The 57,671-nt window shown below is 32.1% G+C and carries 46 protein-coding genes and 1 pseudogene (1 of these 47 only partly in view); 34 read left to right on the top strand and 13 right to left on the bottom strand.

Annotation, left to right across the window (positions count from 1 at the left end):
- The 3 genes from HMPREF2737_RS10680 to ccpA form a co-directional block, all read left to right on the top strand.
- Positions 1–64, top strand: partial view of a YtxH domain-containing protein gene (locus HMPREF2737_RS10680; protein ID WP_226955415.1) — the final stretch only. Its footprint begins 1,379 nt before the window's first position; 64 of the gene's 1,443 nt are visible here — the last part of the coding sequence; the start codon falls outside the window, past its left edge; its stop codon occupies positions 62–64.
- A 284-nt stretch (positions 65–348) separates the two neighbouring features.
- Positions 349–1,440, top strand: coding sequence for a bifunctional 3-deoxy-7-phosphoheptulonate synthase/chorismate mutase (locus HMPREF2737_RS10675; RefSeq protein ID WP_037551064.1), 1,092 nt, complete (start codon positions 349–351; stop codon positions 1,438–1,440).
- Positions 1,441–1,759: 319 nt separating this feature from the next.
- A complete protein-coding gene (gene ccpA / locus HMPREF2737_RS10670; RefSeq protein WP_037551062.1) occupies positions 1,760–2,752 on the top strand; it encodes a catabolite control protein A in 993 nt (330 codons plus the stop codon).
- 145 nt (positions 2,753–2,897) lie between these two features.
- Here the strand turns inward: ccpA and HMPREF2737_RS10665 are convergent, their stop codons facing one another.
- Both HMPREF2737_RS10665 and HMPREF2737_RS10660 read right to left on the bottom strand, forming a co-directional pair.
- Positions 2,898–4,055 carry an acetoin utilization protein AcuC gene (locus HMPREF2737_RS10665; protein ID WP_037551060.1) on the bottom strand — a complete coding sequence of 386 codons (1,158 nt, stop codon included), beginning with the start codon at positions 4,053–4,055 and terminating at the stop codon, positions 2,898–2,900.
- A gap of 34 nt (positions 4,056–4,089) precedes the next feature.
- On the bottom strand, positions 4,090–4,722 hold the full coding sequence (locus HMPREF2737_RS10660) for a GNAT family N-acetyltransferase (protein ID WP_037551058.1): 633 nt from the start codon (positions 4,720–4,722) through the stop codon (positions 4,090–4,092).
- Positions 4,723–4,886: 164 nt separating this feature from the next.
- Between HMPREF2737_RS10660 and acsA the strand changes: the two genes are divergently transcribed.
- Positions 4,887–6,596, top strand: coding sequence for an acetate--CoA ligase (gene acsA / locus HMPREF2737_RS10655; RefSeq protein ID WP_037551057.1), 1,710 nt, complete (start codon positions 4,887–4,889; stop codon positions 6,594–6,596).
- Between the two features lie 333 nt (positions 6,597–6,929).
- A complete protein-coding gene (locus HMPREF2737_RS10650; RefSeq protein ID WP_037551056.1) occupies positions 6,930–8,597 on the top strand; it encodes a formate--tetrahydrofolate ligase in 1,668 nt (555 codons plus the stop codon).
- Positions 8,598–8,739: 142 nt separating this feature from the next.
- Here HMPREF2737_RS10650 and HMPREF2737_RS10645 read toward each other — a convergent pair whose 3' ends face one another.
- Positions 8,740–9,654: a biosynthetic peptidoglycan transglycosylase gene (locus tag HMPREF2737_RS10645; protein ID WP_037551097.1), complete on the bottom strand. Its 915-nt coding sequence runs from the start codon at positions 9,652–9,654 to the stop codon at positions 8,740–8,742.
- Between the two features lie 383 nt (positions 9,655–10,037).
- Between HMPREF2737_RS10645 and tyrS the strand changes: the two genes are divergently transcribed.
- From tyrS to HMPREF2737_RS10630, 3 genes and pseudogenes are all read left to right on the top strand, one after another.
- Positions 10,038–11,300 (top strand): tyrosine--tRNA ligase, encoded by a 1,263-nt coding sequence (gene tyrS, locus HMPREF2737_RS10640; RefSeq protein ID WP_011275493.1) that lies wholly within the window; start codon positions 10,038–10,040, stop codon positions 11,298–11,300.
- A 203-nt stretch (positions 11,301–11,503) separates the two neighbouring features.
- Positions 11,504–11,893 (top strand): MarR family transcriptional regulator, encoded by a 390-nt coding sequence (locus HMPREF2737_RS10635; RefSeq protein ID WP_229664813.1) that lies wholly within the window; start codon positions 11,504–11,506, stop codon positions 11,891–11,893.
- Between the two features lie 119 nt (positions 11,894–12,012).
- Positions 12,013–13,422, top strand: a pseudogene (locus tag HMPREF2737_RS10630) (DHA2 family efflux MFS transporter permease subunit).
- 79 nt (positions 13,423–13,501) lie between these two features.
- On the opposite strand, the gene HMPREF2737_RS10625 reads toward HMPREF2737_RS10630, so the two are convergent.
- Complete coding sequence (locus HMPREF2737_RS10625) at positions 13,502–14,779, bottom strand: S1C family serine protease (RefSeq protein WP_037551055.1); 1,278 nt, start codon at positions 14,777–14,779, stop codon at positions 13,502–13,504.
- Between the two features lie 167 nt (positions 14,780–14,946).
- Here HMPREF2737_RS10625 and HMPREF2737_RS10620 point away from each other — a divergent pair, with 167 nt between their 5' ends.
- The 3 genes from HMPREF2737_RS10620 (at position 14,947) to HMPREF2737_RS10610 (ending at position 18,717) form a co-directional block, all read left to right on the top strand.
- Entirely contained in the window at positions 14,947–15,570 is a 624-nt protein-coding gene (locus HMPREF2737_RS10620; RefSeq protein ID WP_037551054.1) for a lysophospholipid acyltransferase family protein, read from the top strand.
- Positions 15,571–15,904: 334 nt separating this feature from the next.
- Positions 15,905–17,368, top strand: coding sequence for an N-acetylglucosamine-specific PTS transporter subunit IIBC (gene nagE, locus HMPREF2737_RS10615; RefSeq protein ID WP_037551053.1), 1,464 nt, complete (start codon positions 15,905–15,907; stop codon positions 17,366–17,368).
- Positions 17,369–17,592: 224 nt separating this feature from the next.
- On the top strand, positions 17,593–18,717 hold the full coding sequence (locus HMPREF2737_RS10610) for an HAD family hydrolase (protein WP_037551052.1): 1,125 nt from the start codon (positions 17,593–17,595) through the stop codon (positions 18,715–18,717).
- 128 nt (positions 18,718–18,845) lie between these two features.
- On the opposite strand, the gene serA is transcribed toward HMPREF2737_RS10610, so the two are convergent.
- The 3 genes from serA to HMPREF2737_RS10595 form a co-directional block, all read right to left on the bottom strand.
- Entirely contained in the window at positions 18,846–20,444 is a 1,599-nt protein-coding gene (gene serA, locus HMPREF2737_RS10605) for a phosphoglycerate dehydrogenase (RefSeq protein ID WP_037551051.1), read from the bottom strand.
- Complete coding sequence (locus HMPREF2737_RS10600) at positions 20,434–21,594, bottom strand: pyridoxal-phosphate-dependent aminotransferase family protein (protein ID WP_037551050.1); 1,161 nt, start codon at positions 21,592–21,594, stop codon at positions 20,434–20,436. Before HMPREF2737_RS10600 ends, serA begins: the two co-directional genes overlap by 11 nt.
- 115 nt (positions 21,595–21,709) lie before the next feature.
- A complete protein-coding gene (locus HMPREF2737_RS10595) occupies positions 21,710–22,150 on the bottom strand; it encodes an OsmC family protein (protein ID WP_037551049.1) in 441 nt (146 codons plus the stop codon).
- Positions 22,151–22,228: 78 nt separating this feature from the next.
- Here HMPREF2737_RS10595 and HMPREF2737_RS10590 point away from each other — a divergent pair, with 78 nt between their 5' ends.
- Positions 22,229–22,975 (top strand): glycerophosphodiester phosphodiesterase, encoded by a 747-nt coding sequence (locus HMPREF2737_RS10590; protein WP_037551048.1) that lies wholly within the window; start codon positions 22,229–22,231, stop codon positions 22,973–22,975.
- Positions 22,976–23,047: 72 nt separating this feature from the next.
- Here HMPREF2737_RS10590 and rpsD read toward each other — a convergent pair whose 3' ends face one another.
- Together rpsD and HMPREF2737_RS10580 are read right to left on the bottom strand one after the other, a co-directional pair.
- Positions 23,048–23,650, bottom strand: a complete 603-nt coding sequence (gene rpsD, locus HMPREF2737_RS10585; RefSeq protein WP_011275505.1) for a 30S ribosomal protein S4 — start codon at positions 23,648–23,650, stop codon at positions 23,048–23,050.
- Positions 23,651–23,874: 224 nt separating this feature from the next.
- A complete protein-coding gene (locus HMPREF2737_RS10580; protein ID WP_037551047.1) occupies positions 23,875–24,342 on the bottom strand; it encodes a GAF domain-containing protein in 468 nt (155 codons plus the stop codon).
- A 129-nt stretch (positions 24,343–24,471) separates the two neighbouring features.
- Between HMPREF2737_RS10580 and ezrA the strand changes: the two genes are divergently transcribed.
- The 7 genes from ezrA to HMPREF2737_RS10545 all read left to right on the top strand — a co-directional run bounded on the left by ezrA (position 24,472) and on the right by HMPREF2737_RS10545 (position 32,658).
- Positions 24,472–26,166 (top strand): septation ring formation regulator EzrA, encoded by a 1,695-nt coding sequence (gene ezrA, locus HMPREF2737_RS10575; protein WP_037551046.1) that lies wholly within the window; start codon positions 24,472–24,474, stop codon positions 26,164–26,166.
- 370 nt (positions 26,167–26,536) lie between these two features.
- Positions 26,537–27,673: a cysteine desulfurase family protein gene (locus HMPREF2737_RS10570; protein ID WP_037551045.1), complete on the top strand. Its 1,137-nt coding sequence runs from the start codon at positions 26,537–26,539 to the stop codon at positions 27,671–27,673.
- Positions 27,674–28,897, top strand: coding sequence for a tRNA uracil 4-sulfurtransferase ThiI (gene thiI / locus HMPREF2737_RS10565; protein ID WP_037551044.1), 1,224 nt, complete (start codon positions 27,674–27,676; stop codon positions 28,895–28,897).
- 41 nt (positions 28,898–28,938) lie between these two features.
- Positions 28,939–29,715, top strand: a complete 777-nt coding sequence (locus HMPREF2737_RS10560) for a sulfite exporter TauE/SafE family protein (RefSeq protein ID WP_037551043.1) — start codon at positions 28,939–28,941, stop codon at positions 29,713–29,715.
- 90 nt (positions 29,716–29,805) lie between these two features.
- A complete protein-coding gene (gene tpx, locus HMPREF2737_RS10555; RefSeq protein ID WP_011275511.1) occupies positions 29,806–30,300 on the top strand; it encodes a thiol peroxidase in 495 nt (164 codons plus the stop codon).
- Positions 30,301–30,432: 132 nt separating this feature from the next.
- Positions 30,433–31,380: a class I SAM-dependent methyltransferase gene (locus HMPREF2737_RS10550; RefSeq protein WP_037536841.1), complete on the top strand. Its 948-nt coding sequence runs from the start codon at positions 30,433–30,435 to the stop codon at positions 31,378–31,380.
- 81 nt (positions 31,381–31,461) lie between these two features.
- Entirely contained in the window at positions 31,462–32,658 is a 1,197-nt protein-coding gene (locus tag HMPREF2737_RS10545; RefSeq protein ID WP_037551042.1) for an acetate kinase, read from the top strand.
- A gap of 148 nt (positions 32,659–32,806) precedes the next feature.
- Here the strand turns inward: HMPREF2737_RS10545 and HMPREF2737_RS10540 are convergent, their stop codons facing one another.
- Positions 32,807–33,304, bottom strand: coding sequence for a universal stress protein (locus tag HMPREF2737_RS10540; protein WP_037551041.1), 498 nt, complete (start codon positions 33,302–33,304; stop codon positions 32,807–32,809).
- 143 nt (positions 33,305–33,447) lie between these two features.
- On the opposite strand from HMPREF2737_RS10540, the gene ald reads away from it, so the two are divergent.
- Positions 33,448–34,569, top strand: a complete 1,122-nt coding sequence (gene ald / locus HMPREF2737_RS10535; protein ID WP_037551040.1) for an alanine dehydrogenase — start codon at positions 33,448–33,450, stop codon at positions 34,567–34,569.
- A 72-nt stretch (positions 34,570–34,641) separates the two neighbouring features.
- Here the strand turns inward: ald and HMPREF2737_RS10530 are convergent, their stop codons facing one another.
- A complete protein-coding gene (locus HMPREF2737_RS10530) occupies positions 34,642–35,697 on the bottom strand; it encodes a M24 family metallopeptidase (protein ID WP_037551039.1) in 1,056 nt (351 codons plus the stop codon).
- A 154-nt stretch (positions 35,698–35,851) separates the two neighbouring features.
- On the opposite strand from HMPREF2737_RS10530, the gene HMPREF2737_RS10525 reads away from it, so the two are divergent.
- A complete protein-coding gene (locus tag HMPREF2737_RS10525; RefSeq protein ID WP_011275517.1) occupies positions 35,852–36,541 on the top strand; it encodes a metal-dependent hydrolase in 690 nt (229 codons plus the stop codon).
- Positions 36,542–36,662: 121 nt separating this feature from the next.
- On the opposite strand, the gene HMPREF2737_RS10520 is transcribed toward HMPREF2737_RS10525, so the two are convergent.
- Positions 36,663–37,076 (bottom strand): universal stress protein, encoded by a 414-nt coding sequence (locus HMPREF2737_RS10520; protein ID WP_037551038.1) that lies wholly within the window; start codon positions 37,074–37,076, stop codon positions 36,663–36,665.
- Positions 37,077–37,304: 228 nt separating this feature from the next.
- On the opposite strand from HMPREF2737_RS10520, the gene HMPREF2737_RS10515 reads away from it, so the two are divergent.
- The 9 genes from HMPREF2737_RS10515 to HMPREF2737_RS10475 all read left to right on the top strand — a co-directional run bounded on the left by HMPREF2737_RS10515 (position 37,305) and on the right by HMPREF2737_RS10475 (position 50,432).
- On the top strand, positions 37,305–38,609 hold the full coding sequence (locus HMPREF2737_RS10515) for a DRTGG domain-containing protein (protein WP_037551037.1): 1,305 nt from the start codon (positions 37,305–37,307) through the stop codon (positions 38,607–38,609).
- 37 nt (positions 38,610–38,646) lie between these two features.
- Positions 38,647–39,585 (top strand): DHH family phosphoesterase, encoded by a 939-nt coding sequence (locus HMPREF2737_RS10510; RefSeq protein WP_037551036.1) that lies wholly within the window; start codon positions 38,647–38,649, stop codon positions 39,583–39,585.
- Between the two features lie 21 nt (positions 39,586–39,606).
- Positions 39,607–42,810, top strand: coding sequence for a DNA polymerase III subunit alpha (locus HMPREF2737_RS10505; RefSeq protein WP_037551035.1), 3,204 nt, complete (start codon positions 39,607–39,609; stop codon positions 42,808–42,810).
- A 156-nt stretch (positions 42,811–42,966) separates the two neighbouring features.
- Entirely contained in the window at positions 42,967–44,196 is a 1,230-nt protein-coding gene (locus tag HMPREF2737_RS10500; RefSeq protein WP_037551034.1) for an NADP-dependent malic enzyme, read from the top strand.
- Positions 44,197–44,324: 128 nt separating this feature from the next.
- Positions 44,325–45,191, top strand: coding sequence for an acetyl-CoA carboxylase, carboxyltransferase subunit beta (gene accD, locus HMPREF2737_RS10495; RefSeq protein WP_037551033.1), 867 nt, complete (start codon positions 44,325–44,327; stop codon positions 45,189–45,191).
- Entirely contained in the window at positions 45,184–46,131 is a 948-nt protein-coding gene (locus HMPREF2737_RS10490; RefSeq protein ID WP_037551032.1) for an acetyl-CoA carboxylase carboxyltransferase subunit alpha, read from the top strand. Before accD ends, HMPREF2737_RS10490 begins: the two co-directional genes overlap by 8 nt.
- Before the next feature lie 286 nt (positions 46,132–46,417).
- On the top strand, positions 46,418–47,386 hold the full coding sequence (gene pfkA / locus HMPREF2737_RS10485; protein WP_037551031.1) for a 6-phosphofructokinase: 969 nt from the start codon (positions 46,418–46,420) through the stop codon (positions 47,384–47,386).
- 18 nt (positions 47,387–47,404) lie between these two features.
- A complete protein-coding gene (gene pyk / locus HMPREF2737_RS10480) occupies positions 47,405–49,165 on the top strand; it encodes a pyruvate kinase (RefSeq protein WP_037551030.1) in 1,761 nt (586 codons plus the stop codon).
- A 289-nt stretch (positions 49,166–49,454) separates the two neighbouring features.
- Entirely contained in the window at positions 49,455–50,432 is a 978-nt protein-coding gene (locus HMPREF2737_RS10475; RefSeq protein WP_037551029.1) for a tRNA dihydrouridine synthase, read from the top strand.
- 118 nt (positions 50,433–50,550) lie between these two features.
- Here HMPREF2737_RS10475 and HMPREF2737_RS10470 read toward each other — a convergent pair whose 3' ends face one another.
- Positions 50,551–51,912, bottom strand: coding sequence for an amino acid permease (locus HMPREF2737_RS10470; RefSeq protein ID WP_037551028.1), 1,362 nt, complete (start codon positions 51,910–51,912; stop codon positions 50,551–50,553).
- Positions 51,913–52,261: 349 nt separating this feature from the next.
- Here HMPREF2737_RS10470 and HMPREF2737_RS10465 point away from each other — a divergent pair, with 349 nt between their 5' ends.
- The 4 genes from HMPREF2737_RS10465 to pnpS all read left to right on the top strand — a co-directional run bounded on the left by HMPREF2737_RS10465 (position 52,262) and on the right by pnpS (position 57,469).
- On the top strand, positions 52,262–53,380 hold the full coding sequence (locus tag HMPREF2737_RS10465) for a citrate synthase (protein WP_037551027.1): 1,119 nt from the start codon (positions 52,262–52,264) through the stop codon (positions 53,378–53,380).
- 43 nt (positions 53,381–53,423) lie between these two features.
- Positions 53,424–54,692, top strand: a complete 1,269-nt coding sequence (icd, locus tag HMPREF2737_RS10460) for an NADP-dependent isocitrate dehydrogenase (RefSeq protein WP_037551095.1) — start codon at positions 53,424–53,426, stop codon at positions 54,690–54,692.
- A 369-nt stretch (positions 54,693–55,061) separates the two neighbouring features.
- Positions 55,062–55,772, top strand: coding sequence for a response regulator transcription factor (locus HMPREF2737_RS10455; protein ID WP_037536805.1), 711 nt, complete (start codon positions 55,062–55,064; stop codon positions 55,770–55,772).
- Positions 55,772–57,469, top strand: a complete 1,698-nt coding sequence (gene pnpS, locus HMPREF2737_RS10450; protein ID WP_037551026.1) for a two-component system histidine kinase PnpS — start codon at positions 55,772–55,774, stop codon at positions 57,467–57,469. Before HMPREF2737_RS10455 ends, pnpS begins: the two co-directional genes overlap by 1 nt.
- Positions 57,470–57,671: the final 202 nt, after the last annotated feature.

Genomic DNA, 57,671 nt, shown 5'->3' with positions numbered 1-57,671 from the left:
TAAACAACAACAAAGAGCTGAAAAAGCTAAAAGTAAAATAGATAAACGTACTTTTAATGATTAATGAAACTTTAACTTACTGATTAAGTTAATATTCATTCATTAAATGGAGCGGATTCATAAATCTATATATATATTAGATTTTTGATTCGCTCCATTTTTTATATCGAAAACGATTAATTAAACATTTCACAATAGTAATTAGATAATTCATAAATTTTAGAAAATTTTTAGACTTCTAAGGTTGAACTATTATTTTTAAATTGTTAGAATATTATCTAACTAATATTATTTTATCGCTTTAAAGTAATATAATTAATTAAGTAACTTTTATTGAGGTGAGTAGTAATGTCAACGAAATTAGAACAATACAGAGAAGAAATTGTTTCGATTAATAATCAAATTTTAGCATTATTATCTAAACGTGGTGAGTTAGCTCAAAAGATTGGTGAAGAAAAAATAAAACAAGGCACAAAAGTTTATGATCCACAGCGCGAAAAGGAAATGATTAATGAATTAATGGATCGTAACCAAGGACCTTTTAATGATAATGTTATTAAGCAATTATTCAAAGAAATCTTCAAAGCGTCAACTGACTTGCAAAAATCTGAGAATGAAAAACATCTTTATGTATCACGTAAATTAAAACCTGAAGATACAATTGTTAAATTTGACAACGGTGGCATTATTGGCGATGGGAATAAATCATTTGTATTTGGACCTTGTTCTGTAGAATCTCAAGAACAGGTAGATGCAGTCGCAAAAGATTTGCAAGCTAGGGGAGAGAAATTCATTCGTGGTGGCGCATTTAAACCTCGTACATCGCCTTATGATTTCCAAGGTTTAGGCGTTGAAGGGCTTAAAATTTTAAAAAATGTTAAAGATAAATTTGGTCTTAATGTTGTTAGTGAAATTGTAAATCCTGCTGATTTTGAAGTTGCTGATGAATATCTAGATGTATTTCAAATTGGCGCGCGTAACATGCAAAACTTTGAATTACTGAAAGAAGCTGGCAGAACTAATAAACCTATCCTATTAAAAAGAGGATTGTCTGCGACTATTGAGGAATTTACCTTTGCAGCCGAGTATATTGCTTCACAAGGAAATAAAAATATTATCCTGTGTGAACGTGGTATCCGTACTTATGAAAAAGCAACACGTAATACTCTAGATATATCTGCTGTTCCAATTTTAAAACAAGGAACGCATTTACCTGTAATGGTAGATGTAACGCATAGCACAGGACGCAAAGATATTATGTTACCAACTGCAAAAGCTGCTTTAGCTGTTGGTGCAGATGGTGTAATGGCAGAAGTTCATCCAGACCCATCTGTTGCACTAAGTGATAGTGGTCAACAAATGGATTTAAATGAATTTGATCAATTTTACAATGAATTGAAACCATTAGCTGAATTATATAATTCAAAAAAATTAAAATAATAAGTTCATCTAATTAGATAATTGATATACATGAGCTATTCGTTTTACTGAATTATAAGTATGTTTTATAATACTAATTCTGGTAATAATGAATAGCTCTTTAAATTGTCATTCTTTAACTATTCTATTTATTAATCAACGATTTCATTTTATTGAATAATATGGCAAATTACTCTTTTGTAAATAAAATAATATAAAATTTGACATAAATGTGAAATTATTACCAATAGGTTTGAATGAAAGCGATTTTGTGGTAAACTTTGAAAATGAAATGAAAACACGTTATAATAACAAATAAAACGCTTACAAGGAGGAAATTATGACAGTAACTATATATGATGTTGCTAGAGAGGCCCGAGTATCTATGGCAACCGTTTCACGAGTAGTGAATGGTAATCAAAATGTTAAACCTGAAACTAGAAAAAAAGTTAATGAAGTAATCAAAAGATTAAATTATCGACCAAACGCTGTTGCAAGAGGACTAGCTAGTAAACGAACAACAACAGTAGGCGTTATCATTCCTGACATATCCAATATCTATTATTCTCAATTAGCTCGTGGTATTGAGGATATAGCAACAATGTACAAATATCATTCTATAATTTCTAACTCAGATAATGATTCTGAAAAAGAAAAAGAAATATTTAATAATTTATTAAGTAAACAAGTAGATGGTATTATCTTTTTAGGTGGAACGATTTCTGAAGAAATTAAAGATTTAATTAATCAATCATCTGTTCCAGTCGTCGTATCAGGTACGAATGGAAAAGATGACAATATCGCTTCTGTTAATATTGATTTCAAAACTGCAGCAATGGAAATTACTGAGCAACTAATCCAATCAGGTGCTAAAGAATTTGCATTAGTAAGCGGTGATTACTCTAAAAAAGCTCAAGAAGATGTATTTAATGGTCTTAAAGAAGTAGTGGATCGTCATCAATTAAATTTAAATGAAACTGTGCAATTCTCTGGATCTGAAAGTTATAAAGACGGTATTAAAGTATTCGAGAATTTGAAAGGTGATTTACCTGATGCCATTTTATCAATAAGTGATGAACAGGCAATAGGTATTATGCATAGTGCATTAGATGCTGGTATTAGAGTACCAGAAGATTTACAAATTGTTAGTTTCAACAATACACGATTAGTAGAGATGGTAAGACCAAAACTATCTAGTGTTATTCAACCATTATATGATATCGGTGCTGTAGGCATGCGTTTATTAACAAAATATATGAACGAAGAAGAAATTGAAGAACCTAATGTTATTTTACCTCACCGTATTGAGTATAGAGGTACAACCAAAGACTAGTAGTAAAAAATAATTTATTATTAATAGTTACAATTTCAACACATATCAACTGACAAACTGAGAATATATGTTATAAACTTTCCAATTATAATTGCTTTAAGGGAGCGGTACGATGATTTTAAAATTAAATCATCATACCGCTCCCTTAGTGTGTATACCAATGAACGATTCTACTTGCTCGTTCGTTGTTTTTCTGTGAGATTTCATATGTTCTGGGTATTGTTTGATAGTCGCGATAATCTTCTGTCCAATGTTTAGGTAGGTTTACTGGTGAGTACGCACGCCATTTTTTAATCCATTGTTCTGGTAAAGGTCCTTCTTGAATGGGTTTATTAATTAATGCTAAAAATATATGGCTCCACGCTCTTGGAACTACTTGCCAAATATTATAACCTCCACCACCAAACATTAAAACTTTTCCATCTGTATATTTGTGCGCTAATTTATTAATTATATATGGAATCTCGTATAAAGTTTCTAATGAACAACTCATGTGTGTTAAAGGATCTAAGTAATGAATATCCACACCATGTACACTAAGTAGGATATCAGGTTTATAAGCCTCAATAACACTTGTCACGGATTCTTCAAAGACTTTTAAATAATTATCATGTTCAGTATAAGGTTCTAACGGTAAATTTACTGTATAACCATAGCCTAAATCTTCGCCACGTTCAGTGTAATGTCCTGAACCTGGAAATAAAAATTTCCCTGTTTCATGGATGGAATAACACATGATCGTATTATCAGTATAAAGGCTCCATTGAGTCCCATCACCGTGATGCGCATCTGTATCAATGACCATCACACGTTGCTTATATTTAGTAGCAAGATATTTTGCTGTAATGGCAACATCATTATAAATGCAAAATCCATTGGCACGTCCGGGTAAACTATGATGTAATCCGCCACCTAAGTGACAACCATTTAATATATTTTCATTCATTATTTCATCTGCCAAATTAAGTGCACCGCCAACAATCCTTGCACTATGCCTGTGCATATGTTGAAATTGGAATGTATCATCTGTATTTAATCCATATTTATTAGCCTCCGATGGACTTAAAATTCCATGAGACGCATGTTTAATTGCTTGTATATAATCATATTTATGAATTAAAGCCAATTCCTCTTCAGTGGCTATTCTAGGATTAATGATTTGATCATCCTTCAACAATTTCATCATTTGGAGTAATTCTGTAGTTAATTTTAATCGCATTTGATTAAAAGGATGGTTATCATTAAAACGATATTTTAATAGTTCATCTGAATAGACATAACCCGTTCTTAAATTATTTTGCATAAATATCATACCCCTTAAATTTTTAACAGAAATCTTAAAATAAAAATCGATTCTTATAACGTAAATCATCAAAAGACTGTTGCTGGTCTAATGTAATTCTGTTACCAATTCTCGCCATTAAACAATTAGCTGGATGACAGGTAATTTCTGGATCATCAGTAGCAAATACTTCTAATCCACCTTTAGACATTAATTTTTGCATCATTTTTTTATATTCAAAAACATCTAATTTAGCTGATTTCAAATCCCAATGCCAATAATACTCAGTTGTCAAAACAATATAGTCTTCAAACTCATCTTGAGAAAGACTTAATGAAATAAGCTCACCACCTAGATGAAACTGTCTAAAATCACGATGCACTTCTATAGCACCTAACTCAATTAAATAGGGTAGCTGTCCCTCAGCCCATCTTTCAAATTCATCGGGATAGTGATATGTTACATACCCTATGACATGTTTGTTTTCTCGAGCAATATAAATACGACCTTCAGGTAATTGCGTAATTTCTTTCAAAGCGTCAAATTGATCTTTTGCCGGTCTAAAGGCATTTAACGACTCATCGAAAGAAAGCGTTTTCAAATAATTGCATGAAACAGGGCCTTCAATAATGAAATGCTTATTGTTAATTGTTAGGTGCTTGGTTACGTTTGTTTTAATGTGTTTCATTCATCTCACTCCCAATACGAACTACTATTATAGTTATTTTATATTTATTTAGAGAAATAAACAAATTAAATTGTAATAATTATCTAAAAATTTTGAATAACACAAAAATTAATGTATAATACTTTTTAAAGAAAGCGATTTCATTAAATGAGGGGGAGTTTATAATGAAAGTAGAAGTATTTGAAAGCGAGCAAGGTAATTATAATTTACAAGATTATGAAAAGACATATCAGGACTTTGATTGGGATGAAGTGAAAAAAGCTTTCTCAAGGAATGAAACAGGAAAAATAAACATGGCTTACGAGTGTATTGATCGTCATGTTGATAATGGTAAAGGCGATAAAATTGCACTTAATTATAGAGATGAAAAACGTAAGGAACAATATAGTTTTAAAGAATTAAAAGTGCTATCAAATAAGGCTGCCAACGTTTTAGTAGATAAAGCGAATGTTCAAAAAGGGGATCGCGTATTTATCTTTATGCCAAGAACGCCTGAACTATATTTTGCCTTTCTTGGTATTCTAAAAATTGGTGCTATCGTTGGTCCATTATTTGAAGCTTTTATGGAAAAAGCGGTAACTGATAGATTAGAAAATAGTGAAGCAAAAGTCATTGTTACTACAAATAGTTTACTAGGCAGAATTCCTAAGGATAAATTACCTCACTTAGAAACAATAGTAGTTGTTGACGATGAAGTTGATGAACAATATGTTGATTTCAATAAAGAATTGAATCAAGCAAATGAAGAATTTGATATTGAGTGGTTAAAAGAAGATGATGGTTTAATCTTACACTACACATCAGGTTCTACTGGTCAACCTAAAGGGGTATTACACGTTCAAAAAGCAATGTTACTTCATTATATTTCAGGTAAATATGTATTAGATTTAAAAGAAGGTGACATTTACTGGTGTACAGCTGATCCTGGTTGGGTTACAGGTACATCTTATGGTGTGTTTGCACCTTGGTTAAATGGTGTTACAAATTGCATAGCGGGTGGTCGATTCTCTCCTGAACAATGGTATAGCATGATTGAAACATTTAAAGTAACAATTTGGTATACTGCGCCTACAGCATTAAGAATGTTAATGAGCGCAGGTGATGATGTAGTAGAAAAATATGATTTATCATCATTACGATCAATTTTATCTGTTGGTGAGCCACTTAACCCTGAAGTTATTAAATGGTCTAAAGATGTATATGATAAACGTGTATTAGATACATGGTGGATGACAGAAACAGGGGGGCATATGATTGTGAATTATCCTGCAGTTGACGTTAAATTAGGTTCAATGGGTAAACCATTACCGGGAATAGAGGCTGCTATTATAGATGACTCAGGTAATGTATTACCACCGAACAGAATGGGGAATTTAGCTATTAAAAAAGGTTGGCCATCTATGATGTATTCAATTTGGAAAAACCCTGAAAAATATAATTCTTATTTTATTGGAGATTGGTACGTTTCAGGTGATTCAGCATATCAAGATGAAGAGGGTTATTTCTGGTTCCAAGGCCGTGTTGATGACGTAATTATGACTGCTGGTGAGCGTGTAGGTCCATTTGAAGTAGAATCGAAATTAGTTGAGCATGAAGCAGTAGCTGAAGCGGGTGTTATCGGTAAACCAGATCCTGTCAGAGGCGAAATTATCAAAGCCTTTATTTCATTACGCCAAGGCTATGAACCTTCAGATGAGCTAAAAGCAGATATTCGTAAATTTGTTAAAGAGGGGCTATCAGGTCATGCAGCACCAAGAGAAATAGAATTTAAAGATAAATTACCTAAAACACGCTCTGGTAAGATTATGAGACGTGTGTTAAAAGCTTGGGAGCTTAATTTAGATGCAGGCGATTTAAGTACGATGGAAGATTAAACTTTAATGAATGTAACTAAGCTAGGACAATTATTGGTCCTAGCTTTTATAATGATTATAGTTGACCTAAGTCGAAATAAAGGTTTTTGAATTCATACTATGATGTATTTTTACTTTAAATGTTTAGATTTATAAAATAAATTTATTTAAATTAGCAGATTTATCATAAAATTAAGTTGAATTTTACACAAATCATTGGAAACGCTCTCAAAAATTCGACATCGCTTACATTGTTAGTTATTATTAATATGTAAGATTAAAAGAAACCTTAAGCAACTGATTTGAGGTATTCTTACATAAATCAAATTATAATTAACAAGGGGTTGAAATAAGTTGGCACATTTATCAGATTTAGATATTGCTAATCAATCAGAACTAAAACCTATTGGAGAAATCGCTGAAAAAGCTGGAATCCCAGCAGACGCTTTAGAACAATATGGTCACTATAAAGCTAAGATTGATATCAATCAAATCAAACCAAAAGACAACAAAGGGAAAGTCGTTTTAGTAACTGCAATGAGTCCAACACCAGCAGGTGAAGGTAAATCTACAGTTACTGTTGGATTATCTGATGCGTTCAACGAATTAAAGAAAAATGTAATGGTAGCTTTACGTGAACCAGCATTAGGACCTACATTTGGTATTAAAGGTGGGGCAACTGGTGGAGGTTATGCGCAAGTATTACCAATGGAAGATATTAACTTACACTTCAATGGTGACTTCCACGCGATTACTACTGCAAATAATGCTTTATCTGCATTTATCGATAATCACATCCATCAAGGTAATGAATTAGGCATTGATGTACGTCGTGTTGAATGGAAACGTGTATTAGACATGAACGACCGTGCATTACGTCATGTAAATGTTGGTTTAGGTGGACCTACTAACGGTGTACCTCGTGAAGATGGTTTCAATATTACAGTTGCCTCAGAAGTAATGGCAATCTTATGTTTGGCTCGTAATATTAATGACTTAAAAGAAAAAATTAGCCGTATTACTATTGGTTACACTCGTGATCGTAAACCAGTTACAGTTGCAGACTTAAAAGTTGAAGGCGCATTAGCAATGATTCTTAAAGATGCTATTAAACCTAACTTAGTTCAAACTATTGAAGGTACACCTGCATTAGTTCATGGTGGACCATTCGCTAACATTGCACATGGTTGTAACTCAATTTTAGCTACTGAAACAGCACGTGATCTTGCAGACATCGTTGTAACAGAAGCAGGATTCGGTTCAGACCTTGGTGCTGAAAAATTCATCGACATTAAAGCTAGAGAAGCTGGCTTTGAACCTTCAGCAGTAGTTTTAGTTGCAACAGTTCGTGCCCTTAAAATGCATGGTGGCGTAGCTAAAGATGACTTAAAAGAAGAAAATGTTGAAGCAGTTAAAGCAGGTATTGTTAACTTAGAACGTCATGTTAACAATATCCGTAAATTTGGTGTTGAACCAGTTATCGCATTAAATGCATTTATTCATGATACAGATGCTGAAACTGAAGCAGTAAAAGCTTGGGCTAAAGAAAATAACGTTAGAATCGCTTTAACTGAAGTATGGGAAAAAGGCGGTAAAGGTGGCGTTGAATTAGCTAACCAAGTACTTGAAGTTATTGAACAACCAAATGATTTCAAATTCTTATATGATTTAGATCAATCATTAGAAGAAAAAATTGAAACAATCGTTAAAGATATCTATGGTGGTTCTTCAGTTACATTTAGTAAAAAAGCTAAAAAACAACTAAAAGAATTTACTGACAATGGTTGGGGTCAATATCCAATCTGTATGGCTAAAACTCAATATTCATTCAGTGATGATGCAACTTCTTTAGGTGCTCCAACTGATTTTGATATTACTATTAGAGAATTAGAGGCTAAAACAGGTGCAGGATTTATTGTTGCATTAACAGGTGCAATCATGACTATGCCTGGATTACCTAAAAAACCAGCTGCATTAAATATGGACGTTACAGAAGACGGCCATGCAGTAGGCTTATTCTAGTAGACTGAAGTACCGACTATCATAATGTATTATTATGTTACGTTGAAAACTGCCGACAAAGCGCAAAACTTTGTCGGCAGTTTTTTTATGAATTTGTTTTTGAAACAAAATATAAATTTAATTAAATAAGACATTTTATCAATTATGCAGATTGATTATTATTCAATTGCGGTTTTGTAAGTAAATGGTCATAGATATGATAACGTTTAGCGTGTCGGTATTCCTCTTTATCGATTACACCTTCAACAAGCATTCGTTTTAATACATAGTGTTGACGATCAACACTGATTTTGACTTCTTTATAAGTTTTTAATTCACCATTTTCTTCATACGGTGTATACATATACGGGCTTTGTAATAAACCAATTAGGTAAGCAGACTGTGCAATATTTAAATCTTTCGGTGGAATACCGAATAAACTATAAGACGCTGACGCAATACCTGTAATATTGTTACCTTCATAATCTCTACCGAAAGGTACAATATTTAAATATGTATAGATGATTTCATTTTTTGACAATAAATTTTCAAGCCGCATTGCTAAAATAAGCTCATTTGCTTTTCGACTATATGTTTTTTTACTTGAAAGCACTTGGTTTTTTACTAGTTGTTGAGTAATTGTACTACCACCAGTACTTTGATCAAGATTAAATATATCTTGTATCATTGCTCGTACGAGTGCTTTTGGAAGGATACCTTTATGTTTATAAAACATGGTATCCTCGGAAGAGGTAAGGGCTTTAATGACATTTGGATTGACGTGTTTAGGACCTACTATTAGAGAGTTCTCAGATTTATCATATTCACTTAAGACATCAGAATTTTCATGATTTATTAAATCGTCACCTGCAAAATGCAAGACTTTCTGTTTTAATTCACGATCGCTTATTTTAGACGATTCATGCGTTAAATGATTGAAATAAATAACTGTACCTATAAATCCTATTAAACATATAAATAACCCAACACTAAATAATCCTACAATTGCATGTTTCTTTTTTTTGTAGGACTTTTCAAATGAATTAAACTTAGTATCTCTATTAATGTTGGTTAACATCTCTTTCACCTTAAGCCTCTTGAAATTTAAATATAGTATACCATAATCACTGATTTGACTTTTATATTTTTAATACTTATAATTAATTACAATTCAATATATTTTGGATAAGAGGACAAGTAATATATTTGTGATTTCCAGAGAGTTAGTGGTAGCTGTGAACTAATAGTTGCACTTATATGAATACACCTCATTATGAATTGTCCAACGTTTATTAATGAACGTATCATTGATAGAGTGAATAGCAATATGCTATTTAAGTATGGTGGTAACGTGCTCAAGCGCCCTTACATTTAACGATGTATGGGTGCTTTTTATTTTTCATAAATAGAGTATAGATTACTAAATATTAAAAATAAAATCTTTGTTTAGGAGGAATATTGATGTCAAACGCTTTAATTGAAGAGTTACAATGGAGAGGTTTAATTTATCAACAAACAGATGAAAGTAGCATTGAAGAATTATTAAATAAGGAACAAATTTCTTTATATTGTGGTGCTGACCCTACTGCTGATAGTCTGCATATTGGTCATTTGCTTCCCTTTATGACTCTAAGACGTTTCCAAGAACATGGTCATCGACCTATCGTTCTAATTGGTGGGGGAACTGGTATGATTGGTGATCCATCCGGTAAATCTGAAGAACGTATACTACAAACAGAAGACCAAGTAGAGGCTAACGTTGAGGGTATTAGTGCTCAAATGCATAAATTATTTGAATTTGGTACGGATAAAGGTGCCATTTTAGTTAATAACAAAGATTGGTTGAGTCAAATCTCATTAATTAGTTTCCTAAGAGATTATGGTAAACATGTTGGTGTGAACTACATGTTAGGTAAAGATTCTATTCAATCTCGCCTTGAGAATGGCATATCTTACACTGAATTCACTTATACTATACTTCAAGCTATCGACTTTGGTCATTTAAACCGTGAATTAAATTGTAAATTACAAGTTGGTGGTTCAGATCAATGGGGTAATATAACTAGTGGTATTGAATTAATGCGACGTATGTATGGACAAACTGAAGCATATGGTTTAACAATTCCTTTAGTTACGAAATCGGATGGTAAGAAATTTGGTAAATCAGAATCAGGTGCTGTATGGTTAGACGCTGACAAAACAAGTCCTTATGAATTTTACCAATTTTGGATTAATCAATCAGATGATGATGTCATTAAATTCTTGAAATACTTCACATTTTTAGATAAAGATGAAATTAATCGTCTCGAAGAATCTAAAAATCAAGAACCTCATTTAAGAGAAGCGCAAAAAGCCTTAGCGGAGAATGTTACAGAATTTATTCATGGTAAAGAGGCATTAGATGATGCCATTCGTATTTCTAAAGCTTTGTTTAGCGGCGATTTAAAATCATTATCAGGCAAAGAATTAAAAGAAGGTTTCAAAGATGTTCCTCAAGTTGAATTATCAACTGAAACTTCAAATATTATTGATGTCTTAATTGAAACAGGCATTGCGACGTCTAAACGCCAAGCACGTGAGGATGTTAATAACGGTGCTATTTATATTAATGGGGAAAGACAACAATCAGTAGACTATGAATTAAGCAATGAGGATAAAATAGATGATGAATTTACAATCATTCGTCGTGGTAAGAAAAAATATTTCATGGTTAACTATAAATAATAAGTTTAATTTTATTGGCAATGTAGCGAAATCTTATAGACTTTGCGCATTGCCCTTTTTATGAAAATAAATAAAGTACGGGTATAATAAATGTGTTATAAAGATTAAAAAGAAGTGATGAAATGACTAATAATAAAGAAGAAATTTTAATGAGTAGCTTTAGAGATTTGTTTAATAAAATAGGTTAGCTAAATAAAGATAAAATGGAACGAGCACTTAATGTGTTCAAATCATCTGAAGTTCATTGCGTTGAAGTGATTAAAGAATATCAGAATCCCAATGTACAATATTTAGCGAATAAGCTATTTATGACAAGAGGTGCAATTAGTAAATTAACAAAACGTTTGCAGCAAAAAAGTTTAATTGAAAGTTTTAAAAGTAAAGACAATAAAAAAGCAATATATTTTAAGTTAACTGCACAGGGTGAAAGCGTTTATCAAATTCACTCTGAATTACATGAATCGTTTCAAAATAGAGATCAAAGTGTTTTTGACAGCATGACAGAAGATGAATTTAATAATATGATGACCTTCATTAATAGGTATCATCAACATTTGGATCAACTAATCGAACAAGAGAAAAGATCATTATAAGAGATTAAACTAAAAAACTCGCTTACAGGTTAAGCGAGTTTTTTTGTTATATATTGTTGACAAGGAAACAAAAAGAGAGTGTATATTGTTGACGTGGAAACAATATGTAGGAGGAATGTATGTCAAAATTAAATGATAGTCTAGTATCGAGAGAAATTATGATAGCTGCTTGGGCAATAGCATTAGGGGCTATAGCACCTATGTTAGATTCAACAATGATTAATATAGCAATCAAACAACTTAACAACGCATTTAATACTACTATTGAAATCACTCAGTGGGGTATAACAGGATATGTCCTTGCTTTAGCGCTAGTTATTCCAATTGCAGGATGGCTGGTCAATCAATTTAATGGGAAGTATGTATTTATAGGAGCCTCAATTCTATTTGGAATTACATCTGTATTAGCTGGTATTAGTTGGAATGTAGAGAGTTTTATTGTGTTCAGAATTATTCAAGGATTGTCTGCGGGCATAATTACAACGTTAATGTTCACGCTATTGATTAAGACAACGGGTCAAGACCATATTGGGAAAGTCATGGCTGTCGTAAGTGCACCTATGATATTCGGGCCCATCATGGGACCAGTCATTGGTGGATTTGTAATTCATATTGTGTCTTGACGCTGGATGTTCTTTATTAATGTCTTAGTCGTAATCATCGCCATATTATTGCAAATAAAATATTTACCGAACTTTGTCGCTTTTAATAAAAGTAAGTCTATTGACATGTTAAGAATCATATTGCTAGGTCTTATCAGTATATCAACCATATACGGTTTAACAAAAGCAAGTGATTACCATAGTTTTTATAATAGAACTACTATTCTTCTTCTGATTATTGGTTGTATTATGATACTTATGTATTATATTCATAATAAAGTTAAAAATGATAATACCATTATGCCGTTATCACTCTTTAGTAAGGGAAATTATACAGCACCATTTATAGGCTTATTTCTCTCGAACATAGGTATCAAGGGACCTATGGTCATAATTCCGTTATATTTTCAGACATTTAAGCATTACACTCCTATTGAAGCAGCTCTAGCACTTATACCACAGGGAATTGGAATGCTTATTACAAGACCATACATGGGGATATTGATCGATCAATATGGAGCGAAATGGGTGGTTTTAGTCAGTGTTATAATCTCGATGTTTGGATCAATACCTTTATTATTTATTACAGATCATACTAGTATCATTGCTCTATCTATTATCTTGTTTTTAAGAGGATGTAGTGTTGGAGGCATTAATTTAGGTTTAACTACTGATGCATATATGGGCATTAAAGAAAGCGTATTAGCTGAAGCGGCTGTGGGAATTAATATGATTGAAAATATTGGTTCAAGTTTTGGAACAGCTTTTATTGCAACAATTCTTTTAGTTGTAATAAATCAATTAGGTAATTCCTTGACACACAGTATTATCGCTTATCATGCTGGATTCTTAGTATCAGTCATTACATTAATTTTAATTATTGTTCCAGCTTTATTTCTTACTAATAAGTCAAAGGCGACAATATAAGCAATAATACGTCCAGTAATTGATTTTGATTAATCATATACTGGCCGTATTTGTGTATTATGTTCTTTTGTTAGAAAAACTATTGTATAAATTGACTGTTTCGACTATTGTCTGATTCAGAGTCAGATGATTGAGTAGATGATATATCGGACTGGCTTTTTAGCTTAACATTAACTGTTAGCGTTTTTCCATCTCGTATAACAGTTAGTTTAGCAGTCTCACCAGGCTTTTTATTTTGATACAGATAAGTTCTTAAATCAGTATCTTCTTTTACAGTTTTATTATCTATTTTAGTAATGATATCGCCTGTTTTTAATTCACTTGAGCGACTTACTTTAGCAACATAAATACCATCATCACGATCTGTGTTTAATTCTTTTTTATAAGAATCAGGAATATCACTTAAATTTAGTAAACCAATTCCTATAGAAGGGCGTTCAATTTTACCGTTTTTAACAAGTTGTTCAATAGTTACTTTAACTTCATTACTTGGAATAGCAAAACCAATACCTTCTACTTGCTCAGCGGCTATTTTCATAGAGTTGATACCAACCAAGTTACCATTAATATCTACTAATGCACCACCAGAGTTACCAGGGTTTATTGCAGCATCAGTTTGCAAGACGTTAACTTTAGTACCTCCAGAAGTAGTATCTGACTCAATTGTACGCTCATTTGCTGAAATAATTCCAGAAGTAACTGAATTAGCAAATTCCAAACCTAGAGGATTACCCATAGCGAATACACTATCCCCAGTTTGCACTTTTGAAGAATTTGCAAATTTAATTGATTTGATACCCTTAGTATTATCTATTTTTAAGACAGCTATATCTGATACAGTATCCTTCCCAATTAACTTCGCTTTAACTTGTTTACCACTATGCAATTGCACTTTAATCTCGGATGCACCACTTATTACATGGGTGTTTGTCACAATGTAAGCAGAATTATTATTAATTTGATAGATTACACCTGAACCAATACCTGCTTCTTCAGATTCGGATGACGATTTACCTTGTAAAAAATCTTCTAGACCATTAGCTTTTTGCATATTAATGACACCAACTATCGCAGGTGATACATCTTTAATCATTGCATTAACAGATTTATATTTATCACTTTTTCCGTCTAATACATTTCCACCTTTACTATTATTGGCTTCTTGAACTTGGGCACCACCATTATCTATTCCAACTAATCCCATTATTTTACTTGCACCTAAGACAAGTAAAGCACCTATCACACCAGCAATTAATGCAACGATAATTGTTTTAAACCATGGGAATTTAGGTTTTCCAGGTTGAGGTTGCTGATAGTTGTTATAATTTGATTGATTCTCTTGATTAAATTCAGACATTTTTAACCTCCATTATAATATTAACCCTTTATTTAATTATGAAAGGTTTAATCAAATATTGCCAGTAATCCACTATCAGACTTTAGATGTATCTTTTGATAAGTTGTTCATATATAAGGATAATGATAAAATCAATAAAGTATAGAAATCAATAAGCAGGTGACATAATGTATCAATTTATAAGTAGACTATTAGATTTTATATTAGTTAAAATGGCTAAATCATTATATGTTATTGGGAAGGAGAACATTCCTAAAGATAACAAATACGTAGTAACATGTACTCATGAAAGTTATAATGAAGTGATCATGTTAGGTATGGCATTAGTTCCTAATGAAATTCATTACATGGCTAAAAAAGAATTATTTAATAATAAATGGTTTGGTCAATTTTTAACTTCATTGAATGCTTTTCCTGTTGACCGTGAAAATCCAGGACCAAGTACATTGAAAAGACCAGTTAATTTGTTAAAAGAAAATAAAACTGTTGGTATCTTCCCAACGGGACATCGTACATCAGCTGAAGGGGCTCCATTAAAAAGAGGCGCTTCAACTATTGCAATGTTAGGCAAAGCGCCAATTTTACCAGCAGCCTATGTTGGACCTAAAAAATTACTTGGTTTAATTACAGGTCAGGCACTTATTAAATTTGGTGAGCCAATTTATCAATCAGATATTCCTAAAAATTTAAAAAGAAATGAAAAAATAGATTATTTAACACATGAAATTGAAAGACGTACAGCCCAATTACAAAAAGAACTACACTTAATTCAAGGTAGTCTAGATAAATAAATTATAGTAACTAATTAACAATAAACACTCTATTTAATGACTCAAATAGTTATTTTAATAGGGTGTTTTTGTTTTTAAATATACACTTAATTAATCTCAGTGAATTTAATACGAGACTTTTATTCTTATAAATTTATTTAAAATTAAAATTTTACATTTATAGGTTGAAGAGCTTTAGCGTGTTAGATACCTGTATGCTTATTATATTTTTAAAATGATTTAAAATCGACACATCAAAAGCGCTTACATATATGGTAAATTAGTTATGGAACTATATACATATCTTAGTTATATTTAAATTATTTGAATAATATCTGTTTTGGGAGTGAGTGAAATGTTTAAATTTTTTCAAAATTTAGGGAGATCCTTAATGCTACCAGTAGCTGTTTTACCCGCTGGCGCAATAATCGTTGGAATTGGTAATTTGCTTAAAGCATTAAATATATTACCAACAGTGTCATTATTCTTCACTACGGTAGGGAATGCAATACTAGGCCAACTAGGGCTGATCTTTGCAATTGGCGTTGCGATTGGTATGGCAAAGAAAAATGATGGTGCAGTCGCATTAGCGAGTGCTTTGGGATTTGCACTGGTCGTTAAAGTATTATCTCCTGAGTTAGTAGCACCATTATTTAATATAAAAGAGAGTGCTGTAAACGACGGATTTAGTAAGATGGATAATTCAAATGTGTTTATTGGTATTATAATAGGACTAATTGCAGCATACTGTTATAACAAATTCAGTGATGTGGAATTACCTACAGCGTTATCATTCTTTAGTGGTAAGCGATTAGTTCCAATTATGACAGTATTCTATTGTACTTTTTTAATTGTGATTTTATTATTCGCATGGCCATTTATATATTCAGCTATAGTGGCATTTGGTGAATGGTTAGTTGGTTTTGGACCATTCGGTGCATTCCTATACGGCTTCTTTAACCGACTATTAATTCCTACTGGGCTTCACCATGCATTAAATGCTGTGTTCTGGTTTGATACAACAGGAATTAACGATATCGGTAAATTCCAAACTGGACAAGATGCAATCAAAGGTATTACTGGTCGATATCAAGCAGGGTTCTTCCCAATTATGATGTTTGGTATGCCAGCTGCAGCGTTGGCGATGTATCACACCGCTGAATCTTCTCAGAAAAAACAAGTATATGGTTGGTTTATAGCAAGTTCCATTTCTGCATTTATGGTTGGTGTAACTGAACCGATTGAATTTGCATTTATGTTTGTTGCACCGGTATTATTTGTAATCCATGCATTATTAACCGGTTTGTCATTATTTATAGCTGCTTTATTTCATTGGACAGCAGGATTCTCATTTAGTGCAGGTTTAATTGATTACGCATTATCACTAATTAATCCAGTGGCTAATCATCCGTTAATGATTTTAGTTCAAGGCATTGTATTCTTCGTTTTATATTACTTTATCTTTAGATTTGTCATTAAAATCTTTAACCTCAACACAATTGGTCGTGGTGACAATTTATTAGCTGATCCAACTGCTAATACAACTGAGAAAGATGGGGCTGAAACTACAAGTAAAAGCAAATATCATCACACAGCAAGTCAAATCTTAGAAGGATTAGGTGGTAGTGAAAATATTACTACATTGACCAATTGTGCTACTAGATTAAGAATGGAATTAAAGGATAATTCTATTATTGACGAACAAAAAATTAGAAATGCAGGAGCGGTTGGGGTAACCAAAAATGGTCAACACTCAGCACAAGTTATAATTGGCACTCATGTACAGCAGGTCGCAGATGAAATTGAAAAGCAAATGTAAAATTTATAATTTCATTTTTTAAATGTATTAAGACAGACAAAATATGTCTTACTGATTTGATAAGATATAACCATATTGAGAAATATGTGTTGTTCAATTAGCTGATGAATTTTAGGAGGCTACCTAGAATTCATCAGTTTTTTATTATAGTTTTATTGACATTGAGATATAAGACGTTAAGATTATAAGTATCAGAATATTCAAAAATAATGGAGCGAAAAGTCATGAAATCAATTTTATTTGATGTAGACGGTGTATTCTTAAGTGAGGAACGTTGTTTCGATACGTCTGCTTTAACTATAGATGCGTTACTTAAAAGTGAACATTTTTTAGGTTTAGATAAATCATTTAAATTAAATACATTAAGTTACGAAACTATAAATAATATTCGCAGTAAAGTATTTAATAATGATATAATTCTTAATCGATTAAAATCAATGGGATTAAATTCAAATTGGGATATGTTATTTGTCGTTTTTTGCATACATTTTATCCATTTAATGAAGCAATTTACCTTTCAACAAATTAAAGACATTATAGAAGATAATCAATTTTCAGCTAGAAGTATTCAAGACATTCAGTCATTGATCAATAAAGATTTTAAAATCGATTATGAACTTCCTATGAATTTTATTAATCATAGTCAAGGTGGTAAAAATAATATTTATGCTGAGTTAGAACAATATGCTAAGAAAGAATTAAATGTTAATGATGCGCGTTTGTTTAAACTTAAAGGACCTCTATGGTTTGTTGCAAGAGATTTATACCAAGAATTATACTTGGGTTCTGAATTATTTGAACAAGTTGAAGAAAAGACTTCTATTCTTGATGGCATTAATGGTTTTATTTATCACGAAACTGTTCTTAGACCTATTGAAGAGATAAAGTCATTACTTAAATCTCTTAAAGAGAGAGGTTATCATCTTGCAATAGCTACAGGTAGACCTAGAACTGAGACATTAGTTCCATTTGAATCTTTAGGTTTAAAAGCGTTCTTTTCAGATAATCACATTGTTACTGCAAGTGATGTTATGGAAGCTGAAAATGAATATCCTGAATTTATACCTCTAGGTAAGCCTAATCCTTTTTGCTATATAGCTACTCTATATGGAAATAACAAGGAGAATTATAAACAATTCATTACTCAACAAGATCAAATTGTAAATAAAGAAGATGTAATCATTGTTGGTGACTCACTGGCTGATTTATTCTGTGCTAAACAAATAGGTGCTACTTTTATAGGTACATTAACAGGATTAAAAGGGCAAGAGGCTCATAAAGAATTGAAGCATCATGAAGCGGATTATATTTTTGATCATATAGGTTTAATTAAAAGTATTTTATTGTAAGGTTAATTCACCATAAATTGATATTAAATCATTAGTATTAATACGCCCCTCAATGATGAAGTAAAATTCATCATTGAGGGGCATTATTATTTCAAGTAGTTATAGTAGTGAATCTTTAAAAAGATTAGTTATTTGACTGAAAGTGTAGTTCCATATATTTTATCGAAACCACCCACATCATATAGTTCATTGATAATATCCTCAGTAACAGGTTGATCAATTGATAATACCATCATCGCTTGGCCTCCTTGTACATTTCTGCCAAGTGACATTGATGCAATATTAATATTATGATTACCTAGTAGCTGACCAGTTAAACCGACCATACCAGGCTTGTCACCATGATAAGAAACAAGTTGGTAGGAATTAGGTTTAAAGTCAACAGAGTAATCATTAATACGTACAATACGAGCACCAAAGCCAGCTATGACAGTGGCACCAATTTTTACTTCTTCCGTATCACTAACTAAATGAACTTGAATATAATTACTAAAAGTACCTTGTGATGCTCTTTTTTCAACGTTACGTGTTACACCTTGTTCATTTAAAAGTGCAAAAGCATTAATGATATTAATACGATCTCCTAAATCCTGTTGCAAAATTTGTTTTACAATTGAGCGTGTAATTAAGTCAGTTTCTTGTTTAGCGACATCACCATTAAAAGTCACCTTGATTTCTCTTGGTGCACCTTCAATTAATTGAATTGCTAATTCACCAGATAACTCACCTATTTCAATCCATTGTTGTGTTATTTCATCTATATCATTGAAACTAATTTTTGGGGCATTGACTGCGTGCGTTACATTACCGTTTTCCAGTATATCTATAATTTCTTCTGACACTGATACTGCAACTTTCTCTTGAGCCTCAATAGTTGATGCACCTAAGTGTGGCGTAACAATGATTTTATCATGCTCAATTAATGGTGAATTGGTAGGGGGTTCATGTTCAAATACGTCTAATGCAGCACGTGCGATCTGATTGTTATTTAGTGCATTTAATAAATCATCTTCATTGATGATACCGCCTCTTGCGACGTTAATAATTTGCAATGTTGGCTTTGCTTTTGAAAAGAAATCAGCATTCACAATACCTCTTGTTTTAGGTGTTAATGGCGTATGAACTGTTACAAAATCAGCTTGTCTAGCTATTTCATCTATAGTAGCAAGTTTAACGCCTAATTGCTGTGCTTTATCTTCCGTAAGATAAGGGTCATAAGCTAATACTTTCATACCGAAACTTTGAAGTCGTTGTGCTACACCAATACCTATTCGTCCTGCACCTATGACACCTAATATTTTGTGGTAAAGTTCAACACCCTTAAATGCTTTTCTATTCCATTCCTTATTTTTTAAAGATGCATGCGCTTGAGGAATATTTCTAGCCATCGCTAAAATCATAGCTACTGAATGTTCAGTTGCAGAAATAGTATTACCATCAGGTGCATTAATAACTAAAATACCTTGGAGAGTAGCAGCATCAATATCAATATTGTCAACGCCAACACCAGCACGAGCGATAACTTTCAATTTATTAGCCTTTTCAATGATTTGTTGAGTGACTTGCGTCTGACTACGAACAATTAACCCCTCGTAATTATCTATAATATCTAATAATGATTGTTCATCCAAATTAGTTTTAAAATCGACGTTAAAATCAGAATGGTTTAATAAACTTTGTAATCCATCTGTTGAAATAGGGTCTGACACTAGAATATTATGCTTCACTATGAATCACCTCTGAAAATTTTGTTAAGCCTTTCCCAATATAATTCGTTTGACGGTAATCTGTAAGTATAATCTCTAAAGCACTTATAACTGATAGCATATCGAAAGGTGAGACTTTACCCATATGTCCGATACGTAAAATCTTTCCTTTCAATTTACCTTGACCACCAGCAATTGTAATATTAAATCTTGTTTTTAAAGTTGATTTAATATGAGTTAATTCATCTTTGGATGTTGGTATGAACGATGTTACCGTTGGGGAAGCGAAATCATCTTCTACTAGAAGTTCTAAATCTAATGCATTTAAAGCTGATCTTAGACCGTCTCTAATAATATAGTGACGTTTGATGGTATTTTCAAACCCTTCAGAATGAATTAATTCGGCATAAGCGTTTACAGCTCTAAATAACCCGACATTTGGTGTAAAAGGAGTAGAATCTTGTTGAAGTGAGTCAAAGTATTTATTTAAATTTAAGTAAAAGCGTGGTGTAGTCACTTCCTTAAAACGTTTCAACGCACGATCATTAAAAGCAACGAATGCTAGTCCAGGTGGCAACATAATTGCTTTTTGACTTCCAGAAACTAACACATCTATGTTGTCACGTTCTAAATTAACATCTACAGCACCAATACAACTCACACCGTCTACAACAAAGTAGATATCTTGATCGAATGTTTTCAATGCTTTACCAAGTTCACCTACAGGATGTAGGACAGCTGTTGACGTTTCGCAGAATTGAGTAAATACAGCACTGATTTGATGATTTAAATTGTTAAGATATGTTATGAATTCTTTAACATCAATGGGTTGTCCCCATTCCACATTATATATGTATACATTTTCATAGTATGTTTCAGCAATTTGTTTAAAGCGTTTGCCAAAGGCGCCTGACACTATAACGACAAAATGATCATCAGGATTAACTATATTTAACATACTTGCTTCTAAGACACTAGTGCCACTTGATGTTAAAATCATAACTTCATTTTCTGTACCAAAAATGGGTTTTAAATTGTTAAATGCTTTTTTAGCTATAGATTCAAAATCTGGTGAACGGTGACCAACCATAGGTAAACCTAAAGCATGATTGATTTCCTTTGGAACTGGAGTAGGTCCTGGTGTTAATAAAAGTGGTTCATAATAATTCATTAAATTTCCTCCCACGGTATAAGATTTAATCATTTTACCAAATATTCTGATAATTTAAAAGAGCAATCACCATGTTTATATGAGATTCATGGTGAAACTAGCGCAATTTTAACAATTATTGAATTGACGCTTGAATTTTAATTTCTACATTATTACGTATAGAATTCGAAATCATACAATTATTATCGGCTATTTCTAATAATTTAGGAAGTCGTTTCTCAAGACTTTCTTTGTGTTCTGCAGTCACTGAAATTTTAGGATAATGTGTTATTGTTGCCATTTTAAACTTACCATTCTCGAATAGGGCAGTACCCACTGAATCATTTATCAGATCGATGTCGGTAAATTTTGCTCTTTCTAATGTTGCTGCCAATGAGATGATATAACAAGACGATGCTGCTGATACTAATAATTCATCAGGATTTGTACCTACTCCATTACCACCAAGCGGTGCAGGTATAGAAATTTGTTCGGAAATAATGTCTCCATTAACAGTTCCAACTTCTTCTCTTCCACCACGCCATTTTGTTTGTACTTTAAAATCATGCTTAACCATTTATGTTTAACCTCCACTTATAATATGGTAATTTAAGTGTAGTTTAAAGTGTGACATAATTAAAGAAAGGTGACTTTTATGAAAATTAATAAACCTAATCAAGCATTTCAAATAGTTGCTCATCGTGGTTTATCGAATCAATTTCCAGAAAATACTCTTGTTGGTTTTAAGGCGGCTTTAATGCAACATGTTGATATGTTAGAAATAGATGTACATTTCAGCAAAGACAATCATTTAGTTGTTATACATGATGACACTATTAATCGAACTTCAAATGGTGAAGGAAAAGTAAAAGACTATACACTTGAAGAATTGTTAACATTTGATTTTGGAGTAAAACATGATAAATCCTTTCAAAATACTAAGATTTCGACATTTGAAGAGGTGTTATCCTTAATTAAAAATTTTTCAAAAAAGTTACTTATTGAGATTAAAGTTCCACATCAATATCCCGGAATAGAAACAGCTGTATTGAATGCTTTAGAAATATATAAAGTTCCTAAACATAAGGCAATCATTCAATCTTTTGATGAAGATTGTGTGAAACGTTTAAACTCAATGGATAGTGAGTATCAATTGGGGTTGCTTATTAGTAGAAAGAAATATTGGTATAAATCTCCAAACTTTGAAGAAATATCTGATTATGCAAATTTTATTAATCCTAATTACAAATTAGTTAATTCTAAATTTATAAAAAATGCACATAGTCAATCATTGAAGGTTATTCCATATACTGTGAATAAACCGAAAGATGTTAAAAAACTTATCAATCTTGGCGTAGATGGCATTATTTCTGATCTACCAGAGGATATCTTTAGAATATAAAATCACTTTGATCATCTATGAATAAAAAACCACCCATTCCATAAGGAAGGGTGGTTGTTCATTATCATGAACTTATCTTGAGTAGTACTCAACGATTAATTGTTCATTAATTTCAGCTGGTAATTCGCTACGTTCAGGGAAGCGTACGAAAGTACCTTTTAAGCTATCTGCATCAAAGTCTAAGTATTCTGGTACGAAATTATTAATTTCAACAGATTCTTTGATGATGTCTAAGTTTTGTGATTTTTCACGTACAGTGATAACTTGACCAGGTTTTAATGAATATGATGGAATATCAACACGACGACCATCAACTTCAACGTGACCGTGACCAACTAATTGACGTGCTTGACGACGAGTACGAGCTAAACCTAATGAATAAACAACTGCGTCTAAACGACTAGCTAATAAAATCATGAAGTTTTCACCATGTACACCGTGTTGTTTACCAGCGATGTCAAATGTGTTACGGAATTGTCTTTCAGTCATTCCATATAAATAACGTAATTTTTGTTTTTCACGTAATTGTAAACCATATTCTGATAATTTTTTACGTTGGTTTGGACCGTGTTGTCCTGGTGCGTAAGGACGTTTTTCTAATTCTTTACCAGTACCGCTTAATGAGATACCTAAACGACGAGATTTTTTCCAGTTTGAACCTCTGAATCGAGCCATATTAAGACTCCTCCTTTTTCTTTTTTGTTGTTATGAATAAACAAAAAAGAGTGTTGCATGCCCAATAGGATATGTTGTTTTATGTGTCTTCACCTTATAGCGTCAGTTACGCGACACGTCCTCATCGGGAACAACATAGAGCTCATTGATATGCAACTGCTATTTTCGTTAATTCACACAAAGTTCATTGTAACAGTATTTTACAAAGTGTCAATACTTTTTAGTTATTTAGTTAGCTGTTTTTCAAGAACTTTGACAATAACTTCTAAACCTTCCTTGTCTTCATTAGTAAATCGATCTGTGATAGGTGCATCAATATCTAGAACCCCAATTATTTCATCATTGACATGAATTGGAATAACTATTTCTGATTTACTGTTTGCATCGCAAGCAATGTGTCCTGGGAACGCGTGTACATCTTTAACTAACTGAGTTTTATCTTCTGCAACTGCAGTACCACAGACACCTTTGCCAATTGCAATATGAACGCAAGCTGGATGACCTTGAAAGGGTCCAAGAATAAGTTCTTCATTTTCAATAAGATAAAAACCAACCCAATTAATTTGATCTAAATTATCATTTAATATAGCTGATGTATTGCTTAGAATTGCGATAAAGTTCTGTTCGTCTTCGATTAAACTTTGAAGCTGTTTCGTTAATAAATTATAATTTGTTTCTTTTATTATTGGCATATGCTTACCTCATTTTGTTATTTTTAATAAATTATAAATGGAAAAATTTATTCTATCAATTCATTCATTTACTAGTTTAATGAAAGCGGTATTTGCGTTATAATAATGATAACATAGGAGGAGAATGAGATGGTTTTATACACAATATTAGCAATAATTATCATTGTTTTAATCATTGTAGGAATCATGTTTTATTTACGTTCTAACAAACGAAAAATTGTTGAAGAAGCTGAAGAACGTAAGTTAAAAGTTCAAAGATTACCTTTTGAAGAAAATTTAAAACAACTTTCTGAATTAAATTTAAAAGGGGAAACTAGAACAAAATATGATGCCTTTAAGAGAGACACCTTAGACTATACAAATAACTATTTAGCACCCGTAGAGGAAAAAATCCACGATGCTGAAATTCAACTTGATAAGTTTCAATTTTCTGGAGCTCAAAGTGATATTGACGATGCACATGAATTAATGGATAAATATGAAGCTGGGTATCAACAACAAGTTGAAGATGTTAATGAAATTGTATCTTTACATAAGGAAAATGAACAAGTTTATGAAAAGTGCAAGACTAATTATCGAGAAATGAAGCGTGATGTGTTAGCTAACAGACATCAGTTCGGCGATGCAGCTTCACCACTTGAAAAAAGAATTGAATCATTTGAGCCAGAACTTGTACAGTATGAAGAACTTAAAGAAGAAGGTAATTACGTTCAAGCACACAACCACATTATGGGTCTAAATGAATCTATGAATGAAGTCCAAAAGTATATGGATGAAATTCCAGAATTAATTAGAGAAGCTCAAAAAGAACTACCTGGGCAATTTCAAGATTTAAAATATGGTTGTCGTGACTTAAAGATGAACGGTTATGATCTAGATCACGTTAAAATCGATGGTACGCTACAAAGCTTAAAGACAGAGTTGAATTTTGTAGAACCTATGATCAGTCGTCTTGAGTTAGATAATGCAAACGATAAACTTGAACAAATTAATGATAAGCTTGATGAAATGTATGATTTGATTGAGCATGAAGTTAAAGCTAAAAATGAAGTGGAAGAAACTAAAGAACAAATTACTGATGAATTGTTTAAAGCACGAGAGATGAATTACACATTACGTACAGAAATTGACTATATTCGTGAAAATTATTTCATTAATGAAAGCGATGTTCATAGCATTAGACAACATGAGAACGAAATTCAAAATTTAGTAGCAGTATATGATGAAATTCTTAAAGAAATGGCTAAATCTGCTGTACGTTACAGCGAAGTTAAAGACAACTTAGAATATTTAGACGATCACGTTAAAGTAATTAATGAGAACCAAGAAAAATTACAAAATCATCTTATTCAATTGAGAGAGGATGAAGCTGAGGCAGAAGATAATCTGTTAAGAATTCAATCTAAAAAAGAAGAAGTTTATCGCCGACTTTTAGCTTCAAATTTAACAAGTGTACCTGAAAGATTCATTATTATGAAAAATGAAATTGACCATGAAGTTCGTGAAACTAATGATCAATTTAGTGAACGTCCAATTCACGTTAAACAACTTAAAGATAAAGTTGCCAAAATTGTTATTCAAATGAATACTTTTGAAGATGAAGCAAATGATGTATTGGTGAATGCCGTATACGCAGAACGTTTAATTCAATATGGTAACCGTTATCGTAAAGATCATAATAATGTAGATAAGAGTTTAAACGAAGCAGAACGCTTGTTTAAAAATAATCGTTACAAACGATCAATTGAAATTTCAGAACAAGCACTTGAAAGTGTAGAACCTGGAATTACTAAATATATTGAAGATGAGGTAGCCAAAGGTTAATTTCGCTTGTCATATTGACAATAAACATTTATAACTTTGGTAAGTAATAAATGTTAGGTTAAAGCAAATAAATAGTAGTCTATTTTGAGGTGGGACAATGAATTCGTAATGAATTCTGTCCCATCTTTTTTGATTTATTTAAACTTATATAAAGTTATTGAAATTAAGGGGGGTTACTTAAATTCGGAACGCTTAATAAATAATGCTAAATAAGTTTTCAACTCAAAATCATTTAATTTGAGTCCGACGCCTTTTATTTTTATTTAAAAATAGTATAATGCTTTAGTATCTATTTTTGAATAATATGTCTATAAACGATAAATTTACAAAGGGTAAATAATTTAATAGTGAATGAAAGAGAGTGTTTTAAGTGATCTATTTTGATAATGCAGCCACTACTAAGCCTCATAAAGATGTACTCGATTCATTTAATAAAGTAAATGAAACTGTTTATTTCAATCCAAATAGTCCTCACAAGTGGGGCTTGCAAGCGGAGAAGGTGCTTCTACAAGCAAAGGAACGTATATCTTCAATGTTATCTATAGGACAAAATACAGATGTTATTTTCACAAGTGGTGCCACTGAATCGAATAATATAGCTTTAAAAGGTATTGCTTATCGTAAAAAGCAATTTGCAAATGAAATTATTACTTCCGTTTTAGAACATCCATCCGTCTTAGAAGTGATGAGATATTTAGAAGAAGATGGGTTTGTCTTAAAATATGTTGATGTTAATGCGAATGGTCGTGTTGATATTGAACATTTAGCTTCATTGATGAATGATAAGGTCGGCCTTGTTTCTTGTATGTATGTGAATAATATTATGGGACAAATTCAACCTATTGATGAAATAGTGAACATATTAAAAGAATATCCTAAAGCACATTTACACGTTGATGCAGTTCAAGCTTTGGGAAAGGTAACAATGAACCTTGAAGGTGTTAATAGTGTAAGCTTTAGTGGCCATAAATTTAATGGACTTAAAGGACAAGGTCTCCTATTAATTGACAATAAAGATAAATTAGAGCCTATTGTTCATGGCGGAGGACAAGAATACGGCGTAAGAAGTGGAACAGTGAACTTGCCAATGAATGTGTCACTAGTGAAAGCAATAACTTTAGCAATGGATAATTTAAATGAACGTAATCAACGATTAAGTGATTATAACCATGAATTACGTGAATTTTTAAAAGAGTTTAGAGGTGTATATATCAATTCTCCTATGGATTGTGCACCGCAAATATTAAATATTGCGTTTCCAGGTGTGAAAGGTGAGGTCTTAGTTAATGCATTTTCTAAATTGGATATCATGGTTTCAACTACAAGCGCTTGCTCATCTAAAAGAGAGAAACTAAATGAAGTTTTAATGTCAATGGGACTTCCGGATAATAAAATTGAAGGAAGTATTAGATTATCCTTAGGAGATATGACTACTCAAGAAGATATTGATCAATTTAAAGTGAAATTTGGAACAATATACAAAGAAATTAAGGAGTTGTTAAAGTAAATGGAGTTTGATCATTTATTAGTTAGATATGGTGAACTGACTTTAAAAGGAACAAATCGGAAAAAGTTTGTAAATGCTTTGAAAGATAACGTTATTAAGTCTTTACAAACTATAGAAGGAACACATGTTAAAGGTAAGAGAGATAGAATGTATATCTCATTAACTGAAAAAGCGGATGCACAAGAGGTAATCAATCGCTTAACTAAAATATTTGGTATTAAATCTATTAGTCCTGTTCATAAAACATCTCAAGAATTAGATGAAATAAAAAAATTATGTGTTGATTTAGCTCAAGATTTTAAACCGGGAGAGACATTCAAAATTGATGTTAAACGTGTAGATAAGTCATTTCCAATGGACACATATGCTTTACAACGTGAACTTGGAGGTGCGATTTTACAAGCAACTGAAGATATATCGGTTGATGTGAAACAACCGGATTATAACGTAAGAGTTGAAGTAAGAATGGATGGTGTGTATGTATTCACACAAATTTATGAAGGTGCTGGTGGTTTACCAGTTGGCACTGGCGGTAAAACACTCTTAATGTTGTCAGGAGGCATAGACTCTCCAGTAGCTGGAATGGAAATTATGAAACGTGGTGTTTATATAGAAGCGATTCATTTCCATAGTCCACCTTTCACTAGTGAAAAAGCTAAAGACAAAGTGATTGAACTTACACGTATCCTCTCTGAAAGAGTGGGGCCAATAAAATTGCATATAGTGCCATTTACAGAATTACAAAAACAAATAAATAAAGTAGTTCATCCTAGATACACAATGACATCTACACGTCGCATGATGTTACGTGTAGCGGATATTGTATTAGAAAAAGTTGGGGCTAATGCGATTGTTAACGGTGAAAATTTAGGACAAGTGGCAAGTCAAACATTAAAGAGTATGTACGCAATTAATGATGTGACTTCTACTCCGATTTTAAGACCACTTGTTTCGCTTGATAAGGAAGATATTGTCAAGAAAGCACGAGAGATTGGTACATTTGATGTTTCGATTCAACCTTATGAAGACTGTTGTACTATTTTCACTCCTAAAAATCCTGTAACTGAACCAGATTTTGATAAAGTAATTAAATATGAAAGTGTATTTAACTTCGATGAAATGGTTCAACGTGCAGCAGATAATATTGAAACATTAACGATTAACAAAGATTATAAAAGCGAAAAAGACCAAAACACTGATGCATTAATTGATGAGTTATTCTAAAATGGAGTAATCAAGTATTAAAAACAAAGGGGATATGCATCATGGAGATAACGCTAAATATTATATTGATTATTATAGCATTTGGATTTTTAGCTGCTTTTATCGATGCAGTAGTAGGTGGTGGGGGCCTAATTTCAACACCAGCTCTATTAGCTATAGGAATGCCACCTTCATTGGCCATTGGTACTAACAAATTAGCCAGTTCATTTGGATCGCTTACAAGTGCAATTAAGTTTATACGTTCAGGCAAAGTAGATTTAAATATTGTACTTAAGTTATTTCCATTTGTGTTTATATTTGCAGCAGGCGGTGCTAGTTTAGCTACTATGTTGCCTGCACAAGTTTTAATGCCTTTAATTATCATTATATTGAGCCTTGTACTGATATATACAATTACGAAAAAAGATTGGGGAAATGTGCGCACATTTTCTAAGCTAACAATTGGTAAAGCTGTCATTTTTGTATCTTTAATGTTAATGATTGGCTTTTATGATGGTTTCTTAGGTGGAGGCACTGGCTCTTTTATGTTATTTGTTTTGCTTATGTTTGGATTTGATTTTTTAAGTGCAGCAGGTAATGCGAAAGTCTTAAACTTTGCTTCTAATTTAGGTGCATTAGTTCTGTTTATTATCTTAGGTCAGGTTGATTTTGTGTATGGCTTAATTATGGCTGTAAGTATGATAATTGGTTCATATGTAGGTGCACAATTTGCCATAAGTAATGGTGTTGGTTATGTAAAGATACTTTTTATCATCGTTACAACAGTTCTAATATTGAAAAACACATATGACTACATTTTACAACTACTTCAACATTAGATATGATTTAGTTTTAAATGATTGATTTAAGTTTTACGACTGTCGTATGATAGCAATATAATGATAAATACTATAGGAGGTCATTTCATCATGACACAAATTACTTTTAAAAATAATCCAATTCATTTAGCTGGTTCTGAAGTATCAGAAGGGCAACATGCTCCTGACTTTAAAGTATTAGATAACGATTTAAATGAAGTTAGTTTAGAAAATTATAAAGGTCAAAAGAAATTAATCAGCGTTGTACCTTCTATTGATACAGGTGTGTGTGACCAACAAACTCGTAAATTTAATGAAGAAGCGGCGCAAGAAGACGGTGTTGTTTTAACGATTTCTGCAGATTTACCATTTGCTCAAAAAAGATGGTGTGCATCAAATGGTTTAGACAACGTTATTACTTTAAGTGACCATAAAGACTTATCATTTGGTCAACAATATGGTGTTGTTATGGAAGAGTTAAGATTATTAGCTCGTTCTGTTTTTGTATTAGATAGCAATGACAAAGTTGTATATAAAGAATTAGTTAGTGAAGGTACTGATTTCCCTAACTTTGATGCTGCATTAGAAGCATATCGCAACATTTAATATCAATTTTTAGAAGATAGATATAACGTAAAAGTGTCCATATTTATTTCAGAAATGCTACTTTAAATTAGCGTTGATTATTTTTAAGAAATAAACCGAATGGACACTTTTTTAATGGAGAGGATTAAGTTTATGAGTGAAGAACAAACAATCATGGAAAAGCTTTTCAAAACATTAGATGAAAAAGCTAAAGCTTTAAATGAACAAAACGGTCAAAGTTTTATTGAGAATTTAGGATTAGCGATGGAAGATGTTTATAGTAATAAACGTGAATTATTGGAACAAGCCACATTACAAGATCGTAGAAAAGCATTTCAGTTCGCTTATTTAAGTTTAATGCAAGAAGAAACGATTCAAGCCAATCACCAAATAACACCCGATTCTATTGGTTTAATTCTCGGATTTTTAGTTCAAAAATTTACTGAAAACAACGAAGAATTACATGTTGTAGATATCGCTAGTGGTGCAGGCCATTTAAGTGCATCTGTTAATGAAGTGCTTAAGGATACTACAATTATGCATCATCTTATTGAAGTTGATCCGGTACTTTCAAGAGTTAGTGTACATTTAGCAAATTTCTTGGAGATACCGTTTGATGTTTATCCTCAGGATGCAATTATGCCGTTACCATTAGAAGAAGCGGATATTGTTATTGGTGATTTACCGATAGGATATTATCCTCTAGATGAACGAAGTCATGAAATGCAATTAGGTTTTAAAGAAGGGCATAGCTATTCTCACTATTTACTAATTGAACAAGCAATTACTGCCTTGAAACAATCTGGTTTCGCATTTTTAGTAGTTCCAAGTAATATTTTTGAAGATGACAATGTAAAACAGTTGGAAAATTTCATTGCTACAGAAACAGAAATGCAAGCATTTCTAAATTTACCTAAGACGCTATTTAAGAACGAAAATGCGCGTAAATCAATATTGATTTTACAAAAGAAAAAATCGAATGAGACTAAGCCAGTTGAAGTGTTATTAGCAAATATTCCTGATTTTAAAAATCCTAATCAATTCCAAGGATTTATTGGTGAATTAAATACTTGGATGAAAGACAATCATCCTCAAAAATAAACTGTGATATTCTTGAATTATGGCTGTATTAATGGTTAAATAAATATGGATATTAATTAATAAATTGGAGGACAATAATATATGTCTAGTTTAGTTTTAGCGATTAACGCTGGTAGTTCTTCTTTAAAATTCCAACTAATAAGAATGCCTGAAGAAACTCTAGTAACAAAAGGTTTAATCGAACGTATCGGTATTAAAGATTCAATCTTCACAATTGAAGTGAATGGTGAAAAAATTAAAGATGTTAAAGATATCAAGGATCATGAAGAAGCAATTAACATCATGTTAGACAGTTTCAAACAACATGGCATCATTGATGACATTAATGATATTGTTGGTACAGGACATCGTGTCGTGCACGGTGGTGAGTTATTCCCAACGTCAGCATTAGTTACAGATAAAGTGGAAGAACAAATTGAGTCATTAAGTGAATTAGCACCATTACATAACCCTGCTAACTTAATGGGTATCCGTGCATTCAGAAAATTATTACCAAACATTCCTCATGTAGCAGTGTTTGATACTTCATTCCACCAATCAATGCCAGAACAATCATATTTATATAGCTTACCTTACCAATACTATAAAGATTATGGTATTCGCAAATATGGTTTCCATGGTACAAGTCACAAATATGTATCACAACGTGCTGCTGAAATCATGAATAAACCAATTGAAGAGTTACGTATTATCTCTTGTCATATTGGTAATGGTGCATCAATTGCTGCCATCGATGGTGGTGAATCAATCGATACATCAATGGGATTCACTCCATTAGCGGGTGTTACAATGGGGACACGTTCAGGTAATATCGACCCTGCATTAATTCCTTTCATTATGCAAAAGACTGGTCAAAACGCCGAAGAAGTTCTTAATGTGTTAAACAAAGAATCAGGTCTACTTGGTATTTCAGGTACATCAAGTGACTTACGTGACCTTGAAAGTGATGCAGAAGAAGGTAAAGAACGTGCACAATTAGCACTAGACGTATTTGCTTCAAGAATTCATAAATATATTGGTTCTTATGCTACAAGAATGCATGGTGTGGATGTCATTGTATTTACAGCTGGTGTAGGAGAAAACTCTTCAACAGTTCGTGCTAAAGTATTAGAAGGCTTAGAATTCATGGGCATCTATTGGGATCCTAAGAAAAATGAAGCAATGCGTGGTGAAGAAGGATTTATCAATTACCCACACTCACCAGTTAAAGTTATTGTTATTCCAACAAATGAAGAAGTTATGATTGCTAGAGATACAGTTAAATTTGGCGAATTATAATTTATTAATACTGATAACATGCATTGTAATTAGACAATGTATGTTATCTTTTTTAAATAAAATTGTGACAAATAAATAATGACGATAAAGTCAAAGACCTTATCGCCATATTAAACTCACTTTGTAAATGAATAATTAGATATAACTTTTATGAATATTGTTTTCTAAATTCTGGCGTTGCAACTTCAGGTTGGAAATCTTCAGGGATTTCTTCTGTACGTACTACTAATACATCACATGGTGCGTGACGTACAATTGCTTCAGATACAGAACCGACAATAAATCTTTCAACAGCATTTAAACCTGAAGTACCACACATAATTAAATCTACACCTAATTCACTTGCTAACCTTTTAGGTATAATTGCTTTAGGAGAACCAAATTCTAAACGAGTTTCAACGTTAGTAACTCCAGCACGTGTTGCAACTTCTTGATAACCTTTTAACAATTCTTCAGAGAAACTTCTAGACTTCTCAGTGAATTGTGCATCGTATACTTCATAAGAAGAATACGTTCTTGAATCGATAATGTTCACTATAGTTAATTTAGCGTCATTACGTTTAGCTACGTCTACTGCTTTGTTGAAAGCCCACTCAGCTTCGTGTGAACCATCAACTGCGATTAAAATGTTTTTGTATGTTAACATCTTAATAACCCCCTTAGCTTTTCTTACTTATATATTACCACAAATTTCAGAATTTTTACTCTTTATATTTTAACAATAATGTGTACTTTTTCTGATTGCGCTTTCATTGGTTTAGCGTTACGATAGTGATGGAGGTGGATGGAATGAAAATTGGTATTCCAAAAGAGATAAAAAATAACGAAAACAGAGTTGGTTTGTCACCAAGTGGTGTACATGCATTAGTTGAGCAAGGACATACAGTACTTGTTGAGAAAGATGCTGGTTTAGGTTCATTCTTTGAAGATAAAGATTACAAAGATGCAGGTGCTAACATTGTATCTGAACAGTCATCTGTTTGGGATGTAGAAATGGTTATTAAAGTTAAAGAACCATTGGAAGAAGAGTATAAATATTTCAAAGAAGGACTCATCTTATTTACATACCTACATCTAGCTAATGAAGAAAAATTAACTCAAGCGTTAGTTGAAAATAAAGTCGTAGGTATTGCCTATGAAACGGTTCAATTACCTGACCGTTCATTACCATTATTAACACCAATGAGTGAAGTTGCTGGACGTATGTCTGCTCAAGTTGGCTCACAATTCCTACAAAAATTTAACGGTGGAATGGGTATTTTACTTGGAGGCGTTCCTGGAGTACCAAAAGGTAAAGTATCTATCATCGGTGGCGGTCAAGCTGGTACAAATGCGGCTAAAATCGCACTAGGTTTAGGTGCTAATGTTACAATCTTAGATGTAAACCCTAAACGATTAGCTGAATTAGATGATTTATTTGATGGCCGTGTGAACACAATTATGTCTAACCCATTAAATATTGAAAATGCAGTAAAAGAAAGTGATTTAGTTATTGGTGCCGTATTAATCCCTGGTGCAAAAGCACCTAGCTTGGTAACTGAAGATATGATTAAACAAATGAAAGATGGTTCAGTGATTGTTGATATTGCTATTGACCAAGGTGGTATTTTTGAGACTACAGATAAAATTACGACACACGATGATCCAACATATGTAAAACATGGTGTTGTTCACTATGCAGTTGCGAATATGCCAGGTGCAGTACCTCGTACATCTACAATTGCATTAAATAATGCAACATTACCTTATGCGCAATTATTAGCTAGTAAGGGTTACCGTGAAGCATTTAAAGCTAACCACGCATTATCTTTAGGTTTAAATACGTACAAAGGTTATGTAACTCACAAAGGAGTAGCTGAAGCGTTCGGTTTAGAATATACGTCTGTTGAAGATGCATTAAAAGAAGATTAATAATTGATTTAATATAAAAAATCCAGTTGAGTACATAGTTTTTTACTATTAACTCAACTGGATTTTTAATTTTTATTTATCATAGTTTGTTAGTATTTCATAACCATTTTCAGTTACTAAAATATCATCTTCAATACGTACGCCAGCAACATTAGGTACATATATACCAGGTTCTATCGTAATAACCATCCCTGCTTCAAGTAGGTTTGAATTTGTACTTGAAACATCTTGATATTCATGCTCTTCTAAACCAAGGCCATGTCCTAATCTGTGAGGGAAATAATCACCATATCCAGCATCACTTATAATGTTTCTAGCGATTTTATCAATATCTTGTAAAGGAACGCCCGCTTTAATTGCCTCAATAGCATTGGTTTCTGCTTCTAAAACAATATTATAAATTGTTTGAGCTTCTTCAGAAGGGGTTCCGAATTTTACTGTACGTGTCATATCGCTACAATAATGATTATATATAACCCCTAAATCAAATAATACATATTCATCTTTAACAAGTTTTCTTTCTCCTGGAGTTCCGTGAGGTGATGCTGCGTGATCTCCAAATAATACCATTGTGTCAAAACTCATCTCACTAACACCAAATTTTTTGATTTCATTTTCAATATGATTGACTACTTCCCGTTCTGTTACACCGACTTTAAGGAATTCGGTACCAATTTCGATGCATTTGTCAGCGAGCTTTGCCGCTTCGCGAATATTTGCAATTTCGGATTCATTTTTAATATTACGTAATTCTTTAATTGTTTGATCAATATCTCCATAGTGCTGAACACCAAAGTTTTGAGTTAACTCGCGTTGACGTTTTACTGTTAAGTGTTCGCTTTCAATCAATAACTTATTAAAAGATGAAGGGTCAATTTCAAATGGATTCTCAGTATCTAGGTAACCAATGATTTTTCCTTTAAATGGAGAATTCTTAACTTCTTCAACTTCCATCTTTGGACAATATAAGGTTTGATCTCCATTTGCTGTAATTAATAGTGCAAATAATCTCTCGTGAGGTTCGCTTCTATATCCAGTGAAGTAGAATACATTGAGAGGAGTTGTTATCCATGCAGCGTCAGCTTGTTCATGTTGTAATTGTTTAGTTATTTTTTCGATTTTACTCATTCAATCATCTCCATTAAGTATTTATGTTAATTTTACGTCTAATCAGCTTAGAATTCAAAATTATTTAATACGATAAGCGATTATTTTAGTTTCATGTTATATCTTTTACGGCTAGGGTATAATTATAGTAATCAAGCAATAGGAGGCTATAATTATGAAACTTTCTTTTCATGGGCAATCAACGATTTATTTTGAGGGTAATGGTAAAAAAGTAATTGTAGATCCATTTATTTCCGGTAATGACAAATGTGATTTAGATGAACAAACATTAGATGTAGACTATATTATTTTAACTCATGGTCATGCTGATCACTTTGGCGATGTAGTTGAGTTAGCAAATCGTAATCACGCAACTGTTATAGGTTCTGCTGAATTACAAGGGTATTTAAGTACTTATCACGGTGTAGAAGATGTTCATGGTATGAATATCGGTGGCAAAGCTAAATTTGATTTTGGTAGCGTTAAATATGTTCAAGCTTTCCATAGTTCAAGTTTCACACATGAAGATGGTATCCCTGTTTACTTAGGCATGCCAATGGGACTTATATTAGAAGTTGAAGGTAAAACGATTTATCACATGGGTGATACAGGATTGTTTAGTGATATGAAATTAATTGCTGAAAGACACCCTGTTGATGTATGTTTTGTTCCAATTGGTGATAACTTTACTATGGGTATTGATGATGCAAGTTATGCAATTAATGAATTTGTTAAACCTAAGATTTCGGTTCCAGTTCATTACAATACTTTCCCTTTAATTGAACAAGATCCACAACAATTTAAGGATGCAGTGCATGAAGGTGAAGTACAAATATTAGAACCTGGTGAGTCTGTATCATTTTAATAAATGTAAATATAAATGAAGTAATTGATTAGTTTAATGAAATTAATAAGCACAAAGGTGATTTATACATGAACAATCATCTTTGTGCTTTTATTTTGACGCATCTTTTGAATTTTACTAACTATTTTACAATCAATACAGGGATAGTAGCACGTTTAGCTACTTTGTGACTTACGCTGCCTAATACGAATTTTTTCTGAGATTCAGCTTTACGGTTACTTAAAACGACGATTTCATATTTACCACTATTAGCGTGTTTCACTAATTCGTCCTTAGGGTTACCACGCACAATGATTTGATCATAATCAATTCCGTAGTCTTCTAGAGTAGTTCGTGTTTTTTCTAGCAAATGACTACGTTTTTCAGTTAATTCATTAATATGCGTACCAGCTTTAATTGATGCTTGTGCGTCCTGTTCACCAATCGCATTTAAAATAGTTACTACGGTATCTGGACCTGCTAATTTTGATACTTCCTTCAACGCTTTCTCATTTTTTAATTGAGTATCTACACCTAATAAAATATTTTTATACATAGGTCATCCCTCCTCATAAACAATTATATATAAAATATTTTAATTTTACCAATGTATATAATTAAAATAATTAAAGATTTAATTAACATAACTTGATTTATTAATTAATAAAAAATCAAACTGATGAAGCGTTTTTAAAACTAATTAATTTACATTTTCTAAATCGATTTTTTATAATTAAAAAGTTATAATAAATAAAACACTGTACATTATAAAGAGGTATTATCAATGACTAAACATGAACAAATCATAGCATACATAGAATCGTTAAATGTTGGCCAAAAAATTTCTGTTAGGAAAGTTGCCAAAGTAATGAAAGTATCTGAGGGGACGGCATATAGAGCTATAAAAGATGCCGGACAACTTGGATTAGTAACTACCATTGATAGAGTAGGTACAGTACGTATTGATAAAAAGAATCGCGAGGAGATTGAGAACCTTACATTTAAAGAAATTTTAAAAATCATTGATGGAGATATCATTGGTGGCAAAAATGGATTAACAAAAAGTGTTTCAAAATTTGCGATAGGTGCAATGGAACTAAAAGATGTGGTTAAATATTTAAGTCATCATACATTGTTAATCGTAGGTAATAGGCCTGATGTTCAGTTAGAAGCGCTAAAAAGAGGTAGTGGCGTACTTATTACTGGAGGTTTTAAAACAACACAAAAAATTATAGATTATGCTAATAATCATGAGTTACCAATCCTGTCTTCAAATTATGATACATTTCTTGTAGCCAATATTATTAATAGAGCAATGTATAATCAAATGATTAGAAAAGAAATTTTAATAGTTGAAGATATAGTGAAACCAATTAATGATATGACGGTTATTTTTGATGAAATGGGTATTGAAGATTATAAATCACGTGCCAAAGTTACAGGTCATTCAAGGTTTCCAGTCGTAGATAAAGATTGGCGATTAGTTGGAATCGTTACGAGTAAGGAAGTCATTCAAATGAATTCGGATGATATCATTGCTAAAGTAATGACGAAACGTCCTATCAATGTTGAATTAAATACAACGGTAGCGAGTTGTGCTCACATTATGATTTGGGAAGGAATTGAGATATTACCCGTAACTCAGAATAAAAGAGCAATAGGTGTAATAACGAGAGATGACGTATTAAAAGCGATGCAACTTATTGGCAGACAACCTCAAATAGGTGAGACGATTAATGATCAAATAGCGAAACATATTACGATTTCACAAAGTGATATTTCGGTTGAGGTTTCTCCGTTATTAACCAATCAATATGGCACATTAAGTAAGGCTGTATTTGTCGCTATTATTGAAGAAACAATAAAGCATGAATTGCGAAAATATAAAAAGGTAGATGTTATGATTGAAAGTTTAAATATCATCTATATTAAAACTGTGCCAATTGAAGCATCAATTAGAGTTCAATATGACATGCTCGATGTTGGAAGGAACTTTGCTAAATTGGAAGTCGCGATGGTAAGTGGTAATGAAAAAGTCGCAAATGCAATGATAATTTGTCAGATGTTTGAGGATATGCAAAGTATTTAATTTTAAAGTAATAAATCTAATTTAAGGAGATTTAACAATGGTAGAAATTTTTAATGAAATCATGCAAAGAGTTAAAGAGGCAGAAACAATTATTATTCATAGACATGTGAGACCTGATCCAGATGCTTATGGCTCACAACTTGGATTAAAGTTATATCTTGAACGAAAATTCCCTAAAAAAAATGTCTATGCTGCAGGTGAAGCTGAACCATCATTATCATTTATAGGAGACTTAGATGAAATTGATGACAGTGTATATGGTGATGCACTTGTAATTGTATGTGATACTGCAAATGCACCACGTATTGATGATCAAAGATATCTAAATGGACAGTCATTAATTAAAATAGATCATCATCCTGCTACTGATCAATACGGTGATGTAAATTTTGTTAATACTGAAGCATCTTCTACAAGTGAAATTATATTTGATTTCATCGTACATTTTAATGATCTAAGTATAATTGATGAACATGTAGCTCGAGTATTGTACCTAGGTATTGTTGGAGACACAGGGCGATTCTTATTTAGTAATACATCACCCCATACAATGGAAGTTGCTAGTCAATTATTGGCATATCCATTCAATCATAATGCTGAATTAAATAAAATGTCCGAAAAAGATCCTAAGTTAATGCCTTTCCAAGGATATATTTTACAAAATTTTGAACTATCAGATTCACATGAATATTGTCAAATTAAAATAACTAATGATGTTTTAAAGCAGTTTGACATTCAGCCTAATGAAGCTTCTCAATTTGTAAATACAGTTGCGGATATTAGCGGTTTAAAAATATGGATGTTTGGTGTAGATGAGGGAGATCAAATTAGATGTCGTATTCGATCTAAAGGGATCACTATTAATGATGTCGCTAATCAATTTGGTGGGGGAGGCCACCCAAATGCATCAGGTGTGTCAGTCTATAGTTGGGATGAATTTGAAGAATTAGCACAAGCTTTACGTCAGAAATTATAAATTTAAGAAAGGAAGTCATTCATGGTTGCTCATTTAAATCTTCATACAGCATATGATTTATTAAATTCTAGTTTGAGAATCGATGATGTAGTTAAAAAAGCACAACATAATCATTATGATACATTAGCGATTACAGATACTAATGTCTTATATGGCTTCCCTAAATTTTATGATGCTTGTATTAAAGCCAATATTAAACCAATTTTTGGAATGACAGTTAACGTTACGGATGGTTTGTATTCAATTGAGACTGTGGTTTTAGCTATAAATAATGATGGCTTAAGATCACTATTTCAACTCTCTTCTGCAATTAAAATGAAGCAAAAAGACGTTATATCAGTTGAGTGGTTAAAAAAGTATTCAACAAATATTGCAATCATATTTAAGCAAGCAAATCAATCTCATTATTCTATAGTTGAACAATTTCAAAACCATCAAAATATATTTATAAATCATTCAAGCAACTTAGCATTTTATAATAATATAAAAGTAGTTTGGTTTGAAAATGCACGATACTTAAATCAAGAAGATGTTGAGACGATTCCAGCACTTGAAGCAATTAAAAATAATACTAAGATAGATTTGGTTAATGATACTGAAGATATTGGGGAACATTTTCCTAATCAAAATGAATTAGAAACATTAAATATAGACAGAGAAGTATGGAATAATACACTTGAACTAGCTAGTTTATGTAGTGCAAGCTTAGAATATCATCAAAATTTACTACCTAAATTCGATGCACCATCAGGTAGTTCCTCAAAAGAGTATTTATGGTCACAACTCCAATCAAGTTTAAAGAAGATGAAATTAAATCATGATGAACGCTATAAAAAAAGATTAGAACATGAATATCGCGTTATAACTGAAATGGGCTTTGAAGACTATTTTTTAATTGTAAGTGATTTAATTCACTACGCTAAAACACATAATGTTATGGTTGGTCCTGGGCGGGGATCCTCAGCTGGTTCATTAGTTAGCTTCCTACTCGGCATTACTACAATAGATCCAATTAGATTTAATCTATTATTTGAACGTTTTTTAAATCCTGAACGTGTAACAATGCCAGATATAGATATTGATTTTGAAGACACGCGTAGGGAAAGAGTCATTCAATACGTTCAAGACAAATATGGAAAACATCGTGTTTCGGGTATTGTCACATTCGGACATTTATTGGCTAGGGCCGTTGCAAGAGATGTTGGTCGCATAATTGGATTTGATGATAAAACTTTAAATGAAATTTCTAAGTTAATACCTCATCAACTTGGTATAACTTTAGATAAGGCATATGAGGATGAGCAATTTAAGCAATTTGTACATAGAAATCATCGACATGAAAAGTGGTTTGAATTAAGTAAGAAATTAGAAGGCTTACCTAGACATACTTCAACACATGCAGCAGGTATTATTATTAACGATCAACCTCTATATAATTATGCACCACTAACATTGGGCGATACTGGTTTATTGACGCAATGGACGATGACAGAAGCAGAGCGAATTGGTCTACTTAAGATTGACTTTTTGGGGTTAAGAAATTTATCTATCATACATCAAATTATCACTCAAGTAAAAAAAGATTTAAATATTACTATAGAGATTGAAGAGATACCGTTTAATGATGTAGAGGTATTTAAGTTATTATCTAGAGGAGATACAACTGGAATCTTCCAACTTGAATCCGAAGGTGTAAGAAAAGTATTAAAACGACTTCAGCCTGAACATTTTGAAGATATCGTTGCGGTTACGTCTTTATATAGACCAGGACCTATGGAAGAAATTCCAACTTATATTTCACGAAGACATAACGAAAGTGAAATTAAATACTTACATCCTGATTTAGAACCCATACTTAAAAATACGTATGGTGTAATAATCTATCAAGAACAAATTATGCAAATCGCTAGTCAATTTGCTAGCTTTAATTATGGACAAGCAGATATTCTACGTCGTGCCATGAGTAAAAAGAATAGAGCAGTTTTAGAAAGTGAAAGACAACATTTTGTCGAAGGTGCGATAAAAAATAAATATGATGAGAAGATAAGTAAACAAATATTTGATTTAATTCTAAAGTTTGCTGACTATGGATTTCCTAGAGCACATGCGGTAAGTTATTCAAAAATTGCATATATCATGGCATATTTGAAGGTTCACTATCCTAATTATTTTTATGCTAATATTTTAAGTAATGTCGTTGGTAATGAATCTAAAACAGCGGCCATAATTGATGAAGCTAAAAATCAAAAATTGAAAATTTTGCCTCCTAATATTAATGAAAGCCATTGGTATTATAGAGCAACTAAATCAAATATTTATCTATCCTTAGGTGCTATTAAAGGGGTTGGTTATCAGAGCGTTAAATCAATTGTTGATGAAAGGTATCAAAATGGTAAGTATAAAGATTTCTTTGATTTTACTAGACGAATACCAAATCGCGTAAAGACTAGAAAATTACTTGAATCATTAATATTGGTAGGCGCTTTTGATACTTTTGGAAAAACACGTTCAACTTTATTAAGTTCTATTGATCAAGTTTTAGATGAAGTATCAAATGTAGAACAAAACGATTTATTAATGAATATTTTGACACCTAAACAATCTTACACTGATAAAGATGAATTTAGTGATCAAATGATTAGTAGTTATGAAATGGAATACTTGGGATTTTATGTTTCTAATCATCCAGTCGAAAAGCAATTTAATAAAAAGCAATATTTAGGTATTTATACACTAAGTAATGTTGTAAATCACAAACCTATTTTGGTTCAAGTAGATCAAATCAAACAAATAAGGACCAAGAATGGTCAAAATATGGCATTTTTAGTTCTAAATGATGGGCGACATACGATGGATGCAGTTTTATTTCCAGATAAATTCAAACGGTATGAAACTCAATTAAATGAGAGAGAAATGTATATTGTTTGGGGGGAATTTGAAAAGAGAAAACAACAATTGCAGCTCATTTTAAATCAAATGGATTCAGTTGACCATTTTGAAGTAACTAAAATGAATGGGGCATCTCAAATTATTTTAAGAAACATTCATAACTTAGATGAAATTAAACAAATTCTTAGTGATCATAAAAACAACCATATGATTAAAGTGAATATATATAATGAACAAACTGGAGAACTTGATTATTTGGGTAGTATGGATAAAACATCGAATGAAATTAAAAACTTTGTTGAGGCTTTTGATCCAAAAGATATAAGAATTTTATAACTTTTATGTATAAAAAAATTATGATATAGTAAACTGATGATTTATAAAATAAAGTCATCAGTTTATTTTATCTTAAAAAATTTTAAATGCAGAGAATATATATTCATTATACTGATGAGCTTTCGATATTTTAGTAAATAAACAGGGGTTGATTTAATGTCTTTAAGAGATGATGCATTACAAATGCATAAAGAAAATCAAGGTAAGTTGGAAATTACACCTAATATCAAAGTTACTAATAAAGAAGAATTAAGTTTAGCCTATTCACCAGGCGTAGCAGAACCGTGTAAAGAAATACATGAAGATCCAAGAACTGTATATGATTACACGATTAAAAAAAACACTGTGGCTGTTGTTACTGATGGCACTGCAGTTTTAGGTTTAGGTAATATAGGTGCCTCAGCTAGTATTCCTGTTATGGAAGGTAAAGCTGTTCTTTTTAAAAGTTTTGCAGGTATAAACGGTGTACCTATCGCTTTAGATACTAAAGATACAGAAGAAATTATTAGAACAGTTAAATTAATTTCACCTAATTATGGAGGAATTAATCTAGAAGATATTTCAGCACCAAGATGTTTTGAAATAGAAGATCGTCTTAAAAAAGAAACTAATATTCCAGTTTTCCATGATGATCAACATGGTACAGCGATTGTTACTATGGCTGGTTTAATCAATGCACTAAGAATTGTTGATAAAGATTTATCTGATATTAAAGTTGTGTTAAATGGTGCAGGGGCAGCAGGTATTGCAATTGTTAAATTATTAGATTCTTACGGTGTCAGAAATATGATAATGTGCGATTCAAGAGGTGCTATTTTTGAAGGTCGACCTTATGGTATGAATGACACTAAGGATTATGTAGCTAAATTCACAAACAAAGACAAAATTGAAGGTTCATTACAAGATGTAATTAAAGATGCTGATGTATTTATAGGTGTTTCAGTTGCTAACTTACTAACAAAAGACATGGTTAAATCAATGGCGGATGATGCAATCATCTTTGCAATGGCTAACCCAGATCCAGAAATCAAGCCCAATGATGCTAAAGAAGCAGGAGCTAAAGTTGTAGGAACAGGTCGTTCAGATTTTCCGAACCAAATTAATAATGTACTTGCGTTCCCAGGTATTTTTAGAGGTGCATTAGACACTGAATCAACACATATAAATGAAGATATGAAGAAAGCGGCAGTTGAAGCGATTGCTAATCTTATAGATGAAGATGAGTTGAATCCGGATTATTGTATTCCTGGTCCTTTCGATAAAAGGGTAGCTCCTTCAGTTGCACGTGAAGTTGCAAAAGCAGCAATGGAAACTGGCGTGGCAAGAATTGAAGTGAATCCTCAAAAAGTTTATGATAAAACAATGCAATTAACAGACTTGAAATAACCTAGAATTGCAACAATTTTAATAAAAAACAAAGACATGTATTATTTCTAACTCATACTTTATGTTCGATCATATATTAAATTGATATGTAATAAATTAAGGTTGTATGGTTAGGTGGAGGTTTACGAATGTTTAAAGACTTTTTTAATCGTAGTAGTAAAAAGCGAAAATATTTAACAGTTCAAGATTCAAAACAAAATGAAGTACCAGCAGGTATTATGACTAAATGTCCAAAATGCAAAAAAATAATGTATACAAAAGAATTAAATGAGAATTTAAATGTATGTTTTAATTGTGATCACCATATTGCATTACCTGCATATAAGAGAATTGAAGCAATCACTGATGAAAATAGTTTCGTTGAATTTGATAAAGGAATGACATCAGCAAATCCTTTAGACTTTCCTGGCTATCAAGAAAAAATTGAAAAAGACCAACAAAAAACTGATTTAAGCGAAGCGGTTGTAACCGGTACTGCCAAACTAGATGGTGTTCAATTTGGTGTAGCTGTTATGGATGCTAGATTTAGAATGGGAAGTATGGGATCAGTTGTTGGTGAGAAAATATGTCGAATTATTGATTATGCAACAGAACATAGACTACCATTCATATTATTTTCTGCAAGTGGTGGTGCTAGGATGCAAGAGGGTATTATTTCATTGATGCAAATGGGTAAAACGAGTGTTTCACTGAAACGTCACTCAGATGCCGGATTATTATATATTTCTTATCTTACGCATCCAACAACTGGTGGTGTTTCTGCTAGTTTTGCATCTGTTGGGGATATCAATTTAAGTGAACCAAAAGCCTTAATTGGATTTGCTGGTCGACGTGTTATTGAGCAAACTATTAATGAGAAACTTCCAGATGATTTCCAAACTGCAGAGTTTCTTCTTGAGCATGGTCAACTTGATAAAGTTGTTCACCGTAAAGAGATGAAAGAAACACTTGCTCAATTATTAAAATTGCACCAAGAGGTGAATAAAGATGCTTGATTTTGAAAAACCACTTTTTGAAATAAAAAATAAAATTGAATCTCTTAAGCAATCTCAAGGAAAAAATGATGTAGATTTACAAGATGAAATTGATTTACTTGAAGCATCACTTGAAAGAGAAACCAAAAAAATATATACCAATCTTAAGCCTTGGGATAGAGTGCAAATTGCTCGTCTCCAAGAACGACCTACGACTTTAGACTATATTCCATATATCTTCGATTCATTTATTGAATTACATGGAGATCGTAATTTTAGAGATGACCCTGCAATGATTGGTGGAATTGGGTATTTAAACGGTACCCCTGTTACAGTTATAGGCCAACAAAGAGGTAAAGATACTAAGGATAATATATATCGAAACTTTGGTATGGCGCATCCTGAAGGTTATCGTAAAGCATTGAGATTAATGAAACAAGCTGAGAAATTTAATAGACCTATTTTTACTTTCATTGATACTAAAGGTGCTTATCCAGGTAAAGCTGCTGAAGAACGCGGACAAAGTGAATCTATTGCTAGAAACTTAGTTGAGATGGCATCTCTAACAGTGCCAGTGATAGCTATCGTTATCGGCGAAGGTGGTAGTGGTGGTGCACTAGGAATTGGTATAGCCAATCGAATTATGATGCTTGAAAACAGTACGTATTCTGTTATTTCCCCAGAGGGAGCAGCGGCACTGTTATGGAAAGATAGCTCATTAGCAAAAATGGCTGCCGAAACTATGAAAATTACTGCAAAAGATTTACATCATTTAAACGTTATTGATAGTGTGATTGACGAACCTTTAGGTGGTGCACACAATAATATAGAACAACAAGCTATTGATATTAAGCAAGCATTCGTAAATCATTTAGAACAACTTCAACAACAAAGTGCTGATGAATTAGTTGAAGATAGATTTAATAAGTTTAGAAATATCGGTGCTTTTATTGAAAAATAGCTGGGCTGGTACATATACAAATTAATATTTAAAACTACTTTGAAAAACACAGTTGCAAATTAAGTTATGAAGGAACCTTTATTATATTTTTCTAGCTGTAGTTTTCCTTATAAGGGTGAAACAATTGATTCTTGGTGAATATTGTTCACCCCTTTTTTATTTCGAAAGGAAAAATTGTTTATAAAACGTTTACATGTATTTTGTGAACCTATATTGATGGAACACTAAAAAAAATTGTGGTAATTTATTATTAAAGAGAAATCTAGTTAGGAAAGGGAATGTCGTCATGAAAAAAATTGCGGTTTTAACTAGTGGTGGAGATTCACCAGGCATGAATGCTGCTGTTAGAGCAGTTGTGCGTAAGGCGATTTATAACAACATTGAAGTTTATGGAATTTATCAAGGTTATCAAGGATTACTTGATGACAATATTCATAAACTTGAATTGGGTTCAGTAGGGGATACAATTCAACGTGGAGGAACTTTCCTTTACTCTGCAAGATGTCCACAATTCAAAGAGGCAAGTGTAAGACAAAAAGGTATAGAGAATTTACACAAACGTGGTATTGAGGGACTAGTAGTAGTTGGGGGAGATGGCAGTTACAGAGGTGCCCAACGTATTAGTGAAGAGACGAAAGATATTAAAACAATAGGAATTCCAGGTACTATTGATAATGATATTAATGGTACTGACTTCACTATTGGGTTTGACACAGCGTTGAACACAATTATTGATAGTGTAGACAAGATTAGAGACACCGCTTCAAGTCATGCTAGAACTTTTATTGTAGAAGTTATGGGACGTGATTGTGGTGATTTAGCATTATGGGCTGGCTTATCAGTCGGTGCTGAAACAATATTAGTTCCTGAAGTCAATACAGATATTAAAGATATTGCCGAAAAAATAGAAAAAGGTATCAAACGAGGTAAAAAACACTCAATCGTCATGGTAGCTGAGGGCAGTATGAGTGGCCAAGAATGCGCGGATCAATTAATGAAATATATTAATGTTGATGCACGTGTGTCTGTACTGGGCCATATCCAACGTGGTGGTAGCCCATCAGGTGTTGACAGAGTATTAGCTTCACGCTTAGGTGGTTACGCCGTTGATTTATTAATACAAGGTCGTTCTGGACATGGAGTAGGTATTATGAATAACAAATTGACTGCCACACCATTTGATGAAATTTTCAATGGTAACGACCATAAATTCAATACTGATATTTATGAATTAACGAAAGAGTTATCTATTTAATTTAGGAGGCTTTTTAAAATGAGAAAGACTAAAATTGTATGTACAATTGGACCTGCATCAGAGTCTGAGGAAATGTTAGAAAAATTAATGAAAGCTGGTATGAACGTAGCGCGTTTGAATTTCTCTCATGGTAGTCATGAAGAGCATAAAGCACGTATTGATACGATTCGTAAAGTAGCTGATAAATTAGGCAAAACAATTGGTATCTTATTAGATACTAAAGGACCTGAAATTCGTACTCATGACATGAAAGATGGCTTAATTATGCTTGAAAAAGGCAAAGAAGTTATTGTTAGTATGTCTCAAGTTGAAGGTACACCTGAAAAATTCTCAGTAACTTATGAAGATTTAATCAATGATGTTCAAATAGGTTCTTACATTTTACTTGATGATGGTTTAGTTGAACTACAAGTAAAAGACATCGATAAAACAAAAGGCGAAGTTAAATGTGATATCTTAAATACTGGTGAATTAAAAAATAAAAAAGGCGTAAATTTACCAGGTGTAAAAGTAAATTTACCAGGTATTACTGATAAAGATGCTGATGATATCTTATTTGGTATCAAAGAAGATATTGATTATATCGCAGCAAGCTTTGTACGACGTCCAAGTGATGTCTTAGATATTCGTGAAATTCTTGAAAGAGAAAATAATCATAATATCACTATTTTCCCTAAAATTGAAAACCAAGAAGGTATTGATAATATAGAAGAAATATTAGAAGTGTCTGATGGTTTAATGGTAGCTCGTGGTGACATGGGTGTTGAAATTCCACCAGAATCTGTACCAATTGTACAAAAAGATTTAATCAGAAAATGTAATAAACTAGGTAAACCAGTCATCACAGCTACTCAAATGTTAGATTCAATGCAACGAAATCCTCGTGCGACAAGAGCGGAAGCTAGTGACGTTGCTAACGCAATTTATGATGGTACTGACGCAGTTATGCTTTCTGGTGAAACTGCTGCTGGTTTATATCCAGAAGAGGCTGTAAAAACAATGAGAAATATTGCGATTTCTGCTGAAGCGGCACAAGATTACAAAAAATTATTATCAGACCGTACTAAACTAGTAGAAACTTCATTAGTGAATGCTATTGGTGTTTCAGTTGCACATACTGCTTTAAATTTAAAAGTTAAAGCTATTGTTGCAGCAACTGAAAGTGGTTCAACTGCAGTAACTATTTCTAAATATCGCCCACATTCTGATATCATTGCGGTTACCCCTAGCGAGTACACTGCACGTCAACTTGCTTTAGTTTGGGGTGCATATCCTGTAATTAAAAAAGGTCGTAAAACTACTGATGACCTATTAAATAATGCAGTTGCTACAGCAGTAGAAACGGGAAGAGTTACTAATGGTGATTTAATTATTATTACTGCCGGTGTACCTACTGGTGAAAAAGGTACAACTAATATGATGAAATTACATTTAGTTGGAGATGAAATTGCAAAAGGACAAGGTGTCGGTCGTGGATCAGTAGTTGGTAAAACTGTAGTTGCTAACAGTGCTAGTGATTTAGAAGGCGTAGATTTAAGTGAATCAGTTATTGTTACTAATTCTGTAGATGAGACATTAGTGCCTTATATTGAGCAAGCAGTTGGATTAATTACAGAAGAAAATGGTATCACATCACCAAGTGCGATTATCGGACTTGAAAAAGGTATTCCAACAATTATAGGTGTTGAAAATGCTACTAAAGAATTAAAAGATGGTATTTTAGTAACAGTAGATGCGGCCCAAGGTAAAATATTTGAAGGGTATGCTAACGTACTTTAATTAATTAATTTATTATTATAAATGATGGCTAATTTAGTAAGATAAGAGAGCCAGAACAGATAATATTTCAAAGCAATATTGCAAATTCGCAATAGTTGATTAAACTGGGAATAAGCTCGTGAAGAGTTCTTCTCAGTTTTTTCATTTCATTAGAAAGAAATTCATTAAATGAGAATTTCAAATAGGAAAGTTAATTGAGTTATAAAATTTCATTTTGAATAAGGTTATAATTTGTGGTAATATAGCATGGATTAATTGAGATATACTATTATAAGAAGGTTTAATTATTATGAAAGAAAATTTTTGGAGTGAATTGCCACGTCCTTTTTTTATTTTAGCACCTATGGAGGACGTTACTGATATCGTTTTTCGACATGTTGTAAGTGAGGCTGCTAGACCTGATGTTTTTTTCACTGAATTTACAAATACTGAGAGTTATTGCCATCCGGAAGGTATTCATAGCGTTCGTGGAAGATTGACATTTAGTGAAGATGAACAGCCTATGGTAGCACATATATGGGGCGATAAACCCGAACAGTTTAGAGAAATGAGTTTTGGCTTAGCTGAAATGGGTTTTAAAGGTATAGATTTAAATATGGGATGTCCAGTAGCTAATGTCGCAAAGAAAGGTAAAGGTTCTGGTTTAATATTGAGACCTGAAACAGCTGCTGAGATTATTCAAGCTACTAAAGCTGGTGGATTACCTGTTAGTGTTAAAACCCGTTTAGGTTATTATGATATTGAAGAGTGGAAAGATTGGTTAAAACACGTTTTTAAACAAGATATCGCAAATTTATCTATTCATCTTAGAACACGCAAAGAGATGAGTAAAGTAGATGCGCATTGGGAATTAATCGCAGCAATTAAACAATTAAGAGATGATATCGCACCTAATACATTACTAACGATTAATGGAGATATTCCAGATAGACAAACTGGACATGAACTTGCCATGAAATATGGTGTTGACGGCGTGATGATAGGTAGAGGGATCTTTAATAATCCGTTTGCTTTTGAAAAAGCACCCCGTGAACATACTAGTAAAGAACTATTGAATTTGTTTAGATTACATTTATCATTATTTGAGAAATATTCGAGTGATGAAAGTCAACAATACAAAAGTTTAAGAAGATTTTTTAAGATTTATGTGAAGGGGATTAAAGGAGCTAGTCAATTACGTCATCAATTAATGAGTACAGAATCGGTTGATGAAGCACGCGATTTATTAGATGAATTTGAGTCTAAAATTGAAGAAGATATAAATTAATTTTCTAAAACATTAGATTTAGTTATTAGATAATAGGTTTATTATAAAAAACAAGCCAGTAAATGAATTTTTATGTTAATTCATTTACTGGCTATTATAATCTCATAAGAATTTTAAATTATTTATTATTCTTAGCAACTTGTCTATATCTCAAATACATTAAACCTAGTAATATAAACCAAATTGGAGTTAAGAAAATAGCATTTCTAGTTGTTTCATTTACAAATAATAAACAAAATACTAAGAAGAAGAATACTAATATTGCGTAACCCATATATTTACCACCAGGAAGTTTATAAGATACAGTTTTATGTAGCTCAGGATTTTTTCTGTGATAATTAATATAAGCAATAATAATTAATGCCCATACGATAATAAATAATACAGTCGAAATTGTTGTTACATAAGTAAACACTAACGTAGCATCTGGGAAGATGTAGTTTAATAATGCTGTTACTAATAATAATGCAGATGAACCAATAATAGCAAAATGAGGAACACCATTTTTATTAGTACTTCTAAAGATAGGTGGTGCTTGATCTTGTTCTGATAAACCAAATAACATACGACTGTTTGAGAATATACCACTATTACAAGATGATGCTGCAGCAGTTAATACTACAAAGTTGATCAATCCAGCAGCGAAAGGAATACCAATTAATGAGAATAATCTAACAAATGGACTTTCACTAGGGTCAACTTTATCCCAAGGAATAATAGACATAATTACCGCTAATGCACCAACGTAGAATACTAAAATTCTTAACGGTACAGCATTGATAGCTTTTGGAATTGTTTTCTGAGGATCTTTAGTTTCTCCTGCAGTTACACCAATCATTTCAATACCAACAAATGAGAACAATGCCATTTGGAATGACATAAAGAACCCAGATGCTCCGTGAGTAAAGATGCCATGTTTATATAAATTTGTAAAACTAGCATGTCCAAATTGTGTTTTATATGCCATTAAAATCATGACTAAACCTACAACGATTAAAGCGATGATAGTTATAATTTTAATAATAGCGAACCAGAATTCTAATTCACCAAATAATTTAGCACTAAGCAAATTAAATAGCATTAATATAAGCACACAGAATAGTGCACTAATCCAGTTTGGAATTGCAGGGAACCAGAAACTAACATATTTAGCAACAGCAGTTACTTCAGCCATACCTGTTATAATCCAGCACAACCAATAAGTCCAACCAGTTACAAAACCAGCAAACGGTCCTATGTATTCATTTGTCACATCGGCGAAAGATTTGAAGCGAGTATTTTGAATTATAATCTCACCTAAGCCTCTCATAAACATGAACAACATGAAACCTATAATAATATAAGTTAATAGAATAGATGGACCAGTCATTGCTATTGTTTGACCTGCTCCCAAAAATAATCCGGTACCTATAGCGCCACCAATAGCAATCAATTGCACATGACGATTACTCAATCCTCTTTGTAATTTTTCTTCAGCCATAAGACAACTCCCTTACATTTAATTAATTTTATTATGCACTTATAAATTCAATTCGACAATTATTTTTCGAATTTTTTCTAAAAATCCCTCTAAATTTAGATTAAATAATTGTAATCAAGCTTGATAATTAAATTGAAATTTTCAATATTTTCTCATTAATTACATAATTTAAATTGGAATGAAAGCTTATATAATGGCGTTTATTGGGCGTTTAAGTTAAAATAAGTTTAAAAATTTAAAGTTAAATAGCATTTATTGAACGATATATAATCGTTCACAAAACTTATCACATTGGCTATAATAGTATTTGAAAGCCATTACATTATGTATAAGAAAAGGGGAATTACTTATGGCAGAATTACAAAAAGGTTTAGAAGGGGTAATTGCAGCTGAAACTAAAATCAGTTCAATTATTGATAGTCAATTAACGTATGCGGGATACGATATTGATGATTTAGCAGAAAATGCATTGTTCGAAGAAATAGTGTTTTTATTATGGAATTATAGATTGCCTACTCAAGATGAATTAGATGCATTAAGAGAAAAATTTAATCATTATATGACTTTAAACCCAAGAGTTTATAAGCATTTTGAAGAATACGCAACTGATAATGTGCACCCCATGACGGCACTACGTACATCTGTATCATATATTGCTCATTTTGATCCTGATGCTGAAAATGAAACAGAAGAAAATAGAAAAGAAAGAGCAATACGTATTCAAGCGAAAATTGCATCTTTAGTTACAGCATTTGCGCGTGTTCGTGAGGGTAAAGATCCTGTTAAACCTAATCCTGATTTAAGTTATGCAGCTAACTTCTTATATATGTTAAGAGGAGAATTACCAACAGATACTGAAGCTGAAGCATTTAATAAAGCATTAGTGTTACATGCTGACCATGAACTTAATGCTTCTGCATTTACTGCACGTTGTGCCGTATCGTCTTTATCTGATATGTACTCTGGTATTGTAGCTGCTGTAGGTTCATTAAAGGGACCTTTACATGGTGGAGCAAATGAACAAGTAATGAGCATGCTTGCTGATGTTAAATCAGTTGATGAGGTTGATGCTTATTTAGATGAAAAATTCAAAAATAAAGAAAAAATCATGGGATTCGGTCATAGAGTATACAAAGACGGAGATCCAAGAGCCAAATATTTACGTGAGATGAGCCGAAAAATCACTTCTGAAACTGGTAGAAGTGAATTATATGATATTTCAATAGCTATTGAGAAACGTATGAAAGAAGAAAAAGGACTTATTCCTAATGTCGATTTCTTTAGTGCTACTGTATATCATAGTATGGATATTCCACACGATTTATTCACGCCAATTTTCGCGGTAAGTCGTACATCTGGTTGGACAGCACATATTCTAGAACAGTATCGTGATAATAGAATAATGCGTCCTAGAGCTAATTACGTCGGTGAAACAAATCGTAAGTATTTACCAATTGAAGAAAGATAAATTAAAAACTTTAATAGATTTCACAATATTTGGAGGTAAAATTATGTCAACTGAAAAAATTACTAGAATTAACGATGGATTAAATGTACCTAATGAACCAATTATTCCTTTTATTATTGGTGATGGTATTGGCCCAGATATTTGGAAAGCAGCGAGTCGCGTTATTGATGCGGCAGTTGAAAAAGCATATAACGGCGAAAAACGTATTGAATGGAAAGAAGTATTAGCAGGTCAAAAAGCTTTTGATAAAACTGGTGAATGGTTACCTCAAGAAACGCTTGATACGATTAAAGAATATTTAATCGCTATTAAGGGACCTTTAACTACACCAATTGGTGGTGGTATTCGTTCATTAAATGTTGCATTACGTCAAGAATTAGACCTATTTACATGCTTACGTCCAGTTCGTTGGTTCAAAGGTGTTCCTTCACCAGTTAAACGTCCACAAGATGTTGATATGGTTATCTTCCGTGAAAATACTGAAGATATTTATGCAGGTATCGAATTTAAAGAAGGTACTGATGAAGTTAAAAAAATCATTAATTTCTTACAAAATGAAATGGGTGCTACTAACATTCGCTTCCCAGAAACTTCAGGTATTGGTGTGAAACCAGTTTCTAAAGAAGGTACTGAACGTTTAGTTAGAGCTGCAATTCAGTATGCAATCGATAATAACCGTAAAACTGTTACGCTTGTTCATAAAGGTAATATTATGAAATTCACCGAAGGCGCATTTAAGCAATGGGGCTATGATGTAGCTCATAATGAATTTGCTGATAAGGTATTTACTTGGCAACAATATGATGAAATTGTTGAAAAAGATGGTAAAGATGCAGCAAATCAAGCTCAAGAAAAAGCTGAACAAGATGGAAAGATCATTATTAAAGATTCTATCGCTGACATTTTCTTACAACAAATATTAACTCGTCCAGCAGAACATGATGTAGTTGCTACAATGAATTTAAATGGTGACTATATTTCAGATGCTTTAGCAGCTCAAGTGGGAGGAATTGGAATTGCACCTGGTGCAAACATTAACTATGAGTCAGGACACGCTATTTTCGAAGCAACACATGGTACTGCACCTAAGTATGCTGGTTTAAACAAAGTTAACCCATCTTCTGAATTATTAAGTTCAGTTCTAATGTTAGAACATTTAGGTTGGCAAGAAGCCGCTGATAAGATTACTGATGCAATTGAAGCTACTATTGCTTCTAAAGTTGTAACTTATGATTTTGCTCGTTTAATGGATGGTGCTACTGAAGTATCAACTTCAGAATTCGCTGATGAGTTAATTAAAAACTTAAAGTAATTTATTTACACATTAATAATTTAAAACTTTAAAAAATTAATAGATTGATGATGCATTGCACTAATGTAGTAGTTAACACAATAGCGCAAGTTTTAAGGAATTCTCAATCTTAATAATTTTTAATAAAAGTGGAACATTGAATTTAAATTAAATTCTGTTCCGCTTTTTTATTATGAAGTAAAGCAAATAACTATATTTTGTTTATAATTTGTTAATAATTTTTTAAAAATAAATAAATAAATACTCAATATATGGAAAATAATCATATGATTGTTAAGATTATGTAAATTTAATATGTTGTATGTTATTTTTGTTTTAACTTCCGTTATAATGAAATTGAAATGTTATATTAATTCAGGGAGGCACATTATGTCACAAAAAGTATTAGTGGTTGACGATGAGCAATCAATTGTAACTTTACTTAAATATAATCTTGAAACGGCTGGTTACATCGTTGAAGTAGCTTACGATGGTGAAGAGGCTTTGGAAAAGGTGAATGAAATTCAACCAGAACTTGTCGTTTTAGATGTAATGTTACCTAAGAAAGATGGTATTGAAGTATGTAAAACAATACGTTCTGATAAAAATTTAGTACCTATTTTAATGTTAACTGCAAAAGATGATGAGTTTGATCGTGTATTAGGATTAGAATTAGGTGCCGATGATTATATGACAAAACCTTTTTCTCCTAGAGAAGTAGTGGCGAGAGTTAAAGCTATCTTGAGAAGATCGAAATTTGCTAGTGAAATTGAAAAAGAAGATGTTGATGATGAGGATATATTGATTGAAAATATTAGAATCAGACCTGAATTCTTTGAGGTATATAAAGATGATGAATTATTAGAACTCACTCCTAAAGAATTTGAACTATTGTTGTATCTAATAGAAAGACAAGGGCGAGTAATCACTCGAGAACACATGTTAAATTCAGTATGGAATTATGAATTCGCAGGCGATTCTCGAATTGTTGATGTTCATATAAGTCATTTAAGAGACAAACTCGAAGAGAATCCGAAACAACCTAAATTAATTAAAACTGTTCGTGGACTCGGTTATAAATTAGAGAGACCTAAAGCTTAATGCTTAAATTTCATCATAGATTATTATTGCTATTAAGCACAATTACTATAATCAGTTTTATTGGTTTAGGCGTCATTATTCATCATACAATTTATCAAATATTATCAACAGCTCAGGTTACGGAACTCAAACATGTATCTGAAAATTTTTTGAAATTAAACAAGCAAAATGAGAATAATGAAATTAAAAATATTTCAACTAATCAAAATTTAATTGTTAGAATTTCTGAAAATGGTAAAGTGATATACCAAACTGGTAACCAAAATAAAATAAATGATAACATTGATAATGAAGCTAATCCATCAAATATCATTTATAAAAGAGAAAATGGTCAGGTTAGATACACATTTAAAACAACTGTCAATGACAAAACGATATACATAGGTGGGATGAATACTGAGATTCTTGAATTACAAAAGAGTATGTGGAAGTATTTATCTTTAATAGGAATTATTGTTCTTTTAGCGATTTATTTAGCTGTTAGAAGTATCAATCGTACATATATTAGACCGATTAATGAAGTGACTTATGCTACCTCGTTAATTGCTGATGGATACTATCATGTTAGAGTACCTGAAAGCAATGTTAAGGAGACAAAAGCGCTATTTGTCACAACTAACGATCTTGCAAGACGTTTACAAAAGCTTAATAATAAACAAAAAATGCAATCAAATCGATTAAAAACAACATTAGAAAATATACCAAGTTCAGTATTAATGATTGACAAACATGGTGAAATTGTTGTGGCCAATCATGCGTACTATGAGTTGTTTAGGCCAAACGGTAAGGTTGAAAATAAAAACTATACATCATATTTAGATCCTAAAATTCAACAATTAATTCTAGAAAGTTTTAAAACTGAAAAGCCATTACATGATCAGATAGAAATTTTATTAAATAATGTTCATCATAAATATTTCGATTTGTCATGTGTTCCAATACTAAGTAAATCTAAGAAAAAGTTACAAGGTATGGTTGTAGTAATGCATGACATTACAAATTTGAAAAAATTGGAAAACTTGCGTCGGGAATTTGTTGCAAATGTATCTCATGAGCTTAAAACGCCTATTACATCTATTAAAGGCTTCGCTGAAACACTCATCGAAGGTGCGAAAAATGATGAAGAATCACTTGATATGTTCTTAAATATTATTTTAAAAGAATCTAATCGTATTGAGTCACTCGTTATGGATTTATTGGATTTATCACATATCGAACAACAAACAGAGATAGAAACAGCATTTATGAATTTATCAGAGCTTGCTTACACAACTATAGATAATTTACAAAACCAGGCAAGATATAAAAATATTAAAATAGTATCCGAAATAGAAAAAGATGTCATTATAGAAGCACAAGAAAACAAAATTGCACAAGTCATTACTAATTTACTATCAAATGCAATTAATTATTCACTTGAGAATAATGAGGTTATTGTAAGAGTGTATAGAGAAGGACATGAAGTAAATTTAGAAATACAAGACTTTGGTATTGGAATAGATAAAAGTGATCAAAAGCATATTTTTGAAAGATTTTATCGGGTGGATAAAGCAAGAAGTAGAGATTCAGGTGGTACAGGTTTAGGTTTATCTATAACAAAACATATAGTAGAGGCACACCATGGAACGATTAATGTCGAAAGCGATATTGGTGAGGGCTCGCTATTTAAAGTTTCATTTTTAGATGAACATGAATAATATCATTCAATTAAGAATGACTATAATATCGAGGTACAAGAACTTTTATTTTGATTAATAATTAATACTATTTTTTTAAGGCCTTTCGTATACTTGAACCAAAAATTTGGTTGAGGATATGAAAGTGCCTTTTTTATTTAAATAAGTAATGTAGAGTGTGAAAAGTTATTGTATAAACCATACATTCGTTATGACACAGGTT

Source organism: Staphylococcus sp. HMSC069D12 (assembly GCF_001810405.1).
In the GTDB taxonomy this organism is placed as follows: domain Bacteria; phylum Bacillota; class Bacilli; order Staphylococcales; family Staphylococcaceae; genus Staphylococcus; species Staphylococcus haemolyticus.
The sequence above is the reverse complement of the archived record's forward strand: the minus strand, read 5'-3'. Positions and strand labels throughout refer to the sequence as shown.

Excerpts from the sequence above, each read along its gene's own strand:
- ezrA (WP_037551046.1), top strand. The coding sequence starts at position 24,472 with ATGGTTTTATACACAATATTAGCAATAATTATCATTGTTTTAATCATT.
- HMPREF2737_RS10600 (WP_037551050.1), bottom strand. The coding sequence starts at position 21,594 with ATGAATTATTATGAACCACTTTTATTAACACCAGGACCTACTCCAGTT.
- thiI (WP_037551044.1), top strand. The coding sequence starts at position 27,674 with ATGGAGTTTGATCATTTATTAGTTAGATATGGTGAACTGACTTTAAAA.
- HMPREF2737_RS10635 (WP_229664813.1), top strand. The coding sequence starts at position 11,504 with ATGGAACGAGCACTTAATGTGTTCAAATCATCTGAAGTTCATTGCGTT.
- icd (WP_037551095.1), top strand. The coding sequence starts at position 53,424 with ATGTCAACTGAAAAAATTACTAGAATTAACGATGGATTAAATGTACCT.
- HMPREF2737_RS10525 (WP_011275517.1), top strand. The coding sequence starts at position 35,852 with ATGAAACTTTCTTTTCATGGGCAATCAACGATTTATTTTGAGGGTAAT.
- HMPREF2737_RS10660 (WP_037551058.1), bottom strand. The coding sequence starts at position 4,722 with ATGAAACACATTAAAACAAACGTAACCAAGCACCTAACAATTAACAAT.
- HMPREF2737_RS10540 (WP_037551041.1), bottom strand. The coding sequence starts at position 33,304 with ATGTTAACATACAAAAACATTTTAATCGCAGTTGATGGTTCACACGAA.
- HMPREF2737_RS10465 (WP_037551027.1), top strand. The coding sequence starts at position 52,262 with ATGGCAGAATTACAAAAAGGTTTAGAAGGGGTAATTGCAGCTGAAACT.
- HMPREF2737_RS10505 (WP_037551035.1), top strand. The coding sequence starts at position 39,607 with ATGGTTGCTCATTTAAATCTTCATACAGCATATGATTTATTAAATTCT.
- HMPREF2737_RS10645 (WP_037551097.1), bottom strand. The coding sequence starts at position 9,654 with ATGTTAACCAACATTAATAGAGATACTAAGTTTAATTCATTTGAAAAG.
- pyk (WP_037551030.1), top strand. The coding sequence starts at position 47,405 with ATGAGAAAGACTAAAATTGTATGTACAATTGGACCTGCATCAGAGTCT.
- HMPREF2737_RS10510 (WP_037551036.1), top strand. The coding sequence starts at position 38,647 with ATGGTAGAAATTTTTAATGAAATCATGCAAAGAGTTAAAGAGGCAGAA.
- HMPREF2737_RS10550 (WP_037536841.1), top strand. The coding sequence starts at position 30,433 with ATGAGTGAAGAACAAACAATCATGGAAAAGCTTTTCAAAACATTAGAT.
- HMPREF2737_RS10675 (WP_037551064.1), top strand. The coding sequence starts at position 349 with ATGTCAACGAAATTAGAACAATACAGAGAAGAAATTGTTTCGATTAAT.
- rpsD (WP_011275505.1), bottom strand. The coding sequence starts at position 23,650 with ATGGCTCGATTCAGAGGTTCAAACTGGAAAAAATCTCGTCGTTTAGGT.
- ald (WP_037551040.1), top strand. The coding sequence starts at position 33,448 with ATGAAAATTGGTATTCCAAAAGAGATAAAAAATAACGAAAACAGAGTT.
- HMPREF2737_RS10475 (WP_037551029.1), top strand. The coding sequence starts at position 49,455 with ATGAAAGAAAATTTTTGGAGTGAATTGCCACGTCCTTTTTTTATTTTA.
- HMPREF2737_RS10490 (WP_037551032.1), top strand. The coding sequence starts at position 45,184 with ATGCTTGATTTTGAAAAACCACTTTTTGAAATAAAAAATAAAATTGAA.
- tpx (WP_011275511.1), top strand. The coding sequence starts at position 29,806 with ATGACACAAATTACTTTTAAAAATAATCCAATTCATTTAGCTGGTTCT.
- pfkA (WP_037551031.1), top strand. The coding sequence starts at position 46,418 with ATGAAAAAAATTGCGGTTTTAACTAGTGGTGGAGATTCACCAGGCATG.
- HMPREF2737_RS10520 (WP_037551038.1), bottom strand. The coding sequence starts at position 37,076 with ATGTATAAAAATATTTTATTAGGTGTAGATACTCAATTAAAAAATGAG.
- HMPREF2737_RS10665 (WP_037551060.1), bottom strand. The coding sequence starts at position 4,055 with ATGCAAAATAATTTAAGAACGGGTTATGTCTATTCAGATGAACTATTA.
- HMPREF2737_RS10590 (WP_037551048.1), top strand. The coding sequence starts at position 22,229 with ATGAAAATTAATAAACCTAATCAAGCATTTCAAATAGTTGCTCATCGT.
- HMPREF2737_RS10530 (WP_037551039.1), bottom strand. The coding sequence starts at position 35,697 with ATGAGTAAAATCGAAAAAATAACTAAACAATTACAACATGAACAAGCT.
- HMPREF2737_RS10625 (WP_037551055.1), bottom strand. The coding sequence starts at position 14,779 with ATGTCTGAATTTAATCAAGAGAATCAATCAAATTATAACAACTATCAG.
- accD (WP_037551033.1), top strand. The coding sequence starts at position 44,325 with ATGTTTAAAGACTTTTTTAATCGTAGTAGTAAAAAGCGAAAATATTTA.
- ccpA (WP_037551062.1), top strand. The coding sequence starts at position 1,760 with ATGACAGTAACTATATATGATGTTGCTAGAGAGGCCCGAGTATCTATG.
- HMPREF2737_RS10560 (WP_037551043.1), top strand. The coding sequence starts at position 28,939 with ATGGAGATAACGCTAAATATTATATTGATTATTATAGCATTTGGATTT.
- acsA (WP_037551057.1), top strand. The coding sequence starts at position 4,887 with ATGAAAGTAGAAGTATTTGAAAGCGAGCAAGGTAATTATAATTTACAA.
- HMPREF2737_RS10620 (WP_037551054.1), top strand. The coding sequence starts at position 14,947 with ATGTATCAATTTATAAGTAGACTATTAGATTTTATATTAGTTAAAATG.
- HMPREF2737_RS10500 (WP_037551034.1), top strand. The coding sequence starts at position 42,967 with ATGTCTTTAAGAGATGATGCATTACAAATGCATAAAGAAAATCAAGGT.
- HMPREF2737_RS10470 (WP_037551028.1), bottom strand. The coding sequence starts at position 51,912 with ATGGCTGAAGAAAAATTACAAAGAGGATTGAGTAATCGTCATGTGCAA.
- nagE (WP_037551053.1), top strand. The coding sequence starts at position 15,905 with ATGTTTAAATTTTTTCAAAATTTAGGGAGATCCTTAATGCTACCAGTA.
- HMPREF2737_RS10545 (WP_037551042.1), top strand. The coding sequence starts at position 31,462 with ATGTCTAGTTTAGTTTTAGCGATTAACGCTGGTAGTTCTTCTTTAAAA.
- HMPREF2737_RS10455 (WP_037536805.1), top strand. The coding sequence starts at position 55,062 with ATGTCACAAAAAGTATTAGTGGTTGACGATGAGCAATCAATTGTAACT.
- HMPREF2737_RS10580 (WP_037551047.1), bottom strand. The coding sequence starts at position 24,342 with ATGCCAATAATAAAAGAAACAAATTATAATTTATTAACGAAACAGCTT.
- HMPREF2737_RS10595 (WP_037551049.1), bottom strand. The coding sequence starts at position 22,150 with ATGGTTAAGCATGATTTTAAAGTACAAACAAAATGGCGTGGTGGAAGA.
- HMPREF2737_RS10515 (WP_037551037.1), top strand. The coding sequence starts at position 37,305 with ATGACTAAACATGAACAAATCATAGCATACATAGAATCGTTAAATGTT.
- HMPREF2737_RS10610 (WP_037551052.1), top strand. The coding sequence starts at position 17,593 with ATGAAATCAATTTTATTTGATGTAGACGGTGTATTCTTAAGTGAGGAA.
- tyrS (WP_011275493.1), top strand. The coding sequence starts at position 10,038 with ATGTCAAACGCTTTAATTGAAGAGTTACAATGGAGAGGTTTAATTTAT.
- pnpS (WP_037551026.1), top strand. The coding sequence starts at position 55,772 with ATGCTTAAATTTCATCATAGATTATTATTGCTATTAAGCACAATTACT.